The organism is Streptomyces sp. NPDC057939, assembly GCF_042887545.1.
Lineage (GTDB): Bacteria > Actinomycetota > Actinomycetes > Streptomycetales > Streptomycetaceae > Streptomyces.
In genome coordinates this window covers 57672-114279 of the sequence record NZ_JBHVPG010000020.1, presented here as the reverse complement: position 1 = coordinate 114279, position 56608 = coordinate 57672, and the positions used below count along the sequence as shown (strand labels likewise).

The window sequence follows — 56608 nt, the reverse complement described above, 5'->3', positions numbered from 1 at the left end:
CCGCCCCGGACCATCCCGCCCTTCGGGCCGCGGGCCGCGCGGCGGTCAGTGCGCGGGGCCGTCGGATGTCAGGAGGGCGTCCAGGCCGGGGCGCAGCGTCGGGGGCAGGGTCGTGCGGTCCAGTGCGCGCAGGGCGGCGCGGGCCGGCGGCGACAGGAAGCGGGCGAGTTGGAGCAGGGCGCCCAGTTCGGTCTCCAGCGCGGACGCGTCCGGCTCGCGCGCGGCGGCGCGGGCCAGGGCGGCGCACAGCAGGGCGCCGGTCTCGGGGTCCCAGGAGTCGGGCCAGTCGGCGGCCCCGGCGGCGGCCAGTTCCCGGACCCGTGAGTCGGGCGCCCGCAGCAGGCGTACGTACTCCCTGGCCCGGGGGTCGGCTTCGAGCCGGTCCCACTCCCCCAGGGCGCGCGCGCCGGGACCCGAGAGCAGCACCCGCGCCGAGGCGCCGGTGTCCAGCCGGTCGGCGGCCCGGCCGTAGGACTCGATGCGCTCCAGCACCACCCAGGCCCCGAGGGGGGTGCGCAGGCTCAGGCCGGTGCGCGGTATGCCGCGCAGGCAGCGCACGACGGCCCGGGTGCCGGCGCCGAGGGGCTCCACGGGTCCGGACACCTGGAGCCGGCCCGCGCGGGCGAGCAACCGGGTCAGCACCGGGGGCGGCGACGGCATGACGGCGAGTCGGCCCAGGTCGGTGTCGTCCAGGCCGGTCTCCACGGAGGGCAGGGCCGCCAGCTGCGCGGCCAGCGCGGCGGGGTCCTCCTCCTCGCGGGCGGCGCCCACCAACGCGGCGGCCAGGACCCGTTCCGCTTCCGGCCCCCACAGGGTGGCGGCCGCGTCCCGCGCGGCGGCCTCGCGCATCCGGGGGTCGGGCGCGTGCAGGCGCCGTACGAGGGGATATTCCTGCTGCTCCATCGGACCCATGCCAGGCATTGTCGCGCCTGCGGCCCGGCCGGGCACGGGGCGGGCGCCCGCCGGCGGAATCTGTCCGTCCGCCCCGGCCGCGACGGCCCGGACGGAGTCCGGTCCGACGTCCGGTCCGGCGCCCCGTCCGACCTCCCCGACGTCCGGCCCGGGCTCCGGTCAGGCGTCCGGTCAGGCGTCGGTGGCGAGCCGGGCGTGGAGGTGCTCGTCGTGCCAACCGTCGGCGTGCAGGAGGGCGCCGCGCATGGTGCCCTCCAGCGGGAAGCCGGCCTTGACCGCGACGGCGCAGGACGCGGGGTTGCCGACCGAGTGACATATCCGCAGCCGGTGCAGACGGCACTCCTCGAACGCCCATCGGGAAACGGCCGTCACGGCCTGCCCCACCGCGCCCCGACCGCGTCCGGCCGGCAGCAGCCAGTAGAGGAACTCCGCGCTCGCGCCGGACCGATCGATGTCGGCCAAACCGACGAGGCCCACCGCCGCACCCTCGGCTCCGTCCTCGTCGGGGTGCGCCACCGCCCAGGCCGCCGCCTCCCCCGCGTCCCACCGCCGCGCCCACCGCTCGATCCGCTCGACGGCCCCGGTCGGTGTCATCGGCTCGGTCCGGTTCCAGTGCCGGATGTCGGGATCCTCGTACGCCGACGCCAGGACCTGCGCGTCCGTGTCCCGCCAGGGGCGCAGCACCATGCCGCACGGCAGCGCGAACACCGGTTGCGGCGCCACCTCCCCGCCTCGCGACGGCGCCACCCCAGGGGCGGGTGGGACGGATGGGACAGGCACCGTTTCGCCGTACATCGCTTGTTCCTCCTTGACTTGACGGAGCATCAACAGCCGGGCATCCGGTCCTTTGTGCGCCACGTGCCACTACGTACGAGTAGTTAACCAACGGCGCGGATTGGACGGGGTGTGCGTGGGGCAGGGCTCTGCGGGTACGCGCGGTACACGCACGGCGCACCCGCCCACCCCCTTTCCCCGCCACCCGAGTGAACGCGGACAGGAGCGGCCATGCCCGCAGCCCAGCCGTCTTCCGAGCGGCTAGAAACAGAGCGAACAGAGCGTGCACTACCAGCCGTGATACCGGCTGGCCTGTTGTCACCGAGCCCTGCGAACTGCCCCCAGGTGATCCCATCATGATCGGTCGCATTCCCGTGCTGGACGTCCGCCCTGCCGTCGATTGCGGCGCCAGACCCGCCAAGGCGGTCGCGGACGAAGTCTTCGAGATCTCCGCCACCGTGTTCCGCGAGGGCCACGACGCCGTGGCCGCCCATGTCGTACTGCGGGATCCGAGCGGGCGACTGCGCCCGCCGATCCCCCTCCGCGAGCTCGCCCCCGGCACCGACCGGTGGGGGGCCCGGATCTCCGCCGAGACCGAGGGGAGGTGGACGTACACCGTCGAGGCGTGGAGCGATCCCGTCGCCACTTGGCGGTCCCATGCCGCGATCAAGATCCCGGCGGACATCGACACCGGTCTCGTACTGCTCGAAGGAGCGGAGCTCTACGAACGGGCCGGCGCCAAGATTCCCAAGCGGGACGGCCGCGCGGCGGTGCTCGGCGCCGCCGCGATCATGCGCGACGAGGACCGGCCCGTCGCCGAGCGGTACACGGCCGCGCTGGCGCCCGAGGTGGACGCCGCACTCACCAGGCGCCCGTACCGGGAACTGGTCAGCGCCGCCAAACCGCTCCCGCTGCTGGTCGAACGCAAGCGGGCCCTCTTCGGTTCCTGGTACGAGATGTTCCCCCGTTCCGAGGGAGCGGTGCTGGAGCCGGGCTCGGCCCCGGTCAGCGGCACCTTCCGGACCGCCGCCGAGCGGCTGCCCGCGATCGCGGACATGGGCTTCGACGTGGTGTACCTGCCGCCCATCCACCCCATCGGCTCCACCTACCGCAAGGGTCCCAACAACACGCTTTCCGCCGGGAGTTGGGACCCGGGTGTGCCGTGGGCCATCGGTTCCACCGAGGGCGGTCACGACGCGGTCCACCCCGAGCTCGGCACCATCGAGGACTTCGACGCCTTCGTGGCCGCGGCCCGCGAGCTGCACCTGGAGATCGCGCTCGACTTCGCGCTCCAGTGCTCCCCCGACCACCCGTGGGTGGAGAAGCACCCCGACTGGTTCCGCCACCGGGCCGACGGGACGATCGCCTACGCCGAGAACCCGCCGAAGAAGTACCAGGACATCTACCCGGTCCACTTCGACACCGACATGGCCGGCATCGTCGAGGAGACCTGCCGGATCCTGCGGTACTGGATGGAGCACGGCGTCCGGATCTTCCGGGTGGACAACCCGCACACCAAGCCGGTGGTCTTCTGGCAGAAGGTGATCGCGGACATCAACAAGTCCGACCCGGACGTGATCTTCCTGGCCGAGGCCTTCACCCGGCCGGCCATGATGCGGGCGCTGGCCGCCGTCGGGTTCCAGCAGTCGTACACGTACTTCACCTGGCGCAACACGAAGGCCGAGCTGACCGAGTACGTGAGCGAACTGGCGGACGACCGTTCGGCCTCGGTCATGCGGCCGAACTTCTTCGTCAACACACCCGACATCCTGCACGAGTACCTCCAGCACGGAGGCCGCCCCGCCTTCGAGGTCCGCGCGGTCCTCGCGGCCACCCTCTCCCCCACCTGGGGGGTCTACGCGGGCTACGAGCTGTGCGAGAACGCCCCGGCCAAGGAGGGCAGCGAGGAGTACCTGGACTCCGAGAAGTACGAGTTCCGGCCACGCGACTGGGCCGCCGCCGACCGCGAGGGCCGCACCATCGCCCCGCTCATCACCACCCTGAACCAGGTGCGCCGGCGCAATCCCGCCCTCCAGCAGTTGCGGGACATCCACTTCCACTCGACCGACAACGAACAGGTGATCGCCTATTCGAAGCACGCGGGCGCCAATTCCGTACTGGTGGTCGTCAACCTCGATCCGCACCACACCCAGGAGGCGACGGTCTCGTTGGACATGCCGGTACTCGGCCTCGACTGGCACGGGTCCCTCGCGGTGCGCGACGAGCTCACCGGCGATACCTATCACTGGGGCAGGGCGAACTACGTACGCCTGGAGCCGGGCCGCACGCCCGCACACGTACTGGCCGCTCTGCGACCGTCCCCGCCCACCGGAGGGTCACCCACCACATGATGATCAACGATCCCGTCCACGACACCTTCGAGGACACCCCCGCCAAGGACCGCGACCCCGACTGGTTCAAGCGGGCGGTCTTCTACGAGGTCCTCGTCCGCTCCTTCCACGACAGCAACGGCGACGGCGTGGGTGACCTCAAGGGGCTCACCGCCAAGCTGGACTACCTCCAGTGGCTCGGCGTCGACTGCCTGTGGCTGCCGCCGTTCTTCGCCTCACCCCTGCGCGACGGGGGCTACGACGTCTCCGACTACACGTCCGTGCTGCCCGAGTTCGGTGACCTCGCCGACTTCGTGGAGTTCGTGGACGCCGCGCACACCCGCGGCATGCGGGTGATCATCGACTTCGTCATGAACCACACGAGCGATCAGCACGAGTGGTTCCAGCAGTCGCGCAAGGACCCCGACGGGCCCTACGGCGACTACTACATGTGGGCCGACAACGACAAGCAGTACCAGGACGCCCGCATCATCTTCGTCGACACCGAGAGCTCGAACTGGACGTACGACCCCGTACGCAAGCAGTACTACTGGCACCGCTTCTTCTCGCACCAGCCGGACCTCAACTACGAGAACCCGGCCGTCGTCGAGGAGATCGTGTCCGCCCTGCGCTTCTGGCTGGACCTCGGCATCGACGGCTTCCGCCTCGACGCCGTGCCCTACCTGTACGCCGAGGAGGGCACCAACTGCGAGAACCTCCCGCGCACCCACACCCTCCTCAAGCGGGTCCGGGCGGAGATCGACGCGCACTACCCGGACACCGTGCTGCTCGCCGAGGCCAACCAGTGGCCCGAGGACGTCGTCGACTACTTCGGGGACTACGCGAAGGGCGGGGACGAGTGCCACATGGCGTTCCACTTCCCCGTCATGCCGCGCATCTTCATGGCCGTGCGAAGAGAGTCCCGCTACCCCGTCTCGGAGATCCTGGCGAAGACCCCGGCGATCCCGGACCGCTGCCAGTGGGGCATCTTCCTGCGCAACCACGACGAGCTGACCCTCGAAATGGTCACGGACGAAGAGCGCGACTACATGTACGCCGAGTACGCCAAGGACCCGCGGATGCGGGCCAACATCGGCATCCGGCGCCGGCTCGCCCCGCTCCTGGACAACGACCGCAACCAGATCGAGCTGTTCACCGCCCTGCTGCTGTCCCTGCCCGGCTCGCCGATCCTCTACTACGGCGACGAGATCGGCATGGGCGACAACATCTGGCTCGGCGACCGCGACGGCGTCCGCACGCCGATGCAGTGGACCCCGGACCGCAACGCCGGTTTCTCCTCGTGCGATCCGGGCAGGCTGAACCTGCCGGTCATCATGGACCCGGTCTACGGGTACCAGGTCACCAACGTCGAGGCGGCCATGGCATCGCCCTCGTCGCTGTTGCACTGGACCCGGCGACTGATCGAGATCCGCAAGGCGAACCCCGCCTTCGGACTCGGCTCGTACACGGAACTGCCCTCGTCCAACCCGGCGGTACTCGCGTTCCTCCGCGAGTTCGGCGACGACCTGGTGCTGTGCGTGCACAACTTCTCGCGCTTCGCGCAGCCCACGGAGCTGGATCTCCGGTCGTTCAACGGGCGGGTCCCGGTGGAGCTCACGGGTGACGTGCGCTTCCCGCCGATCGGTGAGTGGCCGTACCTGCTGACCCTGGCGGGCCACGGCTTCTACTGGTTCCGCCTGCGGAGCGACCAGCGCGCCGACTGACGGACCGAGCAGGGGGGCGGGCACTCCTTTGGGTCAATCGCCCGCCCCTGTACGGATCATCCTGACCCGACACTCGCACATACCGGAGAAGCAACTGCCGCACATCCGGGACACTCTGCGCATTCTGTGACGGCCCGGGGAAAGGACGCGACGCCATGTCGGAGGCTGCATCCGCCCGGAGCCGGCTGACGGCCGACCGGGCCGCCGGGATCGGCCCGCTGGAACCGATGCTGAGGGCCTGGTTGCCCGCACAGCGCTGGTTCGCGGGCAAGGGCCGCACCATCAGCAGGTTGAGGGCCGTTTCGGCGGCCGAACTGCTGCCGCCGGGATCCGTTCCCGGCCTGCTCCACCTGCTCCTCGACGTGGACGGGGACTGCTACCAGCTGCTGCTGGGCATCCGCCCGTCCCCGCTCCCGCCCGCCCTCGCGCCCGCACTGATCGGGACCGCCGAGGACGGCCCGTACGCGGGCAGGGCGGTCTACGAGGCGCTGGGCGACCCCCGGCTCGCCGCCATGCTGTTGGAGCGACTGCGCTCCCCCGGCACCCTCGGCCCGCTCCGCTTCGACCGGGACCCGCAGGCCCCGGTACCGGCCGGGCTGCAGCCCCGGCCGCTCTCGGGGGAGCAGACCAACTCCTCCCTCATCTACGGAGATTCGTTCATCCTCAAGGTGTTCCGCAGGGTCGGACCGGGCGTCAACCCGGACCTGGAGCTGCCCAGAGCGCTGGCCGCCGCCGGCTGCTCCCGGGTGCCCGCGCCCGTCGCCTGGTACGAGGCCGAGCTGCCCGGGGCAGAACCGTTGACCCTGGGCGTGCTCCAGCCGTACCTGCGCGGCTCCCACGACGGTTGGCAGCTGGCCCTGCGCCGGCTGGGCGCCGGCGCCGACTTCACCGCGGAGGCGCACGCGCTGGGCCGGGCCACCGCCGAGGTGCACAGCGCCCTCGCCTCCGCCCTGCCCACCATCGCGCTCGGGCCCGAGCAGACCGCCCGGCTCGCCGCCGGGATGACGGCCCGGCTCGCCGCGACGGCGCGCGAGGTCCCCGCGCTCCAGCCCTACGAGGCCGGCCTGCGCGGCGCCTTCGACGCGCTGGCCGCCTCCCGGGGCGCCGGGGTGCCCGCCCAGCGCATCCACGGCGACCTGCACCTGGGCCAGACCCTGCGCACCGCCGACGGCACCTGGGCGCTGATCGACTTCGAGGGCGAACCGGCCCGCTCGTTGGCCGACCGGCGCCGACCCGAACCGGCCGTGCGCGACATCGCCGGGATACTGCGTTCCTTCGACTACGCCGCCCGCTCGCACCGGCCGTTCGCCCCCGCCTGGGCGGACGCCTGCCGGGCCGCGTTCTGCGAGGGCTACGCCCGCACCACCGGCCGCGATCCGCGCGAGGACCCCGTCCTGTTGCGCGCGTACGAGACCGACAAGGCGGTGTACGAGGCCCGCTACGAGTCCCGGCACCGCCCCGACTGGCTGCACGTCCCCATGGCGGCGATCCGCCGCCTGTCGGAACCGCAGCGGCCCGCCCACCGCGTGCCGCCGAACCCGCCCGCCACCGGTTCCGTCTCCCCCCACCCCCATCCGAAGCCCCCGAGGAGGCCGCTCGCGTGAGCGCCGCACGACAGCCGTCACCGACCGTCCGCGACGAGACCGCACCCGAGGCCGGGAAGAAGCCGCGGACCCCGCGGGCCCGGCGGGCAACCCCGCAGCACGGCGTGCGACCCGCCCCGGCCCTCGCCGGCGAGGAACGCGCCCGGCTGCTGGAGGGCCGCCACCACGACCCGCACGGGGTGCTGGGCGCGCGTGCCCAGCGCGGCGGGGTGGCCTTCCGGGTGCTGCGTCCGTACGCGAAGTCCGTCACGATCGTGGCGAAGGGGCTGCGGGCCGAGCTCTTCGACGACGGGGACGGGCTGTTCTCGGGGCTGCTGCCGCTGACCGGCGTCCCGGACTACCGGCTGCTGGTGACGTACGACAGCGACGAGGTGGAGCTCCACGACCCGTACCGGTTCCTGCCCGCCCTCGGTGAGCTGGACCTGCACCTGATCGGCGAGGGCCGGCACGAGGAGCTGTGGACGGCGCTCGGCTCGGAGCCCATGGAACACCAGGGCGTGACGGGCACCCGGTTCACCGTGTGGGCGCCGAACGCCCAGGGCGTCCGGGTCACCGGTGACTTCTCGTACTGGGACTCGGTCGCCTTCCCGATGCGCTCGCTCGGCTCGACCGGCGTGTGGGAGCTGTTCCTGCCGGGGGTGGGCGAGGGGACCCTGTACAAGTACGACATCACGCGCCCGGACGGCAGCCACACCCTGCGCGCCGACCCGATGGCCCGGTACGCGGAGGTCCCCCCGGCCACCGCGTCGGTGGTGACCGCCTCCCGGTACGAGTGGCAGGACGCCGACTGGATGCTGACGCGCGGCGAGCGCCCCCCGCACCAGGCGCCGTTCTCGGTGTACGAACTGCACCTGGCCTCCTGGCGGCCGGGGCTAGGCTACCGGCAGCTCGCCGAGCAGTTGCCCGCGTACGTCAAGGAGCTGGGCTTCACGCACGTGGAGCTGATGCCGGTCGCCGAGCACCCCTTCGGCGGCTCCTGGGGCTACCAGGTCACCGGCTTCTACGCGCCGACCTCGCGGATGGGCACCCCGGACGACTTCCGGTTCCTGGTGGACTCGCTGCACCGGGCGGGCATCGGGGTGATCGTGGACTGGGTGCCCGCGCACTTCCCGCGCGACGAGTGGGCGCTCGCCGAGTTCGACGGTCGGCCGCTGTACGAGCACGGCGACCCGCAACGGGCCGCGCACCCGGACTGGGGGACGCTGGAGTTCGACTACGGCCGCAAGGAGGTCCGCAACTTCCTCGTCGCCAACGCCGTGTACTGGTGCCAGGAGTTCCACGTGGACGGCCTGCGCGTGGACGCGGTGGCCTCGATGCTGTACCTGGACTACTCGCGCGAGGACGGCCAGTGGTCGCCGAACGAGCACGGCGGCCGGGAGAACCTGGACGCGGTGGCCTTCCTGCAGGAGATGAACGCGACGGTCTACCGGCGCTGCCCGGGAGTGGTGACGGTCGCGGAGGAGTCCACGGCGTGGGACGGGGTGACCCGGCCGACGGACTCGGGCGGGCTCGGCTTCGGCCTGAAGTGGAACATGGGCTGGATGCACGACACCTTGCGGTACGTGTCGAAGGAGCCGGTGCACCGCAAGTACCACCACAACGACATGACGTTCGGGATGGTGTACGCGTTCAGCGAGAACTACGTGCTGCCGATCTCGCACGACGAGGTGGTGCACGGCAAGCGGTCGCTGGTGTCGAAGATGCCGGGCGACTGGTGGCAGCAGCGGGCCACGCACCGGGCGTACCTGGGATTCATGTGGGCCCACCCCGGCAAGCAACTGCTCTTCATGGGGCAGGAGTTCGCGCAGGGTTCGGAGTGGTCGGAGTCGCACGGGCCGGACTGGTGGCTGCTGGACTCCTCCTACTCCGCGGCCGGCGACCACCGGGGCGTGCGCGACCTCGTCCGGGACCTGAACCGTACGTACGGCGCGACGCCCGCGCTGTGGGAGCGGGACACCGTGCCGGAGGGCTTCGCCTGGGTGGCGGGGGACGCCGCCGAGGACAACGTGCTGGCGTTCCTGCGGTTCGCGCAGGACGGTTCGCAGCTGCTGTGCGTCTCGAACTTCTCCCCGGTGGTCCGGCACGCGTACCGGATCGGGGTGCCCGAGGAGGTGCCCGCGTGGCGGGAGGTCCTCAACACCGACCTGGAGGCGTACGGCGGGAGCGGCATCCACCACGCCCGGCCGCTGCTGCCGGAACCGGTTCCGGCGCAGGGGCGGGCGACCAGCCTGCGGCTGACGCTCCCGCCGATGGCTACGGTCTGGCTCAGGCCGTAGCGAGCTGCTCCCGCAGTTCCAGGAGGAGCTTGCGCTTGGGTCGGGCCCCGACCATCTGCCGGACGGGTTCGCCGTCGCGGAAGACGAGCAGGGTCGGCATGGACAGCACCCCGTACCGCGTGACGGTGTCGGGGTTGCCGTCCGCGTCGATCACGACGACCTTGAGGCGGTCGGCCTCCTCCTCGGCGACGGCCGCCAGGACGGGTGCGAGTTGGCGGCAGGGTCCGCACCAGGCGGCGGTGAACTCCACCAGTACGGTGCGGCGCCGTTCCCGCAGGACCTCGGCGTCGAAGTCGGCGTCGGTCACCTCGATGACGGCGGACCTGCGGTCGGTCGTCCCGGTGTGGGCCATGGTGTTCCCTCTCCTCGTGGGCGGTGTTCGGTGGGGTGCCGGCCGGTCAGCCGGTCATCTCGCAGCGCGGCGCGGCCGTCGCTCCGGCGGCCTCCTCGGCGCCGGCCAGCTGATGGGCGACCTGTTCCCGTACGTCGGCCAGTCGGCCGATGAGTTCGTCGAGCTCCGCGAGCTTGCGGCGGTAGACGGCGAGGGAGGCCGGGCAGGAGTCGCCGGCCGGGTGGCCGGCCCGCAGGCAGTCGACGAACGGGCGGGTCTCCTCCAGCTCGAAGCCGAAGTCCTGGAGCATCCGGATCTGGCGCAGCAGGCGCAGGTCGTCCTCGTCGTAGGTGCGGTGGCCGTTGTCGGCGCGCCGCGCGGTGAGGAGGCCGCGGCTCTCGTAGTAGCGCAGCGTCCGCGTGCTGGTCCCGGCCCGTCCGGCCAGTTCTCCGATTCGCATGGTCCGACCGTAGGGCTTGACGCCGACGTCAAGGCAAGGGTGCGGTCGGTGGTGCGGCGGGGCCCTCGCCACCCCCGTATGCGAGGGCCCCCGATATGGATCACGTACGGGGCGGACGGCGGGTTCAGGCCTTGTGACGGGGATCACTTGCCGGGTATGGCCGGGCACCTGAAATGGAGTGGCTAAATCCGTACGCTGTGAATGGATCTTCTCTTGATCCGGTTACCGGACAGTCGCAGGGAAACCCGGCCAAAGGGCTTATCCCAATAGGACTTTCCTACGAGTTATGAGCTTGTTTGAACGGTTGGTAGTCGCCAAGCCTTGGCCACTTCTACCGTGTGCCCTGTGCACTCCAGCCCACCTTTCAATGCCCCCGCCGCGCGTCGTCTGCGCGCGGCCCTGGGCATGGCTCCCGGTCATGTCGCCTATGGCCTGCGGGCCCAGTACGGACTGCTCGTCGCGCCCGAGACCGTGATGGCCTGGGAGCGCGGCGAACTGTCGCCGAGCTCGACCGAGCTCACGGCCCTCGCCGGCGTGCTCTGGTGTTCCCCGGCGGAACTGCTCGCCGAGCCGGTCACCCTGCGGGAACACCGCGTCGCCCGCGGCTTCGACCCCGACGACCTGGCCCGGCGGGTCGGCCTCGACGCGAACGCCTACCAGAAGATGGAGGACACCGGACGCTGGAAGGGCAACGAGCGGCAGTCCGCCGCCCTGGCCTCGGTGCTCGGCCTGACACTGGCCCAGTTCATCACGGCGACCGGCAAGCACGACGAGCTCACCGACCTGCTGCGCAGCGCGGTGACCACCCGCTGGCAGGCGTACGTGAAACCGCTCGCCAAGCTGCTCCCGGTGCCCAAGGCCAACCTGGAGCGGGCCCTGGAGCTCCTGCACGGCGACTACCAGGCCCGGATGGTGGCCACCCTGAGCTGGGGCGGCGCCGAGGGCGGCGCCTCGGCCGGCACCTCGGGCCGGGAGTTCCTCGCGGAGATCACCGACCGGTTCTGGGCGCTGGTCGGCGGTGCGTGATAGGACACACCGCGGCCCCGCCGACCGGAACGGCGAACGACCCCGGGCGCTCCGCGGGGGAGGCGCACCGGGGTCGTTCGGCGGGTGAAGAGGGGCCGGAGGTCCCGGCGGCCCGGGCCGGTCAGAAGACCGACTCGGCCTCGTACATCCGGTCCTCGGGGACGGTCTTCAGCTCGGTGACGGCGTGGGCCAGCGGGGCCATCACGATGTCGGTGCCGCGCAGCGCGGTCATGTTGCCGAACTCGCCGCGGTGGACGGCCTCCACCGCGTGCCAGCCGAAGCGGGTCGCGAGGACGCGGTCGTAGGCGGTGGGGGTGCCGCCGCGCTGGACGTGGCCGAGGATGACCGGACGGGCCTCCTTGCCGAGCCGGTGTTCCAGCTCGACGGCGAGCCGGTTGCCGATGCCGGCGAAGCGCTCGTGTCCGTACTGGTCGATGGCGCCCTTCTCGTACGGCATGGAGCCCTCGGCCGGGTGCGCGCCCTCCGCCACGCAGACGACGGCGAACTTCTTGCCCCGCGCGAAGCGTTCCTCGACCATCTTGACCAGGGCGTCCACCTCGAAGGGGCGCTCGGGCAGGCAGATTCCGTGGGCGCCGCCGGCCATGCCGGACTCCAGGGCGATCCAGCCGGCGTGCCGGCCCATGACCTCGACGACCATCACGCGCTGGTGCGATTCGGCGGTGGTCTTCAGCCGGTCGATGGCCTCGGTGGCCACCATGACGGCGGTGTCGAAACCGAAGGTGCGGTCCGTGGAGGAGATGTCGTTGTCGATGGTCTTCGGAACGCCGACGACGGGCATCCCGGCGTCCGACAGCATGCGCGCGGCGGTCAGGGTGCCCTCGCCGCCGATCGGGATCAGCGCGTCGATCTCGTACCGCCTGGCCAACTCGGCCGCGTTCTCGGCGGCTTCGTGGAGGCGGGCGCGCTCCATTCGGGCCGAACCGAGGATCGTGCCGCCGCGGGCGAGGATGCCGCTGACGGCGTTGATGTCGAGGGGGCGGACATGGCCGTCGAGGAGGCCCTTGAACCCGTCCTCGAAGCCGATGACCTCGTCCCCGTGGCCGACGACGGCACGGTGTACGACCGACCGGATGACAGCGTTCAGGCCAGGGCAGTCGCCGCCTGCGGTGAGAACTCCGATACGCATCGTCCTGTGTCTCCTGCTCCTGGTCGTACCCGGCCGTACGCGTGCGGGCGGACAGCCGTACATATGAAGGGCGTATTGATGGCGCCTGTCCGATTGTTCCACGTGCCCGGGGGGCAGCGCTCTTCGCGCCACTCCGCCCACCGGGCCTTTCGACCCCCTTCCAGGGCCTTTGTTCCGGCGGGCGCCCTATCCATTGGCGGAGGTATTGTCAAGGGGTCGAGCCCAACCCATTCGGGATGAGCGACGCACGGATCGGCCCGCCGCACGGTGGGGCGCCACGACCATCACAGACCACGGACGGAGAGCACGCGTGACGCGCAGCGTGTACGTGACCGGTATCGAACGGGGTGACGGCCGTCAGGTCGTCGAGCTGGGGATCATGGAGCTCCTGACCCGGCAGACGGGCCGGGTGGGCGTGTACCGCCCCCTGCTCCACGACGCCCCGGACCGGCTCTTCGACCTGCTCAAGGCCCGCTACCGGATCGAGCAGGACGCGGCCACCGCCTACGGCATGGAGTACCACGAGGCCTCCGCCATCCTGGCCGAGAAGGGCACCGACGAGCTGGTCTCCCGACTGGTCGACCGCTTCCACCGGGTGGCCCGCGACTACGAGGTCATGCTGGTCCTCGGCACCGACTACGCCGACACGAACCTCCCCGACGAGCTGGCGCTGAACGCCCGCCTCGCCAACGAGCTGGGCGCGGTCGTGGTCCCCGTCGTGGGCGGCACCAAGCACCCGGCCGAGGCCGTGCGCGCCGAGACCCGCAACGCGTACCGCGCCTACGAGAGCCTGGGCTGCCACGTCGTCGCGATGGTCGTGAACCGGGTGGCCGCCGAGGACCGGGACGTCATAGCCGAACGGCTGGCGGCCCGGCTCCCCGTCCCCTGCTACGTGCTGCCGGACGACAAGTCCCTGTCCGCCCCGACCGTCGCGCAGATCACCCGCGCGCTCGGCGGCGAGGTGCTCCTGGGCGACGACGCCGGGCTGGCGCGCGACGCCGTCGACTTCGTCTTCGGCGGTGCGATGCTGCCGAACTTCCTGAACGCCCTGACCCCCGGCTGCCTGGTCGTCACCCCCGGGGACCGCTCGGACCTGGTCATCGGCGCGCTCGCCGCGCACACCTCCGGGACCCCGCCGATCGCCGGCGTACTGCTGACCCTGAACGAGCGGCCGGGCCAGGACATCCTGACGCTGGCCTCGAAGCTGGCGCCCGGCACACCCGTCGTCTCGGTGGCCGGCAACAGCTTCCCGACCGCCGCCGAGCTGTTCTCGCTGCAGAGCCGGCTGAACTCGGCGACGCCGCGCAAGCTGGAGACCGCGCTCGGCCTCTTCGAGCGGCACGTCGACACCACCGAGCTGCGCGGACTGCTGTCGGTGGCCCGCTCGGAGCGCGTCACCCCGATGATGTTCGAGCACGAGCTGCTGGAGCGGGCCCGCTCCGAGCGGCGCCGCGTGGTGCTGCCCGAAGGCACCGAGGAGCGGGTGCTGCGCGCCGCGGACGTGGTGCTGCGCCGCGGGGTCTGCGACCTGACCCTGCTGGGCGAGGAGCCGGCCATCCTGAAGAAGGCGGCCGACCTGGGCATCGACATCTCGGGCGCGCAGCTGATCGACCCCGCGACCTCGCCGCTGCGGGAACGGTTCGCCGAGTACTACGCGAAGGCCCGCGCGCACAAGGGGATGACCGTCGAGCTGGCCAACGACGTGGTCACCGACGTCAATTACTTCGGCACCCTGATGGTTCAGGAGGGGCTCGCCGACGGCATGGTTTCCGGCTCGGTGCACTCCACCGCGGCCACCATCCGGCCCGCCTTCGAGATCATCAAGACCAAGCCCGAGGCGGCGATCGTCTCCTCGGTCTTCTTCATGTGCCTGGCCGACAAGGTCCTCGTCTACGGTGACTGCGCGGTCAATCCGGACCCCAACGCCGAACAGCTCGCGGACATCGCCGTGCAGGCCTCCGCCACCGCCGCCGCGTTCGGCGTCGAGCCGCGGATCGCGATGCTCTCGTACTCCACCGGCACCTCGGGTTCCGGGGCGGACGTGGACAAGGTGCGCAAGGCCACCGAGATCGTCCGCTCGCAGCGGCCCGACCTGTTGATCGAGGGGCCGATCCAGTACGACGCCGCCGTCGAGCCCTCGGTCGCCGCGACCAAGCTGCCCGGGTCCGAGGTGGCCGGGCGGGCGACCGTGCTGATCTTCCCCGACCTCAACACGGGCAACAACACCTACAAGGCCGTGCAGCGTTCGGCCGGCGCCGTCGCCGTCGGCCCGGTCCTCCAGGGTCTGCGCAAGCCGGTCAACGACCTCTCGCGGGGAGCGCTGGTGCAGGACATCGTCACCACCGTGGCGATCACCGCGATCCAGGCGCAGAGCCAGGGCGCTCTACCCCAGGACGCCCCCTCACCGGCCACCCCCGGCGCCTGACGGGCGGCGCCCGGCCCCCCGCCCGCGCCCCGCACCGGCCCCGTCCGCACCCCCCCACCGACCGCGACAAGGAAAGACCCACATCGTGACCGCATCGCGCGTACTCGTCCTCAACTCCGGCTCCTCGTCGCTGAAGTACCAGCTCCTCGACATGGCGGACCGGTCCCGGCCGGCAGCCGGCCTGGTGGAGCGCATCGGCGAGGACACCTCGCGGCTCACCCACGAGCCGCTGACCGGGCCCGGCGCCGCGGGAGGCAAGCGCGAGCGGCTCGGTCCGATCGCCGACCACGGGGCCGCGCTCAAGGCGGTCGCGGCGGAACTGGCCGCCGACGGGATGGGGCTGGACTCCCCCGAGCTGCTCGCCGTGGGCCACCGCGTGGTGCACGGCGGGACCCGCTTCACCGAGCCGACGGTCATCGACGACGAGGTCCTGGCGGAGATCCGCAGCCTGATCCCGCTCGCCCCGCTGCACAACCCGGCGAACGTCACCGGCATCGAGGTGGCGCGCGCGCTGCGCCCGGACCTCCCGCAGGTCGCGGTCTTCGACACCGCGTTCCACTCGACGATGCCGGAGCACGTCGCGCGGTACGCGATCGACGCGGCCACGGCCGACAAGTACGCCATCCGGCGGTACGGCTTCCACGGCACCTCCCACGCCTACGTCTCCCGGGCGGCCGCCGCGCTGCTGGGCAGGCCGGTGGAGGACGTGAACGTGATCGTGCTGCACCTGGGCAACGGTGCGTCCGCGTCGGCCGTGCGGGGCGGGGTCTGCGTGGAGACGTCCATGGGGCTGACCCCGCTGGAGGGTCTGGTCATGGGGACCCGTTCGGGCGACCTGGACCCGGCGGTGATCTTCCACCTGGCGCGGGTGGGCGGCCTGTCCATCGACGAGATCGACTCGCTGCTCAACAAGAAGAGCGGTCTGCTGGGTCTGTGCGGCGACAACGACATGCGCGAGGTGCAGCGGCGGGCCGACGGGGGCGACACTGCCGCCCGGCTGGCCCTGGACGCGTACGCGCACCGGCTGAAGAAGTACATCGGCGCCTACACGGCGGTGCTGGGCCGGGTGGACGCGGTGGTGTTCACCGCGGGCGTCGGCGAGAACGCCGCGCAAATCCGGGCAGCAGCGGTGCGGGGGCTGGAGGAGCTCGGCCTGGCGCTGGACCTGGAGGCCAACGCGGCGAGGTCCTCGGAGCCCCGACTGGTGTCGGCGGAGTACGCCCGGGTGGCGGTGGCCGTGATCCCCACCGATGAGGAACTGGAGATCGCCACCCAGGTGCACGCGCTGGTTACCCACTAGTCACTTGGACTTTCCACCAGACGGAATATTCCGCTACGAAACAAACGGATAGGATCCGCTTCATGCGCCGTTCCAAAATCGTCTGCACGCTGGGCCCCGCCGTCGACTCGTATGAGCAGCTGAAAGCGCTCATCGAGGCAGGTATGAACGTGGCCCGATTCAACTTCAGCCACGGATCCCAGGCAGAACACCAGGAGCGGTACGACCGCGTCCGGAAGGTCTCCGAGGACACCGGCCGTGCGGTCGGCGTCCTCGCCGACCTCCAGGGTCCGAAGATCCGCCTGGAAACCTTCGCCGAGGGTCCCGTCGAGCTGGTGCGCGGTGACGAGTTCACCATCACCATCGAGGACGTCCCCGGTGACAAGTCCATCTGCGGCACCACCTACAAGGGTCTCCCGGGCGACGTGTCCAAGGGTGACCAGGTCCTGATCAACGACGGCAACGTCGAGCTCCGCGTGACCGAGGTCGAGGGCCCCCGGGTCAAGACCATCGTCATCGAGGGCGGTGTCATCTCGGACCACAAGGGCATCAACCTGCCGGGTGCCGCCGTGAACGTCCCCGCCCTGTCGGAGAAGGACGTCGACGACCTGCGGTTCGCCCTGCGGATGGGCTGCGACATGGTCGCCCTGTCCTTCGTCCGGGACGCCAACGACGTCAAGGACGTCCACAAGGTCATGGACGAGGAGGGCCGCCGGGTCCCCGTCATCGCCAAGGTCGAGAAGCCGCAGGCCGTCGAGAACATGGCCGCCGTGGTGGACGCCTTCGACGCGGTCATGGTGGCCCGTGGCGACCTGGCCGTCGAGTACCCGCTCGAAAAGGTCCCGATGGTCCAGAAGCGGCTCATCGAGATGTGCCGCCGCAACGCCAAGCCGGTGATCGTCGCGACCCAGATGATGGAGTCGATGATCACCAACTCACGCCCGACGCGCGCCGAGGCCTCCGACGTCGCCAACGCCATCCTCGACGGCGCGGACGCGGTCATGCTGTCCGCCGAGTCCTCGGTCGGTGCCTACCCGATCGAGACCGTCAAGACGATGTCGAAGATCGTCACGGCGGCCGAGGAGGAGCTCCTGTCCAAGGGCCTCCAGCCGCTGGTCCCGGGCAAGAAGCCCCGTACCCAGGGCGGCTCCGTCGCCCGCGCGGCCTGCGAGATCGCGGACTTCCTCGACGGCAAGGCGCTCATCGCCTTCACCCAGTCCGGGGACACGGCCCGCCGGCTCTCGCGCTACCGCGCGACCCAGCCGATCCTGGCTTTCACCACGGACGTCAACACCCGCAACCAGCTCACGCTGAGCTGGGGCGTCGAGTCCTACGTCGTCCCGCACGTGGACAACACGGACGCGATGGTCGACCTCGTGGACGGCGAGCTGCACAAGCTGGCCCGCTACAACGAGGGCGACACCATGGTCATCACGGCCGGCTCGCCCCCCGGCGTCCCGGGCACCACCAACATGGTGCGCGTCCACCACGTCGGCGGATCCACCCGCGACTGATCCCGCCGGCTCCAGGGCCGAACCGACTCTGCCGCACAGAGACCGAGGGCGGCACCCCGGATCATCGGGGTGCCGCCCTCGGTGCGCGTGCCGCGCCGTCCGGCTACTTCGGGCCGATGTAGTTCTTGAGGCCCGGGACGGTGAGGTTGCCGCCGAACTGGCCGGCCTGGACGACCTTGACGTTCGTGAAGAACGCGAACGGGACGTTCAGCGGCGGCGGGCTGTTCGGGGTGAACTCGATCGGGATGAGCCCGAACAGGTTCCCCTTGAGGCTCTCGGTGTACATCGTCACCTTGCCGCCGCGGATGGTGGACGTGGAACCCGGTCGGGACTTCAGCTGAGCGGTGTTCGCGCCCGTCCCGACCGTTTGGTACAGGTCCTTGATGTCGAGCGAGTCCGCCGTGAACTTCAGGACCTTCTTGGTCTTGCCGCCCGCCGTCTTCACCTCGACGATGCCCTCGTAGTCGAGGCCGTAGAGGGTCAGCAGCGAGCTGTCGAGGTACCAGGGCTCGTCGGGCAGGAGCGGTACGCCCTGCTCCAACTTGGCGTCGGCCAGCGCCTTGGCGTCGTAGGTCGGGCAGGGGAAGGGTTCCTTCCCGTCCGGGTCCTTCGTGGCCTCGGCGTCGTCCTTGTCCTTGTCCTTGTCCTTGTCGGCGTCGTCCTTGTCGGCCTTGTCCTTGTCGGCGTCGTCGGCGTCGGCGTCCTTCGGGTCCTTGACGGGCGTCTTGCCCGTCTCGTCCTTGGGGGACTTGGCGGTGTCCTTGACGTCCTGCGGCAGCTCCTTGACCGGCACGCCGGCCTTCTTCGCCGCGTCGCGGATCGCGTCCGCGGCCGGGTCCGGGGTCTGCGCGGCGCTCGGGGTGGGCGCGGGCGTCGGGGTGACCGGCTTCTTCGCGTCCTGGAGGGGCTTGCCGAGTTCGTCGAAGAAGCCCTTGACGGCATCCCCGACACCCAGCGGGTCCAGCGGATTGGGCGTCTTCGACGCCGCGGGGGACGGGGCGGTGCTCGTGGAGGGCGCCGCCGTGGGGCTCTGCTTCCCGGTCGTCGCGGCCCCGGAGGGCTTGGCGACGGAGGGGGTCTTCGACGCCGAGGGGGTCGCCCCCGGCTTCGGTGCGCCGGTCGCGCTCGGCGAGGGGCCGGCGCTGGGCGACGTACTCGGTGACGGGGTCTTCGACGGGGAACCGCTCGGTGACGGCGAGGCCGACTCCGACTCCGCGGGTTCGTCGGAGCGCGTCACGCACGGTCCCGGCGCGAAGGGGATGTCCTTCTCGTCGGCCAGTGCCATCTTCGGGGCCATGCCCATCCCGACGAACACCGCCGTCGGCATCGCCGCCAGCGCCATCGTCTTGCCGACGGGTATCTGGAGCTTGTTCAGCAGCGACTTCCTGGGCGCCGCGTGCCGCGGGCCCTTTCTCTCACGGGACTCTGCGCCTGGGGCCACGCCCCGCTGCGTCTCGTCACCCCGCACTGTTCCTCCCGCCATCGGCGTGGGCAGTCGTCTCGGTCACGTGCGCCGTTTCCGTGTCGCGGGGAGCCGGGATGCCGTACGGGTTGCCCGCCGGCACCTGTGCCTTGGCCTCCGCCTGGGCGGCCGCCTCAGCCTCAGCCTCGGCCTCCGCCGCTTCCGCCTCCTCGTCCACCGGTTCGCCGGGAGCCCAGGACAGTGCGAGGGCGCCGCCGATCATGGAGGACAGGAAGCCCATGAAGAAGCCACCGAGGTTGGAGACCGGGATCGACACCAGGGCCAGCAGGATCGCGGCTACACCCGCGAAGACGCGGATGGTCTGCTGGAACCAGAGGGCCAGCCCGAGCGTGATCAGCAGGACCCCGATGATCAGCGCGCCGGCCCCGCCCGTCGTGGCCATCGCGAGGGTGACGTTGCCCAGCCTCAGGTCCGCGTACGGGAAGTAGGCGATCGGTACACCGCCGAGGAGCGTGAACAGGCCCGCCCAGAAGGGACGTCGGCCTCTCCAGGCGCGGAATTGGTAGTACACCACGGTGAGCCAAGCGTCGTCTGCGGCGCGAACCGGGGCCTGGGGGTTCATGGACAACAGCTCCCTGGAAACGGTGGTACGGAGAACTATGTGGAGCCCGCGGGGGCGGACGGCGACGGCTGCCGCCGTCCGCCCCCGCGGTCACGCACCGGGACCGATTACTTCTCGTCCTGGTAGCACGGCTGGTCGCCGCCGAGCAGACGCAGCTTCAGGTCGGGCAGCTTGAAGGTGCCCGCCGTGGTCGCCCACGCCTTCTGCCGGACGTTCGACAGGACGGCCTTGTCCGCACGCTGGGAGAACGCGTACGGGCTGGTGACCGTACCGGCCTGAGGCTTCGTCTTGTGGCTCGGGTCACCGACCGCGACACCGATGTCAAGGTTCTTGAACTCGGCGTCGGTGTCGAGCTCCGCCACATCGAGGTAGATGTTCTCGGCGACGGCCGGCTTGCCCTTGTGGCCGGTCCTCAGCTGCAGGGTGACGTTGCCCAGCGGCGTCGGGGTGACCAGGGACTGGCACATGTTGGTGATCTCGGCGTGACTGAAGCCCGAGATGGTGACCGGGTGCTTCTGCGGGTTGCCCTTGAGGTCGTGACCCTCGGCGATGCCGCCGTACTGGATGAGGTTGTCACCGTCGAGCTTGTCGGCCGAGACCTTGAAGTCCTGGCCGGAGACGCTGAAGGACGCCGCGAGGGCACCCTGCGCCAGACCCACACCGACCGCGGCCGTGGCCGCGATGCTCGGCACCATGACGAGCGCGAAGCGCTTCCATCTGGTCCCGCCACGAACCTGAGAATTCATTTCGTTCCTCCTTCTCGGACGTACATCTCCGGTCCGGGCCGTGCCCGTCCTGGGATGGGAGAAGTGCTACGTCCTCGGGAAGAAGCGCAGGCGGCCGAGCCGCGGCGCAGCCGCGTCCGATACACCGGCGTTCACCCCCGAGCGACAACCACTGGGCCACGCGTTCGCGCAACCTGGAGGACAGGCCCTGCCGGTGCGGCAGGGACCCCCCTGTCCACGGCCGGTGACACGGTCACCGGTCGGCTCGGTGGGGACCCTCCACCGCGGCTCCGGGTGAGCGGCGCTGCGGGAAGGACCGAGCGTCGCCGATCGTGGTGCATTCCCGGCCGGGGCACAAGGGGGTTCGTTACTGGCGGGTAACGGGTGGATAACCGGAGTGAGGCCCGGCGCTGTCGGGCGGGCACACAGGGTGTCACCCAGGGCCACGACAGATCGGCGGAATAGCGAACCAACCGGACAGTTCACGGGGTTCGACTTACTACGAGTAACAGCGGCCGCGATTACCAAGTTTTGGCAAAGCGCGGCCGCTGTTTATCTACGTGTCAACAAATCGCCGTCGGCCCCCGGGTGCCCCGGGGCGTCCTCCGGCCTGGCCCGTACGGGCCTAGAAGAGCACTCGCGCGAGCGCGGTGCGGGCCGCCGACACCCGGGGGTCGTCCGCCCCGATCACCTCGAAGAGCTCCAGGAGCCGGACGCGGACGGCGTCCCGGTCGTCACCGAACGTCACCCTGACGGTATCCACGAGACGGCCGAAGGCGTCGCCCACGTGGCCGCCCGCCAGGTCCAGGTCGGCGGCGTCCATCTGCGCGGCCGGGTCCTTCGGGTTCTCGGCCGCCGCGGCGCGCACCGCCTGCGGGTCCATGCCCCCGACGCGGGTCAGCAACGCGGCCTGGGCCAGACCCAGCTTCGCCTCGGTGTTGGACGGGTCCTGCGCGAGCACGTCCTGGTACGCCCGCACCGCGCCGTCGAAGTCACCGGCGTCCAGCGCGCCGACGGCCGCCTCCAGCAGCGCGTCGTACGGGCCGACCGGCGCGGGGGCCTCGGCCGCGGCCGGGGCGCCGTCCGCGTCGGGGTCGACCTGGAGGCCGATGAGACCGAAGCGCTCCTCGGCGACCTGGACCAGCTGGGCCAGGGTCTCGCGGATCTGCTGCTCGGGGGCGAGGCCCTGGAACAGCGGCAGCACCTGGCCCGCGACCACGGCGAAGACGGCCGGGATGCCCTGGATGCCGAACTGCTGCATCAACGTCTGGTTGGCCTCGACGTCGACCTTGGCCAGGACGAGACGGCCGTTCGCCTCGACGGTCAGCCGCTCCAGGAGCGGGCTGAGCTGCTTGCACGGCTCGCACCACTCGGCCCAGAAGTCGAGGACGACCGGGACCTCGTTGGACAGCTGGATGACATCGCTCTCGAAGCCGGCCTCGGTGACGTCGAGGACGAGGGCGGACGACGGTACGGCGCCGCCGGGGGCGCTGCCCGCGCCGCCGCCCTGCCGGGCCGCGTCCGCGCGCGCCTGCTCGGCCTTCGCCTTGGCTTCGCCGGCCGCCTTCACCGCGGCGAGGTCGACGACGCCGCTCATGGACATGTTTCTGGGCTGCATGCGTACATCCTCCCCCGAGTGCGCGCGCCGACGAAAAAGATCCCGAAAGATCGTCGTGAAATGCGGTCGAACCGCGGTACGCGTCGCCGCGCGCGGCCGTCGTCACCGACCGCCGTGCCGAACCGTCGTACCGATCTGCTGGGCGGCGCCGGGTCCCCACCCGGCACCAGTAGCTCTTCGCGTGGTTGTCGCTCTTACGCTACGAGCCGTAGCGTAACTCGCCGGAGCCCGCGGCGCCCCGTGATCTGAACCACAGCGAACGGCCCCCCGACGGTTCCCCTACTGGCGGGTATGGTCTCGGCCATGCGCAACCCCTGCCCCGGCTCCAGCTCCCCGCACGGCCGCACCGGCCGGCCCCGCAGCGCCGCTGCGGACGCCGCGATCCTCGCGGCGACGCGGGACGCGCTGGTCGACCTGGGTTGGTCGAAGTTGACGATGGGCGACGTGTCGGCGCGCGCGGGCGTCGCCAAGACCACCTTGTACCGGCGCTGGGCGGGCAAGAACGAGCTGGTCGTGGACGCGGTCGCGGAGCTCTTCGACGCGCTGGAACTCCCCGACCGCGGTTCCCTCGAAGCCGACATCGAGCACGTGGTGCTCCAGTTCGCGCAGCTGCTGCGCCGGCCCGAGGCCCGTACCGCGCTGATGGCGGTCGTGGCCGAGTCCACCCGGGACGAGGCCCTGCGCGACCGGATCCGCTCGGCGATCGTGGACCGGCAGAAACGTCTCGTCGTACTGGGTCGCGAACGGGCGCAGGCCCGCGGGGAACTCCCCCACGAGGAGGACGAGTCCGTCGCCGCCCACAGCACGGACCTGATCTTCGACGTGATCGCGGGCACGGTGGTCCACCGGGCACTGGTGAGCGCCGAACCGGTCGACGAGGTGTGGGTGTCCACCTTCACCGCCCTGCTGATGCACGGCCTCCAGGGCGCGTAGAAGGCCTGACCGGCCCTGAGCCGGCGTCGGTCCGTCCCGGCACGGCCCGCGGGGTCCTTCCCCTCGCGGCACACGGCCCGACCCCGGAAACGGCCCCGGAAACGGAAGGGCCGGCCGCGGCGCCACGAGGGCGCCACGACCGGCCCGGGAGCCGGGATCAGAAGCCGGGCGGCTCGGTGTAGGTGCCCCACTCGTCACGGAGCACGTTGCAGATCTCGCCCATCGTCGCCTCGGCGCGCACCGCGTCCAGCATGGCCGGGATCATGTTCGAGCCGTCGCGGGCGGCCTCCAGCATCGCGTTCAGCGAGGCCGTCACCTTGGCGTCGTCGCGGCGGGCCTTGCGCTCGGCCAGCTCGCGCACCTGGACGGTCTCCACCTCGTGGCTGACGCGGAGGATCTCCAGGTCGCCGGTGACCGAACCGTGGTGCACGTTGACGCCGACGACCCGCTTGTCGCCCTTCTCCAGGGACCGCTGGTACTGGAAGGCCGATTCGGCGATCTCCCCGGTGAACCAGCCGTCCTCGATGCCGCGCAGGATGCCCGAGGTGATCGGCCCGATGGGGTGCTGCCCGTCCGGGTGGGCGCGCAGGCCGCGCTCCTTGATCTGCTCGAAGATCTTCTCGGCGTCCGCCTCGATGCGGTCGGTGAGCTGCTCGACGTACCAGGAACCGCCCAGCGGGTCGGCCACGTTGGCCACGCCCGTCTCCTCCATCAGCACCTGCTGCGTGCGCAGGGCGATCTCCGCGGCCTGCTCGCTCGGCAGCGCGAGGGTCTCGTCGAGGGCGTTGGTGTGCAGGGAGTTGGTGCCTCCGAGCACGGCCGCGAGGGCCTCGACCGCGGTGCGCACGACGTTGTTGTACGGCTGCTGCGCGGTGAGGGAGACGCCGGCGGTCTGGGTGTGGAAGCGCAGCCACATGGTCTTGTCGGACTTGGCCCCGTAGACCTCCTTCATCCAGCGGGCCCAGATGCGGCGGGCGGCGCGGAACTTGGCGATCTCCTCGAAGAAGTCGAGGTGCGCGTCGAAGAAGAAGGACAGGCCCGAGGCGAAGTGGTCGACGTCCAGACCGCGGGAGAGCCCGAGCTCCACGTACCCGAAGCCGTCGGCCAGGGTGTAGGCGAGCTCCTGGGCGGCCGTCGCCCCGGCCTCGCGGATGTGGTAGCCGGAGACGGACAGCGGCTTGTAGGCCGGGATGCCGTTCGCGCAGTACTCCATGAGGTCGCCGATGAGGCGCAGGTGCGGCTCGGGTTCGAAGAGCCACTCCTTCTGGGCGATGTACTCCTTGAAGATGTCGGTCTGCAGGGTGCCGTTGAGCACGGCCGGGTCGACGCCCTGCCGCTCGGCGGCGACGAGGTACATGCAGAAGGCCGGGACGGCCGGCCCGCTGATGGTCATCGAGGTGGTGACGTCGCCGAGGGGGATGTCCTTGAACAGGACCTCCATGTCGGCGGCGGAGTCGATGGCGACGCCGCAGTGCCCGACCTCGCCCAGGGCCCGGGGGTCGTCCGAGTCCCGACCCATGAGGGTGGGCATGTCGAAGGCGACGGAGAGCCCGCCGCCGCCGGCGGCCAGGATCATCTTGTAGCGCTCGTTGGTCTGCTCGGCGTTGCCGAATCCGGCGAACTGCCGGATGGTCCAGGTCCGGCCGCGGTAGCCGGTGGCGTGCAGACCGCGGGTGAAGGGGTACTCCCCCGGCCAGCCGATGCGCTCGAACCCCTCGTACGAGTCACCGGGACGGGGACCGTAGACGGGGTCGACGTCATCTCCGGAGAGCGTCGTGAAATCGGCCTCGCGCTTGCGGGCCTTGTCGTACCGGGCCTGCCAGCGACGGCGGCCCTCCTCGATGACGTCAGCGTCCATACCCATGAATTTACTAGGACGTCCTAGTAAATGTCGATGGGAAACCCCCGGGGAGTCCCCCGGGGGTTGGATTCCTCCGAGCCCGACCGGGCCGCGTACTAGGCCTTCGCGGTGGCGGGAGCGTCGATGAGCAGGGGCTCGACCTCTGCGCGAACCTTGCGTTCGACGAAGAACGCGACGAGCGGAATCGTGCCGCTCACCAGCACCCACAGCAGCTTGCCGAACGGCCACCGCGCCTTGGAGCCCAGGTCGAAGGCGAAGACCAGGTAGATCATGAAGAGCACGCCGTGTGCCTGGGAGACCGCGAAGGTCAGGTCGGCACCGGTGTCGAAGCCGTACTTGGCCACCATGCAGGCGCAGAGGATCAGGAGCATGACCGCGGTCACGTAGGCCATGACGCGGTAGCGGGTCAGCACGCTTCGTTTCATGCCGACGAGCCTAACCGTCCGTTTTGCTCGATCTTGACGCGGGCCCCGGCTCCGGGAGGAACGGTCCGGAGCCCGGTGCGGACCGGGCCCGGGGCGGCTACGCCTCGTCGAAGTCGGCGGCGGCCACCCGCAGCGGCCGGAGCAGCGCGAAGATCTCCGCGCACTCCTCCGCGTCGTAGGCGCCGAGCCCGAACTCGATCTCCATCAGGTCCTTCGTCGCCGCCTCGACGACCTCGCGACCCTTCTCCGTGATGGAGGCGAGCGTGCCGCGACCGTCGTGCGGGTTGGGGCGCTTGGCGACCAGCCCGGCCGCCATCAGCCGGTCCACGGTGTTCGTCACCGAGGTCGGATGGACCATCAGCCGCTCGCCGATCTTCGACATCGTCAGCTCGCCGGCCTGGGAGAAGGTGAGGAGCACGAGCGCCTCGTAGCGGGCGAAGGTCAGTCCGTACGGCTTCACCACCGCGTCGACCTCACCGAGCAGGATCTGGTGCGCGCGCATGATGGAGGTGATCGCGGCCATCGACGGCACCGGCCCCCAGCGCTGCTGCCAGAGTTCGTCGGCGCGGGCGATGGGGTCGAAGGGGAGACTGAGCGGCTTCGGCATCCACCAGACCCTACCGGGCGGTCATTTGGCGGCCCGCCCCGTCTCACCCCTCGGCCGCCCGGTCGCCCTCAGCTCGACGAGGAGCGGGAGGACGACGGCCACCCCGAGGAGCGCCGCGCCGGTGACGACCGCGTGCACCGGGAAGAACTCGGCCGCCAGACCGGCCAGGGCCATGCCGACGCCCTGGAAGGTCATCATGCCGGTCCCGAGCAGCGTCATCGCGCGGCCGCGCACCTCCTCGGGAACGGCGTCGACGAACATCCGGTCGAGGCCCAGGGTGTAGGCGTGGGCCAGTCCGGCCAGGAGCAGCGCCCCGAGTACGACGGGCGCGCCGGGCCGCACGGCGTGGACGAGGAGCGGCAGCGGGGCGAGGGCGGCCAGCGGCGCCACGATCCGCGAACGCGTTCGGGCGGTGAGGGCGGAGCCCGCCCAGACCTCCCCGGCGACGGTGCCGACGGGCAGGGCGCACATGAGGATCCCGAGGGTGACGGTGCCTACGCCGATCGCGTCGGCGTAGGCGGTCAGGAGCGCCTCGGGTACGACGACGAAGGTGGGCGGCAGCCAGAACAGCAGGGTGAGCGCGCGCAGCCGCCGGTCCCCGAGCAGCACCCGCAGTCCGCCGGTCGGGGCGGCCCGCGCGCCGGGGGCGCGGGCGGGCCTGGCCCGCGTGCCGAGGCGCAGCAGCAGGGCGGAGGCCAGGAACCCGGCGGCGGTCAGGGCGATGGCCCCGCGCGGCGCGAGGACGGTGAGCAGCAGTCCGCCGAGGCCGAACCCGACGAGTTGGGCGCTCTGGGAGACCATGCGCAGCAGGGACCGGCCGAGGACGAAGGCCTCGCCGGAGCCGAGGATGTCGGCGAGGGAGGCGCTGCGCGCGCCCTGGAAGAGCGGTGCGACGAAGGCCATGGCGCAGCGCAGGACGAGCAGCCCGGCGACGGGCGTTCCCGGCCAGACCATGGCGGCCGCGCAGGCGGCGCACAGCAGGTCGCAGGTGACGAGCAGTCGGCGGGCGGGCAGCCGGTCGGCGAGGCCGGCGAGGAGGGTGCCGCCGAGGGCGTACGGCAGGAAGCCGAGGGCGAAGGTGAGGGCGCTCATCAGGGGTGAGCCGGTGGCGCGGTAGACGAGGACGGTGAGGGCGATCTCGGCGACGACGACGCCGAGCAGGGACAGCAGGTGCGCGGCGAAGACCGTGCGGAACTCCCGGATCCGGAAGACCTCGCGATAGCCCGCGCCCTCCGGTGCGGGAGGGCCCGGGGAGCCGGCGCCGCCCTGTTCGAGGGACGTGGATGACATGACGGCCACCCTGGCCGGAACCTACGCTGCGACCCAGGGATTCGTCCCCGGCCGAATCCACGGGTCGGGGTCGGCGTTCGGGAAAGGCACGGCCATGGGGTTCCACTACCGCTTCGGGGCGGCCGACCTGCTCCGCTGCCGGTTCGCGATCTCGCCTCGCTGGGAGACCCAGGAGGCGGTGCGGGTCCTGCTGAGGCCGGGCCGCCAGGCGTACCACCTGCCGTGGTTGAGCCGGATCCGGGACGCCGCGGCCGGGCTGGACCTGCGGCCGCTGTGGCTGCTGATGCCGCGCGCCGGGCACCACCCGGACCTGCTGAGCCCGCCGCCGCTGGGCCCGTCGGTGACCTTCGAGGAGGAGATGGCCCGGGTGCGGGCGGCCGACCCGGAGGCGGCGCGGGAGGACCTGCGCCGGTCGCTGGCCTGCACCCCGGGCGCGCCGGAGAGCGACATCGGCCGGCGGATGCTGGCCGATCCCGCGCGGGCCGTGCGGGAACTGGCCGATCTGACGGAGGCGGCCTGGCGCGCCCTGGTCGCCCCGCACTGGCCGCGGTTGCGGGCCCTGCTGGAGGCGGACATCCTCTTCCACTCCCGGCGGCTGGCGGCGGGCGGGCTGGAGGCCCTGTTCGACGGCCTGCACCCCGACCTGCGGTGGGACGGCGGGAGTTCCACCCTGACCATCGAGCGCCCAGGTCACCACGACCGCGCCGCCGGCGGTCAGGGGCTGCTGCTGATGCCGAGCGCGTTCGTGTGGCCGGACGTGGTCGGCGGCTACGACCCGCCCTGGCAGCCGACGCTGGTGTACCCGGCGCGCGGCATCGGCGCGCTGTGGACGGCCTCGGACGGTCCGACCCCGCAGGCGCTGGCCGGGCTGTTGGGGCGGGGCCGCGCGGACGTGCTGTGCGCGTTGCACGAGCCCGCCTCGACGACCACCCTCGCGCGGCGGCTCGGGCTGGCCCCCTCGACGGTGTCGGCGCACCTCAAGGCACTCCGGGCGGCGGGTCTGCTGATCCCCTCCCGCCACGGCCACCAGGTGCTCTACGAACGCACCCCCCTGGCCATAGCCCTGGCCGGGGGCGCCACCGCCGCGTAACCGCCACGGCCACGGCCACGGCTCCCTGCCCGCGGTCGCCCCGCCCGCCGACCCGGATCGGGTGCGCGGTGTCGTACGGGAGGGACGGATGTCCCTTATGTCACGATGTCCCGGTCCGCCGGGGCGCCGGTCCGTCGAGGCACCCGCGCCCCTGCCGCCCCTTCCCCCCGAGGAGCCGGATGTCCGTCGCCGTCCGACGTCGCCCCGCCACCGCCCTCGGGCTCGCCCTGCTCCTCGCGGCCGCCGCCGGTTGCGCCTCCGGGTCCGCGCCCGCCGAGGGGCTGCCCGGCGCCGCGGGCGCGACCGCGGAGTCCCCGTTCTGGGTCGATCCGCGGAGCGCCGCCGCCCGGCAGGTCGCCGACTGGGAGGCGCGGGGGCGCAACAGCGACGCCCAGGTCCTGCGCAGGATCTCCGACCGGCCGCTGGCCCTGTGGGTACCGGCCGGGAACCCGGCCCCGGAGGTCCGCCGGGCCCGCGCGGGCGCGAAGGCGACGGGGCGGACCCTGGTCCTCGTCGCGCACAACATCCCGCACCGCGGCTGCGGCCCCTCCGCGACGGGCGGCGCCGCGGACGCCCGCGCCTACCGCGCCTGGACCGGCGCCCTCGCCGACGCCGTCGGGGAGGAGAAGGCGCTCGTCGTCCTGGAGCCGGAGGCCGTCCCGCACCTGGTCGTCGGCTGCACCCCCGCCGAACACCGGGACGAGCGCTACGCGCTGCTCGCCGAGGCCGTCGACCGGCTCAAGCGCAACAAGAACACCAAGGTCTACCTGGACGCCGGGAACCCGGCGTGGATCCCGCACCCGGCGGACCTCGTCGAGCCCCTGAAGAAGGCGGGCATCGGCCGCGCCGACGGCTTCGCCCTGAACGTCTCCGGCTTCCAGCCCGACGCCCCGAGCCGCACGTACGGGGCCAGGCTCTCCAAGGCCACCGGCGGCAAGCACTTCGTCATCGACACCGGCCGCAACGGCGCGGGGCCCCTGCCCGGGGACCGGAACCAGGCCTGGTGCAACCCGCCCGGCCGGGCCCTGGGCACACCGCCGAGCGACCGGACGGGCCACCCGCTCGTGGACGCGTACCTGTGGGTCAAGCGGCCGGGCGAGTCGGACGGCACCTGCCGCGGCGGCCCGCGGGCCGGCGCGTGGTGGGCCGACTACGCGCTCGGCCTGGCCCGCCGCGCCCGGGACTGAACCCGCCGCGAACCCGCGCCCGACACGGAGGTGCCCCCCGGCCGCGACCGGGGGGCACTTCGCCGTTCACTGACCGACGGACGCGCTCAGCCCTCCGCGAGGTGCCGTTCCACGGTCTCCACCTTGGAGGTCATGCCGTCGCCGACCCCGGGCCTGATGTCGGCCTTGAGGATGAAGGAGACCCGGGGCGCCCGCGCCTCCACGGCGGCCACCGCGCGCTTGACCACGTCCATGACCTGGTCCCACTCGCCCTCCACCGTCGTGAACATCGCGTCGGTGCGGTTCGGCAGCCCGGACTCGCGCACGACGCGGACCGCGTCGGCGACGTACTCCCCGACCTCCTCGCCGACGCCCAGCGGGGTCACCGAAAACGCGATGATCATGCCTGCGCCGCCTCACGGGCGACGCGGGCGGCTACGACGCTGTCGGCCTCGTCGCGCTTGAGCAGCTTGTCGCCGTACAGACCGCCGAAGGGCAGCAGCGAGAGCACGAAGAACAGGGCGACCTTCTTCACCGGCCACTTCGCCTTGTTCCAGACATCGAGCAGGAACACCGCGTAGATCACGAACAGGATGCCGTGCAGGATGCCGAGCGGCATCATCAGGAAGTCGATGTCCGAGACCCGGCTCAGCAGCGAGCCGAAGATCAGCAGGGCCGGGAACGACAGTGCCTCCGGGACGGAGATGAGGCGCAGTCGGTGCAGGGCGGAAGCGGTCTTGATGTCCACGTGGAACCTTCGGGGGTGACGGCCGGGGGTCCGTCCCAGTGTCTCAGCCGCTCCCGAAGATCTTCCCCCGGGTCCCGGGCGGCGCCGAGTGTGGCGCATATCGGCCACAGGGCCCTGTTCCGCCCCGCCCGCTGCGGATACCTTCTTTTCCGTGGCTCAGTTCCGACTCCAAGGCAGCAAGGTGCTCGCCGTCGACCTGACCGGTGACGCCGTGAAAGCGAAGAACGGCGCCATGGTCGCGTACGACGGCCAGATGTCCTTCAAGAAGATGACCGGCGGTGGCGAAGGCCTCCGCGGCATGGTGACCCGCCGGTTGACCGGCGAACAGATGACGGTGATGGAGGTGCAGGGGCACGGCACCTGCTTCTTCGCCGACCGCGCGAGCGAGATCAACCTGGTGGAGCTGCGCGGCGAGAAGCTCTACGTGGAGTCCAGCAACCTGCTGTGCGCCGACGCGGGCCTGCGCACCGGCACCTCGTTCACCGGGCTGCGGGGCGCGTCGACGGGCAACGGACTCTTCACCACGACCGTCGAGGGCTCGGGCCGGGCGGCGATCATGTCCGACGGCCCGGCGGTGGTGCTGCGCGTCAGCGCCCAGTACCCGCTCTCCGTGGACCCGGGCGCGTACGTCGCGCACACCGGCGACCTCCGGCAGTCCTTCCAGTCCGGGGTGAACTTCCGCACCCTGATCGGCGAGGGCTCGGGCGAGGCGTTCCAGATCCGCTTCGAGGGCGAGGGCCTGGTCTACGTGCAGCCCAGCGAGCGCAACACCGTCGGGGGCGACGTCTGATGCCGTTCCGTGAGGTCAACTCGAAGATGGTCGAGGCCCAGGTGGTCCCGGGCCAGAAGATGTACAGCCAGCGCGGCGCGATGCTCGCCTACCGCGGCGAAGTCTCCTTCACCCCCAGCCTGACCGGTGGTCAGGGCGGCGTCATGGGCATGATCGGCCGCCGCGTGGCGAACGAGCAGACCCCGTTGATGGAGGTCGAGGGCAGCGGCACCGTGATGTTCGGCCACGGCGGCCACCACATCCAGGTGATCAACCTGTCCGGCGAGACCCTCCACGTGGAGGCCGACCGACTGCTCGCCTTCGACGGCACGCTCCAGCAGGGCACCATGTTCATGGGCTCGCAGGGCGGGGTCATGGGCATGGTGCGCGGCCAGGTGACCGGCCAGGGCCTGTTCACCACCACCCTCAAGGGCCACGGCTCGGTCGCCGTGATGGCCCACGGCGGGGTCATCGAGCTCCCCATCACCCCGAACCGTCCGATCCACGTCGACCCGCAGGCGTACGTGGCCCACCACGGGGACGTCAGGAACAAGCTCTCCACCGCGCTGGGCTGGCGCGACATGGTGGGGCGCGGCTCGGGCGAGGCGTTCCAGCTGGAGCTGTCCGGCCAGGGCGCGGTGTACGTACAGGCCTCGGAGGAGAAGCTGTGAACTTTGGTCCCGTGACCGGTGGGCCCGGCGGGCCGACGGTCTTCGACCCGTACACCCTGCCCTCCGACGACAACGTGAACCCGTACACCTTCTGCGTGGAGCTCAAGGGGAGCCAGTGGTTCCTGCAGAAGGGAAAGATGATCTCGTACTACGGGAACATCGAGTTCAACGGCATCGGCCACGGTCGTTTCGACCGGCTGCTGCGCACGAGCTTCCACTCGCCGCTGCACGCGAGCGACTGGGTGGTGGCCGAGGGGCAGGGCAAGATGCTGCTCGCCGACCGGGCCTTCGACGTGAACTCGTTCGACCTGGACAACGGCAACCTCACGATCCGTTCGGGGAACCTGCTGGCCTACCAGCCCACCCTCGCGCTGAAGCAGTCGATCGTCCCGGGTTTCCTGACGCTGATCGGAACCGGGAAGTTCGTGGCGGCGTCCAACGGACCGGTGGTGTTCATGGAGCCGCCGCTGCGTGTGGACCCGCAGGCACTGGTGGGCTGGGCCGACTGCCCCTCCCCGTGCCACCACTACGACCACGGCTACATGTCGGGCGTGATGGGCGGGCTCCGCTCGCTGACGGGCATCGGAGGCGCGTCGGGCGAGGAGCACCAGTTCGAGTTCGTGGGGGCGGGGACGGTGCTGTTGCAGTCCTCGGAGATGCTGATGGCCGAGCAGGCGGTCGGCGCGGTCGGCGCCGGCGCGGCCGGCGGCAACGCGCAGGGCGTTCCGGGCGCGGGCCAGGGACCACTGGGACAGGTCGGCGTGCCCCGGATGCCGGGACAGCTGGGTGATCTGCAACGGCGCTTCGGCCTGTGACCTTCCACGGATCTCCGGCCATCCGCAGATCTTCCGATTTTTGTACGTAATTCAACTTCTTAGGTAGAGTTCATTCATGGAGACCATGGAGACCGATACGGCCACCCGCTGGCTTACCGATGCCGAACAGTGCGCCTGGCGCACCCACCTGGACGTCAGTCGACTACTGATGCACCAGTTGGAAAAGGATCTCCAGCCCTTCGGACTCACCAACAACGACTACGAGATCCTCGTGAACCTCTCGGAGTCGGAGAACCACCGGATGCGGATGAGCGACCTCGCCACCGCGACCCTGCAGTCCAAGAGCCGGCTGTCCCACCAGATCACCCGAATGGAGGCGGCCGGTCTGGTCCGCCGGGAGAACTGCGAGTCCGACCGTCGCGGCCTGTACGCGGTCCTGACGGACGAGGGCCTGGAGACCATGCGCAAGGTCGCCCCGCACCACGTGGCGTCCGTGCGGGAGCACTTCATCGACCTGCTGTCCCCGACCTCGCTGACGGCCCTGCGCGACTCCCTGGGCCCGGTGGCGGAACACCTCCGGGGCAACCGCGGCAAGATCTGAGCCGCGAAGACCTCCGACGCGCCGTACCCGACGGGCGGCCGGACAATGGGCGGTAATCGCTCACAGCCGGCCGTCCGCCGAGCGACCGTAAGCGCCCGGCCGGCCCGAGGAGGTCCAGCCCATGAAGCGCAACCTGTACGTTTCCGCGGCCGCGTCCGTCGTCCTGATGGCCGGAGGTCCGGTGGCAGCCGCCTCGGCGGCGACCGCCGAGACGCCGACGACATCGAGAACCGCTCCCGCGTCCGCCGTCGCGCGGGTGGACGTGGACGCGGGCGGAGCTGCGGCGGCAGCCCTCAAGCACTCCCCCGGTGTCGTCGAGTCCCTCGACAAGGACGGTGCCATCTGGCACGTCAACGTGATCGGCAAGGACGGCGTCACCAACTCCGAGCTGGAGGTCTCCACGGCCGGCGCGGTCACCGAACGCAACAAGGACCGGGACGACAACGCGGCGGAGAACGCCCGTCTGGTCGGAGCGAAGATCACCGCCGCGGCGGCGATGAAGGCGGCCCTCGCCGCGCACCCGGGCACGGTCGTTTCGGTCGACTGGGACGACGATGACGACAACGGCTCCGCGCCGCACTGGAACGTCGAGGTCAGGGCGGCCGACGGCAAGACGTCGAACTACGACGTGGGCGCCACGGACGGCAAGGTCACCGTGTCCTCGGACGACGGTGACGACAACAGCGACGACAACGACAACAACTGAGGTCCGCACGCGGGGCCCCCGCGGCCCGTACGTGACGGCGGGGCGGCCCCGGGCGCGCGATGCGTCCCGGGCCGCCCCGACCGGCTTTCAGACCTCCGTCAGGCCGTCGAGCAGCGCGTCGGCGGCCGCGTACGGGTCCAGCTCGCCCTGCGCCACCCGTCGCGCGAGCGCGTCGAGGCGGGCGTCGCCGCGCAGGTCGGCGAGGCGGGCCCGCAGTGCGGTGATCGCGATCGTCTCGACCTCCCGGGCGGCGCGGGCGGCCCGGCGCTCGGCCAGCACGCCCCGCTCGTCCATCCACGCGCGGTGCTTCTCCAGCGCCTCGACCAGTTCGTCGATGCCCTGGCCGCGGGCCGCGACCGTCTTGACGATCGGCGGCCGCCAGTCCTCCCGGCCGCGGGCCTCGCCCAGGCCCAGCATGTGGTTCAGCTCCCGGGCCGTCGCGTCCGCGCCGTCCCGGTCGGCCTTGTTCACCACGTACACGTCGCCGATCTCCAGGATCCCGGCCTTGGCGGCCTGGATCCCGTCGCCCATTCCGGGCGCCAGCAGCACCACGGAGGTGTCGGCCTGCGAGGCGATCTCCACCTCCGACTGCCCGACCCCGACCGTCTCGACCAGGATCACCTCGCAGCCGGCCGCGTCGAGCACCCGGATCGCCTGCGGGGCCGCCCAGGCCAGGCCGCCCAGGTGTCCCCGGGTGGCCATGGAGCGGATGTACACGCCCGGGTCGCCGGCGTGGTCCGACATCCGGACCCGGTCGCCGAGGAGCGCCCCGCCCGAGAAGGGCGAGGACGGGTCCACGGCGAGCACCCCGACCCGCTTGCCGGCCTTGCGGTAGGCCGACACGAGGGCCGAGGTCGACGTCGACTTGCCGACGCCGGGCGAACCGGTGAGGCCGATCACGTACGCTCCGCCGGTCAACGGGGCCAGGGCGGCCATCACCTCGCGCAGGTGCGGCGACGCCCCCTCGACCAGTGAGATCAGCCGGGCCACCGCCCGTGGTCGGCCCTCGCGGGCCTGCGCGACCAGCGCGGGGACGTCCACCGTCGTCATACGGCCACCTACGCCTTCGGAACGCGGATCACGAGGGCGTCGCCCTGACCGCCGCCGCCGCAGAGCGCGGCCGCGCCCACGCCGCCGCCTCGGCGCTTGAGCTCCAGGGCCAGGTGCAGCACGACGCGGGCGCCGGACATGCCGATCGGGTGGCCCAGGGCGATGGCGCCACCGTTGACGTTCACCTTTTCCGGGGTCACGCCGAGGTCCTTCATTGACTGCACGGCGACCGCCGCGAAGGCCTCGTTGATCTCGATCAGGTCCAGGTCGGCGACCTCCAGGCCCTCCTTCTTCAGGGCGTGCGCGATCGCGTTCGACGGCTGCGACTGGAGCGAGTTGTCCGGGCCGGCCACGTTGCCGTGGGCGCCGATCTCGGCGATCCACTCCAGGCCGAGCTCCTCCGCCTTCGCCTTGCTCATCACGACCACGGCGGCGGCGCCGTCGCTGATCTGCGAGGAGGTGCCGGCGGTGATGGTGCCGTCCTTCGCGAAGGCCGGGCGCAGCTTGCCGAGGGACTCCGCCGTGGTCTCGGGGCGGATGCCCTCGTCGGCGGCGAACAGCACCGGGTCGCCCTTGCGCTGCGGGATCTCGACCGGGGTGATCTCGGCCTCGAAGATCCCGTTCTTCTGCGCGGCGGCGGCCCGCTGGTGCGAGGCGACGGCGAACTCGTCCTGCGGGGCGCGCTCGATGCCCAGGCGGGTGTTGTGCTTCTCGGTGGACTCGCCCATCGCGATGTTCTCGAAGGCGTCGGTGAGGCCGTCGTGGGCCATCGCGTCGAGCATCTCGATGGCGCCGTACTTGAAGCCCTCGCGGGACTTCGGCAGCAGGTGCGGGGCGTTGGTCATCGACTCCTGGCCGCCCGCGACCACGACGTCGAACTCACCGGCGCGGATGAGCTGGTCCGCGAGCGCGATGGCGTCCAGGCCCGAGAGGCAGACCTTGTTGATGGTGAGCGCCGGGACGTTCATCGGAATGCCCGCCTTGACGGCGGCCTGGCGGGCGGGGATCTGGCCCGCGCCGGCCTGGAGCACCTGGCCCATGATCACGTACTGGACCTGGTCGCCGGAGATGCCGGCCCGTTCCAGCGCGGACTTGATGGCGAAACCGCCGAGGTCGGCTCCCGAGAAGGACTTCAGCGAGCCGAGCAGGCGTCCCATGGGCGTGCGGGCCCCGGCGACGATCACGGAAGTGGTGCTGTTCGATCCGGACATGAGGCGGATCCCCTTTCAACAAGGGAAGCTGAGGAGTGAACGAGGGTTTACCTGAATGTACTGAGCGGTACCCGCGCAGTCACCGGGCAGTCGGTGTGATCGCTGGCACGTTGCGTGACCACCCTCCTCGGCGGTGAAGTGTTCCCATGCTGACAAGAATCGACCACATCGGGATCGCCTGCTTCGACCTGGACAAGACCGTCGAGTTCTACCGTGCCACGTACGGCTTCGAGGTGTTCCACTCCGAGGTCAACGAGGAACAGGGCGTCCGCGAGGCCATGCTCAAGATCAACGAGACGTCCGACGGCGGCGCCTCCTACCTCCAGCTGCTGGAGCCGACCCGCGAGGACTCGGCCGTCGGCAAGTGGCTCGCCAAGAACGGCGAGGGCGTCCACCACATCGCCTTCGGCACCGCCGACGTCGACGGCGACGCCGAGGCCATCCGCGGCAAGGGCGTCCGCGTCCTGTACGACGAGCCCCGCATCGGCTCCATGGGCTCCCGGATCACCTTCCTGCACCCGAAGGACTGCCACGGCGTCCTCACCGAACTCGTCACCTCCAAGCCCGAGGACCCGACCGCCTCCCACTGACCCGAAGAGCTGGACGAACACCGCGAACCTCGCATTCGGTGCCGCCCGCGGGATTCCATCCGGCGCCCGGGGGCGGGCGCCTCATCGAGAGCGCACTGATGTCCCGATTCCCCGGCCGGTAGAGTGGCCATGGCTCGGCCGGGGTTCGGTGCGGAGACGGGGTCGGGGCCTGTGACCCCTGCCCCGGTATCTGACACCATTCCCCCGGGGGCGTCGTTCAGCGGGCGAGCGATGCTCATTTGGAAATGAGCTTGCGACCAGGGGACGGATGGGACCGCGCTGTGCGGGGCTACGAAAGCCAGGAGAGCCACCAGGCCGAGGCCGACCACCTCTCGCGCTTCGAGGCCGAGATGGAGCGGCTGAAGAAGGAGCGCGGGAAGGCCGTCCAGCACGCGGAAGACCTGGGCTACCAGGTCGAGGTGCTGCGCGCCAAGCTCCACGAGGTACGCCGTAATCTCGCGTCCCGCCCTGCCTACGACGGCGCGGACATGGGCTATCAGGCGGAGCAACTGCTCCGCAACGCCCAGATCCAGGCCGACCAGATGCGCTCCGACGCCGAGCGCGAGCTGCGCGACGCCCGGGCGCAGACGCAGCGGATCCTCCAGGAGCACGCCGAGCACCAGGCGCGCCTGCAGGCCGAGCTGCACTCGGAGGCCGTCAACCGTCGTCAGCGGCTGGACCAGGAACTCAACGAGCGCCGCCAGACCGTCGAGGCGCACGTCAACGAGAACGTCGCCTGGGCCGAGCAGCTGCGCGCCCGTACGGAGTCCCAGGCCCGCCGCCTCATGGACGAGTCCCGCGCCGAGGCCGAGCAGGCGCTGAACGCCGCCCGCGCCGAGGCCGCCCGGACCGTCGAGGAGGCCCGCCGCCGGCTCGCCGCCGACACCGAGACCGCCCGCGGCGAGGCCGAGTCCACGCTGCTGCGCGCCCGCAAGGAGGCCGAGCGGCTGCTGGCCGCCGCCTCCGCCCAGGCCCAGGAGGCCACCGAGCACGCGGAGCGGCTGCGGAGCAGCACCAGCGCCGAGGCCGAGCAGACCCGGCAGCAGACCATGGACCTCGGCCGGGTCGCCGAGGCCCGCGTCCAGGAGGCCGACGGAACGCTGCGCACGGCCCGCGCCGAGGCCGAGACCCTGCTCGCGGACGCCAAGGAGAGCGCCGCCCGGCAGCTCGCCTCGGTCGAGTCCGTCAACGAGCAGCGCACCCGGACCGCCAAGGAGCAGGTCGCCCGGCTGGTCGGCGAGGCCACCAAGGAGGCCGAGGCCCTCAAGGCGGAGGCCGAGCAGGCCCTGGCCGACGTCCGCGCGGAAGCGGAGCGACTGCGCACCGAGGCCGGCGAGCAGGCCCGTACGGCCGCCGCCGAGGACACCGCGGCGCAGCTGGCGAAGGCCGCGCGCACGGCGGAGGACGTACTGAACAAGGCCTCCGAGGACGCCCGGGCCACCACCCGCGCCGCGTCCGAGGAGGCCGAACGGATCCGCCGCGAGGCGGAGTCCGAGGCGGAGCGGCTGCGCGCCCAGGCGGCGACCACGGCCGACGAGCTCAAGGGCGCCGCCAAGGACGACACCGAGGAGTACCGGGCCCGCACGGTCGAGCTCCAGGAGGAGGCCCGCCGGCTGCGCGGCGAGGCCGAACAGCTGCGCGCGGAGGCCGTCGCCGAGGGCGAGCGGATCCGCGGGGAGGCCCGCCGCGAGGCGGTCCAGCAGATCGAGGAGGCTGCCCGTACCGCCGAGGAGCTCCTCGGCAAGGCGAAGGCCGACGCGGACGAACTGCGCGGCGGGGCCACCGCCGAGAGCGAGCGGGTCCGCGCCGAGGCCGTGGAGCGGGCCACCACCCTGCGCCGGCAGGCCGAGGAGACCCTGGAGCGCACCCGCGCCGAGGCCGAGCGGCTGCGCGCCGAGGCCGAGGAGCAGGCGCAGGCCGTGGCCGCCGAGGCGGACGCGGCGGCCCGTGCCCGGCGCGAGGAGACCGAGCAGGCCCTCGCCGCGAAGCGCGAGGAGGCCGACGCGGAGCTGGTCCGGCTCCACACGGACGCCGAGACCCGCCTCACTACGGCCGAGCAGACGCTGCGCGACGCCCGCGCGGCGGCGGAGGCCGTCCGCAAGGAGACCACCGAGGAGAACGACCGGCTGCGCGCCGAGTCGGCGGAGCGGATCCGTACCCTCCAGGCCCAGTCCCAGACGGAGGCCGACCAGCTGCGCACCGACGCGGCGGAGGACGCCGGGCGGGTCCGCGCGGAGGCCGAGCAGGTCTCCGTACGGCTGCGCGGCGAGGCCGAGGTGGAGGCGGAGCGGCTGCGCACCGAGGCGCAGGAGACCGCGGACCGGCTGCGCGCCGAGGCCAAGGCCGCTGCCGAGCGGGTCGCCGCGGAGGCCGCCGAGGCCCTGTCGGCCGCCCAGGAGGAGGCCGCGCGGCGGCGCCGGGAGGCCGAGGAGACCCTGTCGGCGGCCCGGACGGACGCCGGCAACGAGCGGGCGCAGGCCCGCGAGCAGAGCGAGGAGCTCCTCGCGCAGGCCCGCAAGCGCTCCGAGGAGGCCACCGCCGAGGCGGTCTGGCTGACCGAGGAGGCCGAGCGGCGCGCGTCCGAGGTGGTCGCGGCGGCCGAGGCCACCGCCCAGCAGGTGCGCGACGCCGTCGCCGGGCTGCACGAGCAGGCCGAGGAGGAGATCGCCGGACTGCGCAGCGCCGCCGAGCACGCGGCGGACCGTACGCGCACCGAGGCGGAGGAGGAGTCGGACCGGGTCCGCGCCGACGCCCGCGCGGAGCGTGAGCGCGCGGCCGAGGACGCGGCCCGCGTCCGCGACGCGGCCCGGGTCGAGACGGACGCGGCGAAGGCCCTGGCGGAGCGCACGGTCGGAGACGCGATCGCCGAGTCCGAGCAACTGCGCGTCGACACGGCGGAGTACGCGCAGCGGCTGCGCACCGAGGCGACGGACGCGCTGGCGGCGTCGGAGCGCGACGCGGCGCGGACCCGGGCGGACGCCCGGGACGACGCGAACCGGATCCGCGGCGAGGCGGCGGAGGCCCTGGAGACGTCGCGCACCGAGGGCGGCCTGATCGTCGCCGAGGCGACGGCGGAGGCCGAACGCGTCACCGCGGAGACCGCGGCGGCGAACGCCCTCGCGGTCGGCGAGGCCACGGCGGAGGCCGAGCGGCTGACCGCGCAGGCGCTGGCGGCCGCGGACGCGACCCGCGCCGAGGCGGCGGGCACGCTGGACGAGGCCCGTACGGAGGCAGGCCGGCTGCGCACCGAGGCCGCCGAGCAGGCGGACCGGCTGGTGTCCGGGGCGGCGGCCGAGGCCGAGCGCCTCACGGAGGAGACCCGCGCGGCCAACGAGGCCACCGTCGGCGAGGCCACCGCGAAGGCGGAACGGCTCACCGCGCAGGCGGCGGAGACGCTCGCCTCGGCCGAGCGGGACTCGACGCGGATCCTGGTCGACGCACGCACCGAGGGCGACCGGCTGGTCGAGGAGACCCGCGCGGCGAACGAGGCCACCGTCGGCGAGGCCGCCGCGGAGGCGGAGCGGTTGCTCGCCGAGGCGGCGAACACCCTGGACGAGGCCCGCACCGAGGGCGGCCGGATCATCGGCGAGGCCACCGCGGAGGCCGACCGCGTCACGGTCGCGGCGAACGAGACGCTGGCAGCGGCCGAGCGGGACGCCGAGCAGACGCTCGACGAGGCCCGCACGGAAGCCGGCCGGCTGCGCACCGACGCCGCCGAGCAGGCGGACCGGCTCATCACCGAGGCCGTCTCCGAGTCGGAGAAGCTCACCGAGCAGACCCGCAAGGACAACGAGCGCACGGTCGGCGAGGCCCGCGACGAGGCCGAGCGGTTGCGCGCGGAGGCGGCGGAGTCGCTGTCCTCGGCGCAGGAGCACGCGACCCGGACCCGGTCGGAGGCCGAGCGGGTCAAGGCGCAGGCGGCGTCCGAGGCCGAGCGCACGCGTGCGCAGGCCCGTACGGAGTCCGAGCGGCTGCTGGACGAGGCCCGGGAGGCGTCCAACAAGCGGCGCAGCGAGGCCGCGGAGCAGGTCGACCGGCTCATCACGGAGGCCTCGGCGGAGGCGGACAAGCTCACCGCCGACGCCGGCCGGCAGGCCCTGGCCGCCACCACGGCGGCCGAGGAACAGGCCGACGCGATGGTCGACGCGGCGCGCAAGGAGGCCGAGCGGATCACGGCGGAGGCGACCGTGGAGGGCAACTCCACGGTGGAGAAGGCCCGTACGGACGCGGACGAGCTGCTGGTCGGGGCGCGTACGGACGCGGCCGCCATAAGGGAGCGGGCGGAGGAGCTGCGTTCCCGGGTCGAGTCCGAGGTCGAGGAGCTGCACGAGCGGGCCCGTCGGGAGTCGTCGGAGCAGATGAAGTCCGCCGGCGAGCGCGTGGACAAGCTGGTGCGGGCGGCGACCGAGCAGAGCGTCGAGGCCGAGACGAAGGCCAAGGCCCTGGTGTCGGACGCGAGCAGCGAGGCCGGCAAGGTCCGGATCGCGGCGGTGCGCAAGGCGGAGGCGCTGCTCAAGGAGGCCGAGACGAAGAAGGCCGAACTGGTCCGGATCGCCGAGGCGGCGCTGTCCGAGGCCCGCGCGGAGGCCGAGCGCCTGGTCGACGAGGGCCGGCGGGAGTTGGAGGTCCTGGTGCGCAGGCGCGAGGACATTCAGGCGGAGATCTCCCGTGTCCAGGACGTTCTTGAGGCGTTGGAATCATTCGAGGCACCTTCGGGTGGCGGAAAGCCCCTGTTGGGCGGTCAGGGCACGGGGGGCGTGAAGGCCGGCGCAACAGCGGGTTCCACTCGTTCGGGTGGCAAGACATCCGAGGGGTAGTCGGAACTCATGATGTGTGCTGCCGATGTGTGCTCCTGATGAAGGTTCAGGCGGACGAGTGACCAGCAATCCGTCGCCTTGCCACTCAAAAGGGGTGTCATTGTCCAGGGCAAACACGGATTGACTCGATGACACGCCGCCCGGGCGCCTAGGATTCCCCTTAACACCTCACGTAGCACCTCATTGGTCTCATTCGACAGGAACCCCATGAGCGACTCTCACTCCCCCTTCGGCTTCGAGCTCGTGCGGCGTGGTTACGACCGCGGTCAGGTGGACGACCGCATTACCAAGCTGGTCTCCGACCGCGACAGCGCCCTAGGACGTATCAACTCTCTGGAAAAGCGGATCGAGGAGCTGCACCTCGAAACGCAGAACGCCCAGGCCCAGGTAAGCGATGCCGAGCCGTCGTACGCCGGCCTCGGCGCCCGGGTCGAGAAGATCCTGCGGCTGGCCGAGGAGGAGGCGAAGGACCTGCGCGAGGAGGCCCGTCGCGCTGCCGAGCAGCACCGGGAGCTGGCCGAGTCGGCGGCCCAGCAGGTGCGCAACGACGCCGAGTCGTTCGCGTCGGACCGCAAGTCGAAGGCGGAGGACGAGGGCGTCCGCATCGTCGAGAAGGCCAAGGGTGACGCGTCGACCCTGCGTGCGGAGGCGCAGAAGGACGCGGCCTCCAAGCGCGAGGAGGCCGACGCGCTGTTCGAGGAGACCCGCGCCAAGGCCGCCCAGGCCGCCGCGGACTTCGAGACCAACCTGGCCAAGCGGCGCGAGCAGTCCGAGCGCGACCTGGCCTCGCGTCAGCAGAAGGCCGAGAAGCGCCTCGCCGAGATCGAGCACCGCGCCGAGCAGCTCCGCCTGGAGGCCGAGAAGCTCCGTACGGACGCCGAGCGCCGCGCCCGCCAGACCGTGGAGACCGCGCAGCGCCAGGCCGAGGACATCGTCGCCGACGCCAACGCCAAGGCCGACCGGATCCGCAGCGAGTCCGAGCGCGAGCTGGCGGCGCTCACCAACCGTCGCGACTCCATCAACGCGCAGCTGACCAACGTCCGCGAGATGCTGGCGACGCTGACGGGCGCGGCCGTGGCGGCCGCGGGCACCCCGATCGACGACGAGCCGGTGACCCGTGGTGTGCCGGCGCAGCAGAGCCGCTAGGGCTTCCTCCCGAAGGCCGTTGCTACGCGCTGGTAGCGAAACAGTGGGTCCGTGGGCCGTATGTCACCCATTCGAGGTGGCGTACGGCCCTTCGGCGTTCTAGCGTGTCGGCATGATCGAGCTTGAGGGCCTTACCAAACGATTCGGCGCGAAGACCGCCGTGGACCACCTCAGCTTCCAGGTCAAACCGGGGGTGGTCACCGGCTTCCTCGGCCCCAACGGGGCCGGGAAGTCCACGACCATGCGCATGATGCTCGACCTCGACAACCCGACCAGCGGGACGGTCAGGATCGACGGCAAGCACTACCGGGACCTGCCGGAGCCTTTGAAGTACATCGGAGCGCTGCTCGACGCGAAAGCCATGAACGGCGCGCGCAGCGCGTACAACAACCTTCTCTGTCTCGCCCAGTCGAACCGGATCCCGGAGAGCCGGGTGTCCGAGGTGCTGGACCTGGTCGGGTTGACGGCCGTGGCGAAGAAGAAGTCGAAAGGATTTTCGCTCGGGATGGGGCAGCGGCTGGGAATCGCCGCCGCGCTGCTCGGGGATCCGGAGATCCTCATGTTCGACGAACCCGTCAATGGTCTGGACCCGGAGGGAATTCTCTGGATCCGCAATCTCATGAAGGGCCTGGCCTCGGAAGGTCGGACGATCTTCGTGTCGTCCCACTTGATGAGCGAAATGGCGCTGACCGCCGACCATTTGGTGGTGATCGGACAGGGGAAGCTCCTCGCCGACTTGTCGATGGCCGATTTCATCCAGCAGAACTCGCGGAGTTTCGTCCGGCTGCGCTCGCCGCAGCAGGAACGGCTCAAGGACGTCCTGCACGAGGCCGGGATCACCGCCGTCGGCGTGCCGGCCACCGGTGCGCTGGAGATCGACGGTGTGGGGTCGGAGCGGCTCGGCGAGCTGGCCGCCCAGCACCAGATCGTGCTGCACGAACTCAGCCCGCAACGGGCTTCACTGGAGGAAGCGTTCATGCGCATGACGGCTGACTCCGTCGAGTACCACGCCCACGCGCCGGGCACGCCCGCGGGCCCGGTTCCGGGTCCGGTCGACGCCGCCGCCTGGGGCGCCGGTTTCGACGCGACGCGCAAGGACGGCGAGTGATCATGGCCTTCTCCGCAGTCCTCCGCTCCGAGTGGACCAAGATCCGCACGGTCGCCTCCACCACGTGGACCCTGGCTTCCGCGCTCGTCGTCACCGTCGGCATCAGCGCCGCGCTGTGCGCACTGTTCAACTCCACCTTCGACGACATGCCGAAGGAACAGCAGATCACCTTCGACCCCACCCTCGCGAGCTTCGCGGGCATGACCCTCGGGCAGCTCGCGATGATCGTCTTCGGTGTCCTGGTGGTCGGCAGCGAGTACAACTCGGGCATGATCCGCACCTCGCTGGCCGCCGTGCCGGGCAGAGCGGGCTTCCTCTTCGGCAAGCTCACCGTGGCGACGGCGCTCGCCCTCGTCGTGGGCCTGCTGACCAGCTTCATCTCGTTCTTCCTGGGCCAGGCGATCCTGGGGGATCGCAGCATCGGGATCGGCGAGGACAACGTCCTGCGGGCGGTGATCGGCGCCGGCCTCTACATGGCGCTGATCTCGCTGTTCTCGATGGGCGTGACGGCCATCCTGCGCAGCCAGATGCTGGCGCTCGGCATCCTGATGCCGTTCTTCTTCCTGGTCTCGACCATCCTCGGAGCCGTCGAGACGACCCGGAAGGTGGCGCAGTACTTCCCGGACCAGGCCGGCTCCAAGATCATGCAGGTGGTGCCCGGCGCGATGGACAGCGGTGAGACCCCGTACGGGCCGTGGGGCGGCCTCGGGATCATGGTGCTGTGGACGCTCGCCGCGGTACTCGGGGGCTACGTCGTCCTGAAGAAGCGCGACGCCTGACCCAGGAGCAACCCTGGGGGGTCCGTCGCAGGACGGACCCCCCCAGGTACTACGGGACATCCCGGAGCCGGATCTCAGGGGCAGCTCAGGGATTCGGTCCGGGCGGGAACCGACGTAGGCTCGATACCCTCTTAAGGCTCATACGGACGAGAGCCTTCCGGGCCTGGCAAGGGGCAGCACGATGATCGAGGCAGTCGGCCTGACCAAGCGCTTCGGCGCGAAGACCGCCGTCGAGCAGCTGTCGTTCCAGGTCAGGCCGGGTCACGTGACCGGTTTCCTTGGGCCCAACGGCTCCGGCAAATCCACCACGATGCGCATGATCGTCGGCCTGGACCGGCCCACTGCCGGTCATGTCACGATCAACGGCTCCCCGTTCCGGGAGCTGCCGAACGCGCAGCGGCACGTCGGCGCCCTCCTCGACGCCAAGGCCATGCACGGCGGCCGCAAGGCCCGCACCCACCTGCTGTCCATCGCCCAGCTCTCCGGCATCCCCGAGAAGCGGGTGGACGAGGTGCTGGGCGTGGTCGGCCTCCAGGACGCCGCCCGGCAGCGCACCAAGGGCTTCTCCCTCGGCATGGGCCAGCGCCTCGGCATCGCGACCGCCCTCCTCGGGGACCCCCAGGTGCTCCTCTTCGACGAGCCGGTCAACGGCCTCGACCCCGAGGGCATCCTCTGGGTCCGGAACCTGATGCGAAGGCTGGCGTCCGAGGGCCGCACCGTCTTCGTCTCCTCGCACCTCATGAGCGAGATGGCGCTGACAGCCGACCACCTGATCGTCATCGGCCGGGGCCGGCTGCTCGCCGACATGACCACCCAGGACTTCATCACGCACAACTCGGCCGGATTCGCGCGGGTCCGTCCCGCCGCGGACGGGACCGACGGCCGCGTCGTCCTCGGCGCGGCGCTCGTCAAGGCGGGCGCCCGCGTCCTCCAGGAGACCGACGGGGCCCTGCGGGTCACCGGGCTGGAGCTCCCCCGCATCAGCGACGTCGCCCACGGGGCCGGGGTGCGGCTGTGGGAGCTGTCCCCGCACCGGGCCTCGCTGGAGGAGGCCTACATGCGGATGACGCAGTCCTCCCTGGAGTACACCTCCACCGAGGACCCCCGCGCCGAGCTGTGGGAACCCGAACCGCTGACCGTTCCCGACTGGGAGGAGGAGGCGGCGGCCACGGAGGTCCCGACGGAGACCGCGGCGAGCTTCTTCGCTCCCCCACCCCCCACGGCGGGTGGACGGCCCTTCCTGATGCCCGGCAGCGCCGCCGACCTCGCCCCCGCCGTACGGCAGGGCGACCCGGCCCGCACGCCCGAGAACGCCCAGAGCACCTCCGAGGACCACAGATGACCGGCCGCCCCGAACCGACCACGGGCTACACCTCGCCCTTGCCCACCCCGCGGCCGCACCTGGGCCACGCGCTGGCCTCGGAGTGGACCAAGCTGACCTCGGTGCGCTCCACCCTGTGGACGCTCGGCTCCCTGGTGGCCCTGGTCGTCGGCGTCGGCCTGCTGGCCATCGTCCAGACCCGCGGCGCGGACTACATGAAGACGCCGTACACGGGGCCGGCCCTGTTCGGCCTCATGGTCGGCCAGATCGCCGTGATCGTCCTCGGCGTGCTGACGATCTGCTCCGAGTACGGCACCGGGCTGATCCGCACCACCTTCACCGCGGCCCCCGAGCGGATGCGGGTCCTCACCGCCAAGTACCTCGTCTTCGGCGCCGTCTCCTTCGCCGTCATCGTGGGCTCGGTGGCGGTCGTCGGCCTGTCCGCCGCCCTGGTGCACCGGGCGTCGCCCGACGGATCCCGCTGGGTCTCGGCGTGGGCGAACGCGGTGGGCGGCTGTTTCTACGTCACCCTGCTCGGGGTCCTCGCCCTGGCCGTCGGCGCGCTCGTACGGCATTCCGCGGGCGGCATCGCCGTCATGCTGGGCGTGGTGACCCTGCCCCCCGTGCTCGGCTCCATCCTGACCGCCTGGCCCTCGACGGCGGCGATCGGGGCCGCCGTCATGCGCTACAACGCGCCGGTCGCGCTCGTCCAGTTCTTCGGGGTCCAGGAGAACGCGACGATAGAGGGCTCGCCGACCCCCGGGAACGGGGCCCAGTTGCTGCTGCTCCTCACCGTGACGGGGGCCATGGTCGCCGCCTCGTACGTCGTGGTGCGGCGCCGGGACGTCTGAGGCCGCGCCGGCCCCGTCAGTACCTGGGCGCGTTCCGGGACCGCTGCACCTTCGAGGTGCGGCGGTCCTTCGCGTTCCAGCAGGCCTTGTGCCAGTGCCGCCGGTCGTCCACGCCGCCGTACTCGGGCCAGGCCACGAGGTGCGGGGTGCCCGAGGGGATCTCCTGGTCGCAGCCGGGGCATCGGTAGCGCTTGCCCGCCGCGGCGGCGCCCGCCACGTGCCGGACCTTCCACTCCTCGCCCTGGTACTCCTCGGTCCGCTCCAGCCCGAACCGGTCGAGGCCGGTTGCGGGTCGTTCGTCCGGGGTCTCGCCGCCCCTGGGGCGGTTGTGGCGCGGTGACACGTATACCTCACGAATGGGCAGCGGGCAGTGACTTTCTCCCAGACTACGCGCAGCGAGCCGGGGTACCCGCAGGGTGGCCGGAGAAGGCCGGAGCACTTCGACCGACCGGCCCGACAATCTCAATAACTTTCCGGTGAGGCCGTGCCTTTGGCACGTGTCAGACGTTGTTGCCATCAGACGTTGATGCCATCAGCGAGTCGGTCCGCCTGGGGGAGGCCGCGTCAGCCGCGAGGAGGATAAGGGCGATGCGCGTAGGAGCGTTTGTACTGGCGGCCCAGTTTCCGGGCCAGGGACAGGGGGAGGCACTGCACCGGGCGGTGCGGACCGCCGAGGTCGCCGAGGAGGCCGGGCTGGACTCCGTCTGGCTGGCCGAGCACCACTTCGTGCCGTACGGGGTCTGCCCGTCGGCGGTGACCCTGGCGGCGCTGCTGCTGGGGCGGACCCGGCGGCTGCGGGTGGGGACCGCGGTGAGCGTGCTGCCGAGCACGCACCCGGTGGCCCTCGGGGAGCAGGCGGCCCTGCTGCACGTCACTTCGGGGGGCCGGTTCACCCTCGGGGTGGGCCGGGGCGGGCCCTGGGTGGACCTGGAGGTGTTCGGGGGCGGCCTGGAGGCGTACGAGAGCGGCTTCCGCGAGGACCTCGACCTGTTGCGGCGCTGGCTGACCGAGCCGCGCGTGGGGGCCACCGGCGACCGGTACGCGTTCCGCGAGGTGGCCGTCGTACCGCGACCGGACGAGGCGCTGGACGGGGACGGGAGTGGGCCGGAAGTGATCGTCGCCTGCACCTCCCCGGCGTCGGTGCGCGCGGCCGCGGAGCGCGGACTGCCGATGCTGCTGGGCATGCACTGCGGTGACGAGGACAAGGCCGCGATGGTCGCGATGTGGCGCCGGACCGCGCTGGCGGCGGGCCACGACCCCGATGCCGTACGGGCGGCCGGACACGTCTCGGCGGGCGTCTGCCAACTGGCGGACCGGACGGCGGACGCCCGCGAGACCCTGGTCAAGGCGATGCCGGGATGGTTCCGTCAGGGCCTGGACGCGCACGTCACGGTCGACGGCCGGCAGCGCGCGATGCGCGATCCCGTCGCCTACACGGAACTGCTGTGCGCCCTGCATCCGGTCGGCACCCCGAGGTTGGCGGCGGACCGGCTCGCGGCGACCTCGGAACGCACCGGGATCACGCGCTTCGCCCTGCTGACGGAAGGCTCCGGGGACCTCGCCGCGACCGAGGAGAACGTACGGCGCCTCGGCGCCGAGGTGCTGCCGCGGCTGGAGGCGGCCGGGGCCTGAGCTTCGGTGGACCCGGCCTGGGCTGCCGCTCCGGTGTCAGTCGCACCTCCCGCGACACGGAGCGGCAGCGAAGTACCGGTCCTGCTAGCAGTCCCGCATCTCCGGCGACTGGTTGAGCAGCTGGCCACGGATCGAGGTGAACCGGGCGTGCCTCTCATCCGACGAGGAATCCAGCGGGAAGACCGCCACGCGGTGGCAGTTCTGGAAAGCCAGGCGCACCCCGAAGTGCCGTTGAAGCGCACCACGTATCGCGTCACTCGCGAGCGCGCGCAGCAGCTGCCCGCGCGCCTGCTCGTCCGGCGGCGGCGTCTGGTTGTCGGCGAACTCTCCGCCCTCAACCTCCAGCTGGGCCGTCAACGAGCTGATCATCTCCCATGCGTAGGGCAGGGAGGTCCGGACGCAGTCGACGAAGGCTGCTTCGTCGACCTCGCCTCGCTCGGCCTGTTCGAGTAGGGCCGGTGAGACGTCGAGCGACATGGGTTCTCCTCTCGTGACTCCGGCCGTTGGGTTGCCGGAGTCTTACGGGCAGGGAAGGAGATCGCGACGCAGCGTGCACGCTCGACGACCTCCCGCTCACCACGGTAGGCGCCCACCGGGTACCGCACCAGGAGAATGCGCATACAACGCGCCATCGGCGAACGGGGCTTTCAGGGGCGAATCGCGTGGAGGCACATCCGTCGAGTAGCGTTGCCGACCATGCGTCTCGTCATTGCCCGCTGCTCCGTCGACTACGCGGGCCGGCTCACCGCCCATCTGCCCTCGGCACCCCGTCTGATCCTCGTGAAGGCCGACGGCAGTGTCTCGATCCACGCGGACGACCGGGCGTACAAACCGCTCAACTGGATGTCGCCCCCGTGCACCCTCAAGGAGGGGAGCGGTGACGACGCCGGCGTCTGGACCGTCGTCAACAAGGCGGGCGAGAAGCTCATCATCACCATGGAGGAAGTCCTCCACGACTCCTCCCACGAGCTGGGCACCGACCCCGGTCTCATCAAGGACGGTGTCGAGGCGCACCTCCAGGAGCTGCTCGCCGACCGGATCGACACGCTGGGCGAGGGCTACACGCTGATCAGGCGCGAGTACATGACGGCCATCGGCCCCGTCGACATCCTGTGCCGGGACGCCTCCGGTGCGACCGTCGCGGTGGAGATCAAGCGACGCGGCGAGATCGACGGCGTCGAACAGCTCACCCGCTACCTGGAACTGCTGAACCGCGACCCGCATCTGGCCCCGGTCCGCGGCGTGTTCGCCGCGCAGGAGATCAAGCCGCAGGCGCGCGTGCTCGCGAACGACCGCGGCATGGACTGCGTGGTGCTCGACTACAACGCCATGCGCGGCATCGAGGACGACAAGCTCCGCCTGTTCTGACCGCTCCTTTCGACGCGGGTCCGCACCCCGGACACGGTGAAGGCCCCCGAGACGGCTTCGGGGGCCTTCGTCATGTCCGGGGTGCGGACGCTACGTCGCCTTGGCGGTCGGGGAGACCTCGACCGCCGAGGCGCTGACGCTCGCGGGGGTGGTCGCCGGGGGCGTGGCGGTCGCGGGCGGCGTCTCGGGGGGCGTCGGGGTGACGCTGGGCTCCGGGGTGCCCGGGTCGGGCTTCGGGTCCGGGTCGGGGCCCGGGGGCGTGGGCGTCGGGGTGGGCGTCGGCTTCCCCGGGGGCCGCGGCGTGACCGGGGGGACGCCGGGGCGTCGCGGCGGGGTCGTGCGGGGCGTCGGGCCGCCGTCCGGTGCTCCGTCCCCGGCCTCGCCGGGGGCCTCCTCGGGGCCGGGCGACTGCGCGGGCGGGGGCGTCGTACCGGGCTCGGGCGCGGGGTCGGTTCCGCTGTTTCCCGGCACGGACGGCGGCTCCGGGGCCACGGGCGTCGGGGTCGAGGACACCGCCGGCTTGCTGGGTGCCTCCTCCTCCCCCGAGGTCAGGGCCAGGCCGATCACCGTGCCGAGAGCGGCCACCGTGAGCACCCCGGCGGCGGCGAGCAGCACGGTCCTGCGACGGGATCCCGGCTCGGCCCCCGGGGCCGGGGCGGGCGCGGGTACGGCGGCGGGGGCGGGCTTGGTCAGCGGCGGGAACGCGTCCTCGAAGACCTCGGTCAGGGTCGCCGGCGCGGTACCGGTGGCCGGGGCCGCGCCGCGGACGACCGGGGTGACCTGCGTGACGGCCTCGCCCCGGGGCGCCGCCACCGGCAGCGCGGCCGCGGCGGGCATCGCGGCCGCCGCTCCGGAGGTTCCGGAGGTCAGGGCCGGTCTTTGGGCCGCGGCGGGCACCGCCTTCGGCGTCGGGGCGGCGAACGGGCTCGGCGTCGCGGCCGGAGCGGTCCCGGGCAGGGCGACGGTGGCGGCGCTCGGCGGCGCGGCCGTCGGCGGCTCCAGCCGTAGCGGCGGCGAGGCCTGCGCCCGGGCCGCCTCCCGGTCGGTGACGAGGGCCAGCGCCCGGCGTCCGGCGACCGTTCCGCGCTTGTCCGCCAGCGCTCCGCGCAGCCCGATGGAGGCCTCCAGTTCGGCGCGCGCCCGGTCGAGGCGGCCCTCGCACAGCGCGAGCACGCCCAGCTCGTGGTGGAAGTACGCCTGCTCGGCGACCTCCCCCGCCTTGCGGGCGGCCTCCGCGCCCGCGCGCAGCGCCCGCTCCCAGGCCTCCCAGTGCAGCGAGGCGGCGAGGGCTGGGGCGGCCGTACGGGCCAGGAGTACGGCGGCCACCACGTCGGCGCCGGCCAGGGCGGCCAGCACCGCGTCGGCCTCCGCGGCGACGCGCGTCGGGGTCACCGAGGCGTGGCCGGTCCACCAGGCGTAGTGGCGGGCGGCGGTCCGGGCCTCCTCGGTGGCGGTGTCCCCGTACCCGGCCTCCTCCAGCTGCCGGGCGACGCCCTCGGCGAGCCGGTAGCGCGGCCCGACCGGGGTGATCAGCCCGCAGCCGAGGAGTTCGGCGACGGCGGAGTCCGCGTGCGTGTCCCCGACCAGGGCGGGGAGGTGGGCGTGGTGCGGCAGCTCGCCGCCGAGCGCGCAGGCCATCCGCAGGGCGGCCCGGGCGGACTCGCTGACCCGGGAGGCCAGCAGTTCGGCGGGTGCGGCGGCCTCGGCGAGGGTGGGCAGCGGCACGTGGGCGGGGTCCCGGGGGCGTTCCTCGAAGACGCCGGGTTCCTCGTCGTCGTCCTCCGAGGCGGCCCGGTTCAGTTCGTCGCGCTGGCGCAGCAGTCCGGCCGCCTGGACGAAGCGCAGCGGCAGCCCTTCGGAGGCGAAGCGCAGGTCACCGGCCCAGGCGGTCTCCTCCTCCGTCAGGGCCCGTCCGGTGGCGGCCTCCAGCAGCAGGACGCAGTCGGCCTTGCCGAGCCCGCCGAGGTGGACCTCCTCCAGGTGCGAGTCGTCGGAGGCGGCCTTGGTGTCGGGGGTGGCGGCCAGCAGGTAGGCGCATTCGGGGGTGGCGCGCAGCAGCTCGTCGAGCGCGGCGCCGCCCAGTTCCAGGTCGTCGAGGAGCACGATGGCGCCGATCTCCCCGACCCGCGCGAGGAGTTCCGTACGGTCGGGCCGTTCGTCGCCGGAGTCGTGGACGGCCCCGTACAGCGCCTGGAGGAGTTCGCCGGGCTGGTGGTGGCCGTGGCCGTTGAGCCTCACGACCCCGTCCGGGGCGAGGCCCGCGCAGGCGGTGGCGACGGAGTCGAGGAGCGCGGTGCGGCCCGATCCGGCGGGTCCGGTCAGGCGTACGGAGCGGCCGCGACCCAGCAGTCGGACGAGGCGTTCCCGTTCCTCGGCGCGCTCCAGGAGCGGCCGGGCGGGCAGCGGGGGTCCCGGCAGGACGGGTGGTCGCGCGACCGTGTCGCGGGCGGCGCGGGCGGCGGCGTCGCGCTTGGCGGGGCGGCGCGCGGCCGTGCCGGGGCGCAGGGGTTCGATCTCGCTGCCGTCGACGGGGTTGACGGTGAGGGAGAAGGTTCCCGCGGTGAGGGTGACGACGCGCGCGGGCGGCGCGGCGGCCGGTACGAGGGCCGCGCCGGGGGTCGGGCCGTCGGGGGGCGTGGGGTGCTGCGTCCGTTCCGCGGTGGGGCCGTCGGGACGCGCCTGCGCCTGCCCGCCCCGATCGGGCTGCCCCTGTGTACGGTCCATGACCAAGTCCCCCGATCGCGTCGCGCGCGCCGCCGCCGTCGTTACGCCCGGCCTTCGCTCGCCGCTGTCGCTACTGGTCCGGTTTCCGCCCGAACCCTAGACCGTGGTCCGCCGCGCGGGAACCGCCGGGGTGCCTTCACCACCGGACCGTTACGTTTCCCCCGGGAGGGGTCGCGGCGCGTCCCTCAGTCCTTGCGTCCGGTGACGGCCACGGTGACGCCGAGGCCGATCATGGTGAGTCCGCCGGCGCCGCCCACCAGGGAGAGCCGTCGCGGCGAGCCCGCGAACCAGTCCCGGGTACCGGCGGCGACCAGGCCCCACGCGCTGTCGAGGACGATCGCGATCAGGTTGAAGACGAGACCGAGGAACAGCATCTGCGCGGTCACGTTGCCGGCCGAGCGGTCCACGAACTGGGGCAGGACGGCGGCGAAGAACACCATGGTCTTGGGGTTGGCGACGCCGACGACGAAGCCCTCCCCCAGGGTCCGCAGCCCTCCGCGTTCCGGGGGCGCGTCGCCGGTGACGGCCGCGTGCAGCTCCCCGCGCCGGCGCCACGCCTTGACGCCCAGGTACACGAGGTAGCCGGCGCCGATCAGCTTGAGCGCGGTGAAGACGAGCACCGATCGCTCGACGACGGCCCCGACGCCCAGGGCGACGGCCACGACGAGCACGTAGGCGCCCATCGTGTTGCCGAGGACCGTGGTGAGCGCGGCGCGCCGGCCCTGGGCCAGCGCCCGTCCGATGACGAAGAGCACGCTGGGCCCGGGGATCACGATCAGGAGGAACGACATGGCCGCGAAGGCCAGCGCTCGGTCGGTGGACACCATGCGGCCATGAAAGCGGAAGGGGGCCGCGGAACGCAGCCCCTTTTCTCCGCGGCGGCCCGTGGGGGCCGGCCGCGCCCCGGGTCGGTCCGGGGCGGGGCCCCGGACGCCGTCATACCCGGGGCAGGGACTCCGCTTCCAGTCCGCCCTCGATCGCGAGGATGCGGTGCAGCCGGGTCGCGACGAGGAGCCGCTGCATCTGCGCGGGGACCCCGCGCAGGACGAGGCGCCGGCCGGTCCGGCCGGCCCTCCGGTGGGCTCCCATGATCACGCCGAGTCCGGTCGCGTCCCAGGAGTCGAGTGCGGTCAGGTCGAGCACGAGGTCGCCGTGGCCGTCGTCGAGGGCACTGTGCAGGGCCGTACGGGCGTCCGCCGCGCTGCGCACGTCGAGGCGACCCCCGACCGCGAGTTCGGCGTGGTCGCCCCTGATGTGCATGTGTACTCCCCGGCTGTACTGCGTGCGTGTGGTCCGACTCCCGTGGTCGGCAACTCTCACTGCAACTGACTGCCTCGCGGGCAGGGAAGTTGCCGACCGTGAGCGAACCGATACCTAATTCACCCCGGAGGGTGAAGCCATTCGAACGGTGGTGCTCAGTGCTTGTAGAAGCCCTGGCCGCTCTTGCGGCCGATGTCGCCCGCGTCGACCATCCGGCGCATCAGCTCCGGCGGCGCGAACTTCTCGTCCTGCGACTCGGTGTAGATGTTGCTGGTGGCGTGCAGCAGGATGTCGACGCCCGTGAGGTCCGCGGTGGCGAGCGGGCCCATGGCGTGCCCGAAGCCCAGCTTGCAGGCGATGTCGATGTCCTCGGCGGAGGCGACGCCCGATTCGTAGAGCTTGGCGGCCTCGACGACGAGCGCGGAGATCAGACGGGTCGTCACGAAGCCGGCGACGTCGCGGTTGACGACGATGCAGGTCTTGCCGACGGACTCGGCGAACGCCCGGGTGGTGGCGAGGGTCTCGTCGCTGGTCTTGTAGCCGCGCACCAGCTCGCACAGCTGCATCATCGGGACGGGCGAGAAGAAGTGCGCGCCGACGACCCGCTCCGGACGCTTCGTCACGGCCGCGATCTTGGTGATCGGGATGGCGGAGGTGTTGGAGGCGAGCACCGCGTCGTCGCGGACCAGCTCGTCGAGCGCGCGGAAGATCTCGTGCTTGACCTCCAGCTTCTCGAAGACGGCCTCGACGACGATGTCGGCGTCGGCGACCGCACCGAGATCGGTGGTCGTGGTGATCCGGCCCAGCGCCGCCTCGGCGTCCTCGGCCGTCAGCTTGCCCTTGGCGACGAACCGGTCGTACGAAGCCTTGATCCCGTCGGTACCGCGGGTCAGCGCGGCGTCCGTGACGTCCCGCAGGACGACGTCCCAACCCGCCTGAGCGGAGACCTGAGCGATCCCGGAACCCATCAGTCCGGCACCGATGACGGCGAGCTTCCCAGCCACTGCACACCCCTTAGTTCTTCACTCGGCCCAGTCTCGTAGCCTCTTCGGCGGAGACTAGCGTCCGTGGAGGGCGGTGTGACCGCGAAGTAACACGCGTCACGTCTCAGATGACGGACATCACACTGGTACGGCCCAGCACCCCTGCACAGCCCTCCAGTTCACCCGGCCCCCACCGGGGAGCAGCTCTCCGCGGGCTCCACCGGCCCGGTCTACCCTGGCCGCATGGTGAACCTCACGCGCATCTACACCCGTACCGGCGACAAGGGCACGACCGCCCTGGGCGACATGAGCCGGACGCAGAAGACGGACCTGCGGATCTCGGCGTACGCCGACGCGAACGAGGCCAACGCGGCCATCGGGACGGCGATCGCGCTGGGCGCGCTCCCCGAAGAGGTCGTCAAGGTCCTGGTCCGCGTGCAGAACGACCTCTTCGACGTGGGCGCGGACCTGTGCACCCCGGTCGTCGAGGCGCCGGAGTACCCGCCGCTGCGGGTCGAGCAGTTCTACGTCGACAAGCTGGAGGCGGACTGCGACCTCTTCCTGGAACAGGTCGAGAAGCTGCGCAGCTTCATCCTCCCCGGCGGCACTCCCGGCGCGGCCCTGCTGCACCAGGCCTGCACGGTGGTCCGGCGCGCCGAGCGCTCGACGTGGGCGGCGCTGGAGGTGCACGGCGAGGTGATGAACCCGCTGACCGCCACCTACCTGAACCGCCTCTCCGACCTCCTGTTCATCCTGGCCCGGGTGGCCAACAAGGAGGTCGGGGACGTGCTGTGGGTGCCCGGCGGCGAGCGCTAGCTCCGCGGCCGCGAGGTCCGGCCGGTCGGGCGGGGCATCAGGCGCGGGGGCCCGCCTCCACGCGCTCGGGCTCCGCTCCTGCCGGGGCCTTCTTCGGCCAGATCGTGTAGCAGACGGCGATGACGCCGTGGATGCCGACGATGCGCAGGGCCGCGCCCTGGTAGCTCGCGAGCGAGCTGACGTCGCCCGCGTCGCCGACGAACCAGATGGCGGCCTGGAGCAGGCCCATCGCGACGGCCGCGGCGACGACGGTGCGGACCCACAGCTTCCACTCGTGGACGGCGCGCGCCGTGCCGTGGCCGGCGCCGGCCGGCTTCGGCCCGCCGGCCAGCCGGTACGCGGCGTGGCCGTCGAGCCACTTCACCGTGTAGTGGCCGTAGGCGACGGTGTAGCCGAGGTAGAGGGCGGCCACGCCGTGCTTCCAGTCGGGGGTGGCGCCGTTCTTCAGGTCGAGGGTGGTCGCGACCAGCAGGACGAGTTCCAGCAGCGGTTCGCACAGCAGGACCGCGGCCCCCAGCCGGGGCATCTTCGCCAGGTAGCGCAGGCCCAGCCCGGCCGCCAGCAGCACCCAGAAGCCGACCTCACACGCGATGATCAGCGCGACGATCACGGTCTCTCTCCGTTCCGCTCGTTCTCCGGGTTCTCCGGTTCTCCTCAAGGCTGCCGCCCGCCGGGGGCCGTTTCGTCGTCTCAGGTGACGAAAGCGCACTGCATCCTTCGATGTAGTGCGGGTTCCGTCCCGGTGTCGACGTCCTCGGCCGCGCCGCCGTGTTGGATGGGGAGGTGATCGAGAAGCTGCCCCGCCCCCACCGTGACGATGTCCTGATCGCGTCGGTCAGCGTGCTCGCGGGACTCCTCCTCTGGTCCCTCGGGGTGCACAGCAACACCCGGCCGCACTTCGCCCCCGCGTGGGCGGCCCTGGCGCCGTTGCTCGTCATGGGCGCCCTCGAACTGCTGCGCCGCACGCACCCCGCGGTGACCGTGTCCGTGGGGACGGTCGCGCTCGTCGTCGACACGTTCACCGTGGGAAATCTGGCCACGATCCTCATGTACACGGACCTGATGTACGCGGCCGTCCTCTACGGGAAACCCGCCATGGCCCGCCGGCTCCCGGTCGGC

51 protein-coding genes (1 of these 51 running past the window's edge) are annotated in these 56608 nt (G+C 72.0%); 27 read left to right on the top strand and 24 right to left on the bottom strand.

Annotated features, from left to right (window positions below; all coding sequences use genetic code 11):
* Positions 1-45: 45 nt before the first annotated feature.
* Positions 46-912 carry a hypothetical protein gene (locus ACFVS6_RS22255; protein ID WP_389706161.1) on the bottom strand — a complete coding sequence of 289 codons (867 nt, stop codon included), beginning with the start codon at positions 910-912 and terminating at the stop codon, positions 46-48.
* 171 nt (positions 913-1083) lie between these two features.
* On the bottom strand, positions 1084-1635 hold the full coding sequence (locus tag ACFVS6_RS22250) for a GNAT family N-acetyltransferase (protein WP_389706159.1): 552 nt from the start codon (positions 1633-1635) through the stop codon (positions 1084-1086).
* Between the two features lie 407 nt (positions 1636-2042).
* Between ACFVS6_RS22250 and ACFVS6_RS22245 the strand changes: the two genes are divergently transcribed.
* From ACFVS6_RS22245 to glgB, 4 genes are all read left to right on the top strand, one after another.
* On the top strand, positions 2043-4037 hold the full coding sequence (locus tag ACFVS6_RS22245) for a maltotransferase domain-containing protein (protein ID WP_389706158.1): 1995 nt from the start codon (positions 2043-2045) through the stop codon (positions 4035-4037).
* Entirely contained in the window at positions 4034-5740 is a 1707-nt protein-coding gene (treS, locus tag ACFVS6_RS22240) for a maltose alpha-D-glucosyltransferase (protein ID WP_281207951.1), read from the top strand. Before ACFVS6_RS22245 ends, treS begins: the two co-directional genes overlap by 4 nt.
* A gap of 155 nt (positions 5741-5895) precedes the next feature.
* Entirely contained in the window at positions 5896-7344 is a 1449-nt protein-coding gene (locus tag ACFVS6_RS22235) for a phosphotransferase (protein WP_389706156.1), read from the top strand.
* Positions 7341-9620: a 1,4-alpha-glucan branching enzyme gene (gene glgB / locus ACFVS6_RS22230; protein ID WP_389706154.1), complete on the top strand. Its 2280-nt coding sequence runs from the start codon at positions 7341-7343 to the stop codon at positions 9618-9620. Before ACFVS6_RS22235 ends, glgB begins: the two co-directional genes overlap by 4 nt.
* Here glgB and ACFVS6_RS22225 read toward each other — a convergent pair.
* Both ACFVS6_RS22225 and ACFVS6_RS22220 read right to left on the bottom strand, forming a co-directional pair.
* A complete protein-coding gene (locus ACFVS6_RS22225) occupies positions 9610-9972 on the bottom strand; it encodes a thioredoxin family protein (RefSeq protein WP_389706152.1) in 363 nt (120 codons plus the stop codon). The genes glgB and ACFVS6_RS22225 overlap by 11 nt on opposite strands.
* 46 nt (positions 9973-10018) lie before the next feature.
* The gene (locus tag ACFVS6_RS22220) at positions 10019-10411 is read right to left on the bottom strand and encodes a MerR family transcriptional regulator (RefSeq protein WP_389706150.1); all 393 of its coding nucleotides are present in this window, start codon (positions 10409-10411) and stop codon (positions 10019-10021) included.
* A 336-nt stretch (positions 10412-10747) separates the two neighbouring features.
* On the opposite strand from ACFVS6_RS22220, the gene ACFVS6_RS22215 reads away from it, so the two are divergent.
* Positions 10748-11437: a helix-turn-helix domain-containing protein gene (locus ACFVS6_RS22215; RefSeq protein WP_389706149.1), complete on the top strand. Its 690-nt coding sequence runs from the start codon at positions 10748-10750 to the stop codon at positions 11435-11437.
* A 121-nt stretch (positions 11438-11558) separates the two neighbouring features.
* Here the strand turns inward: ACFVS6_RS22215 and ACFVS6_RS22210 are convergent, their stop codons facing one another.
* Positions 11559-12584: an ATP-dependent 6-phosphofructokinase gene (locus ACFVS6_RS22210; protein ID WP_389706147.1), complete on the bottom strand. Its 1026-nt coding sequence runs from the start codon at positions 12582-12584 to the stop codon at positions 11559-11561.
* Positions 12585-12894: 310 nt separating this feature from the next.
* Between ACFVS6_RS22210 and pta the strand changes: the two genes are divergently transcribed.
* The 3 genes from pta to pyk all read left to right on the top strand — a co-directional run bounded on the left by pta (position 12895) and on the right by pyk (position 17802).
* A complete protein-coding gene (gene pta, locus ACFVS6_RS22205) occupies positions 12895-15009 on the top strand; it encodes a phosphate acetyltransferase (protein ID WP_389706145.1) in 2115 nt (704 codons plus the stop codon).
* A gap of 85 nt (positions 15010-15094) precedes the next feature.
* A complete protein-coding gene (locus ACFVS6_RS22200) occupies positions 15095-16309 on the top strand; it encodes an acetate kinase (RefSeq protein WP_389706143.1) in 1215 nt (404 codons plus the stop codon).
* 62 nt (positions 16310-16371) lie between these two features.
* Positions 16372-17802 (top strand): pyruvate kinase, encoded by a 1431-nt coding sequence (pyk, locus tag ACFVS6_RS22195; RefSeq protein WP_389706141.1) that lies wholly within the window; start codon positions 16372-16374, stop codon positions 17800-17802.
* A 103-nt stretch (positions 17803-17905) separates the two neighbouring features.
* Here the strand turns inward: pyk and ACFVS6_RS22190 are convergent, their stop codons facing one another.
* From ACFVS6_RS22190 to ACFVS6_RS22175, 4 genes are all read right to left on the bottom strand, one after another.
* A complete protein-coding gene (locus ACFVS6_RS22190; RefSeq protein ID WP_389706139.1) occupies positions 17906-19270 on the bottom strand; it encodes a hypothetical protein in 1365 nt (454 codons plus the stop codon).
* Positions 19260-19847, bottom strand: coding sequence for a DUF6114 domain-containing protein (locus tag ACFVS6_RS22185; RefSeq protein ID WP_389706137.1), 588 nt, complete (start codon positions 19845-19847; stop codon positions 19260-19262). Before ACFVS6_RS22185 ends, ACFVS6_RS22190 begins: the two co-directional genes overlap by 11 nt.
* A gap of 107 nt (positions 19848-19954) precedes the next feature.
* On the bottom strand, positions 19955-20593 hold the full coding sequence (locus tag ACFVS6_RS22180; protein WP_388901014.1) for a DUF6230 family protein: 639 nt from the start codon (positions 20591-20593) through the stop codon (positions 19955-19957).
* A 604-nt stretch (positions 20594-21197) separates the two neighbouring features.
* Positions 21198-22190, bottom strand: coding sequence for a tetratricopeptide repeat protein (locus ACFVS6_RS22175; RefSeq protein ID WP_389706135.1), 993 nt, complete (start codon positions 22188-22190; stop codon positions 21198-21200).
* A 303-nt stretch (positions 22191-22493) separates the two neighbouring features.
* Between ACFVS6_RS22175 and ACFVS6_RS22170 the strand changes: the two genes are divergently transcribed.
* Complete coding sequence (locus tag ACFVS6_RS22170; RefSeq protein WP_389706133.1) at positions 22494-23123, top strand: TetR/AcrR family transcriptional regulator; 630 nt, start codon at positions 22494-22496, stop codon at positions 23121-23123.
* A 157-nt stretch (positions 23124-23280) separates the two neighbouring features.
* Here the strand turns inward: ACFVS6_RS22170 and ACFVS6_RS22165 are convergent, their stop codons facing one another.
* The 4 genes from ACFVS6_RS22165 to ACFVS6_RS22150 all read right to left on the bottom strand — a co-directional run bounded on the left by ACFVS6_RS22165 (position 23281) and on the right by ACFVS6_RS22150 (position 27306).
* The gene (locus ACFVS6_RS22165) at positions 23281-24981 is read right to left on the bottom strand and encodes a methylmalonyl-CoA mutase (protein ID WP_389706131.1); all 1701 of its coding nucleotides are present in this window, start codon (positions 24979-24981) and stop codon (positions 23281-23283) included.
* Between the two features lie 98 nt (positions 24982-25079).
* The gene (locus ACFVS6_RS22160; RefSeq protein ID WP_385572409.1) at positions 25080-25409 is read right to left on the bottom strand and encodes a DUF3817 domain-containing protein; all 330 of its coding nucleotides are present in this window, start codon (positions 25407-25409) and stop codon (positions 25080-25082) included.
* A gap of 97 nt (positions 25410-25506) precedes the next feature.
* Complete coding sequence (locus tag ACFVS6_RS22155) at positions 25507-26016, bottom strand: MarR family winged helix-turn-helix transcriptional regulator (RefSeq protein ID WP_389706129.1); 510 nt, start codon at positions 26014-26016, stop codon at positions 25507-25509.
* Between the two features lie 21 nt (positions 26017-26037).
* Positions 26038-27306 (bottom strand): MFS transporter, encoded by a 1269-nt coding sequence (locus ACFVS6_RS22150; RefSeq protein WP_389706127.1) that lies wholly within the window; start codon positions 27304-27306, stop codon positions 26038-26040.
* Positions 27307-27400: 94 nt separating this feature from the next.
* Here ACFVS6_RS22150 and ACFVS6_RS22145 point away from each other — a divergent pair, with 94 nt between their 5' ends.
* Positions 27401-28396 (top strand): DUF5937 family protein, encoded by a 996-nt coding sequence (locus ACFVS6_RS22145; protein ID WP_389706125.1) that lies wholly within the window; start codon positions 27401-27403, stop codon positions 28394-28396.
* A gap of 179 nt (positions 28397-28575) precedes the next feature.
* Positions 28576-29583 (top strand): glycoside hydrolase family 6 protein, encoded by a 1008-nt coding sequence (locus ACFVS6_RS22140; protein ID WP_389706123.1) that lies wholly within the window; start codon positions 28576-28578, stop codon positions 29581-29583.
* Between the two features lie 86 nt (positions 29584-29669).
* Here ACFVS6_RS22140 and ACFVS6_RS22135 read toward each other — a convergent pair whose 3' ends face one another.
* Together ACFVS6_RS22135 and ACFVS6_RS22130 are read right to left on the bottom strand one after the other, a co-directional pair.
* The gene (locus ACFVS6_RS22135) at positions 29670-29966 is read right to left on the bottom strand and encodes an MTH1187 family thiamine-binding protein (RefSeq protein ID WP_389706121.1); all 297 of its coding nucleotides are present in this window, start codon (positions 29964-29966) and stop codon (positions 29670-29672) included.
* A complete protein-coding gene (locus ACFVS6_RS22130; protein WP_389706119.1) occupies positions 29963-30310 on the bottom strand; it encodes a DUF3817 domain-containing protein in 348 nt (115 codons plus the stop codon). The genes ACFVS6_RS22135 and ACFVS6_RS22130 overlap by 4 nt, the downstream gene beginning before the upstream one ends.
* A 151-nt stretch (positions 30311-30461) precedes the next feature.
* Here ACFVS6_RS22130 and ACFVS6_RS22125 point away from each other — a divergent pair, with 151 nt between their 5' ends.
* From ACFVS6_RS22125 to ACFVS6_RS22105, 5 genes are all read left to right on the top strand, one after another.
* Positions 30462-31100 (top strand): AIM24 family protein, encoded by a 639-nt coding sequence (locus ACFVS6_RS22125; RefSeq protein WP_389706117.1) that lies wholly within the window; start codon positions 30462-30464, stop codon positions 31098-31100.
* On the top strand, positions 31100-31750 hold the full coding sequence (locus ACFVS6_RS22120; RefSeq protein ID WP_389706115.1) for an AIM24 family protein: 651 nt from the start codon (positions 31100-31102) through the stop codon (positions 31748-31750). The genes ACFVS6_RS22125 and ACFVS6_RS22120 overlap by 1 nt, the downstream gene beginning before the upstream one ends.
* 11 nt (positions 31751-31761) lie before the next feature.
* The gene (locus ACFVS6_RS22115; protein WP_389706190.1) at positions 31762-32565 is read left to right on the top strand and encodes an AIM24 family protein; all 804 of its coding nucleotides are present in this window, start codon (positions 31762-31764) and stop codon (positions 32563-32565) included.
* 85 nt (positions 32566-32650) lie between these two features.
* The gene (locus ACFVS6_RS22110; protein ID WP_389706188.1) at positions 32651-33127 is read left to right on the top strand and encodes a MarR family winged helix-turn-helix transcriptional regulator; all 477 of its coding nucleotides are present in this window, start codon (positions 32651-32653) and stop codon (positions 33125-33127) included.
* Between the two features lie 121 nt (positions 33128-33248).
* Entirely contained in the window at positions 33249-33833 is a 585-nt protein-coding gene (locus tag ACFVS6_RS22105; protein WP_389706113.1) for a PepSY domain-containing protein, read from the top strand.
* Between the two features lie 87 nt (positions 33834-33920).
* Here the strand turns inward: ACFVS6_RS22105 and meaB are convergent, their stop codons facing one another.
* Both meaB and ACFVS6_RS22095 read right to left on the bottom strand, forming a co-directional pair.
* Complete coding sequence (meaB, locus tag ACFVS6_RS22100) at positions 33921-34883, bottom strand: methylmalonyl Co-A mutase-associated GTPase MeaB (protein WP_389706111.1); 963 nt, start codon at positions 34881-34883, stop codon at positions 33921-33923.
* A gap of 8 nt (positions 34884-34891) precedes the next feature.
* Positions 34892-36094: an acetyl-CoA C-acetyltransferase gene (locus ACFVS6_RS22095; protein ID WP_389706109.1), complete on the bottom strand. Its 1203-nt coding sequence runs from the start codon at positions 36092-36094 to the stop codon at positions 34892-34894.
* Positions 36095-36240: 146 nt separating this feature from the next.
* Here ACFVS6_RS22095 and mce point away from each other — a divergent pair, with 146 nt between their 5' ends.
* The 7 genes from mce (at position 36241) to ACFVS6_RS22060 (ending at position 46706) form a co-directional block, all read left to right on the top strand.
* Entirely contained in the window at positions 36241-36684 is a 444-nt protein-coding gene (gene mce, locus ACFVS6_RS22090; protein WP_319192680.1) for a methylmalonyl-CoA epimerase, read from the top strand.
* 281 nt (positions 36685-36965) lie between these two features.
* Entirely contained in the window at positions 36966-41501 is a 4536-nt protein-coding gene (gene scy, locus ACFVS6_RS22085) for a polarized growth protein Scy (RefSeq protein ID WP_389706107.1), read from the top strand.
* A gap of 207 nt (positions 41502-41708) precedes the next feature.
* On the top strand, positions 41709-42647 hold the full coding sequence (locus tag ACFVS6_RS22080) for a cellulose-binding protein (protein ID WP_281209697.1): 939 nt from the start codon (positions 41709-41711) through the stop codon (positions 42645-42647).
* Positions 42648-42759: 112 nt separating this feature from the next.
* Positions 42760-43755: an ABC transporter ATP-binding protein gene (locus ACFVS6_RS22075; protein ID WP_389706105.1), complete on the top strand. Its 996-nt coding sequence runs from the start codon at positions 42760-42762 to the stop codon at positions 43753-43755.
* 2 nt (positions 43756-43757) lie between these two features.
* Positions 43758-44534, top strand: a complete 777-nt coding sequence (locus tag ACFVS6_RS22070; RefSeq protein ID WP_389706103.1) for an ABC transporter permease subunit — start codon at positions 43758-43760, stop codon at positions 44532-44534.
* A gap of 181 nt (positions 44535-44715) precedes the next feature.
* Positions 44716-45876 carry an ABC transporter ATP-binding protein gene (locus ACFVS6_RS22065; RefSeq protein WP_389706101.1) on the top strand — a complete coding sequence of 387 codons (1161 nt, stop codon included), beginning with the start codon at positions 44716-44718 and terminating at the stop codon, positions 45874-45876.
* A complete protein-coding gene (locus tag ACFVS6_RS22060) occupies positions 45873-46706 on the top strand; it encodes an ABC transporter permease (RefSeq protein ID WP_389706099.1) in 834 nt (277 codons plus the stop codon). The genes ACFVS6_RS22065 and ACFVS6_RS22060 overlap by 4 nt, the downstream gene beginning before the upstream one ends.
* Before the next feature lie 16 nt (positions 46707-46722).
* Here the strand turns inward: ACFVS6_RS22060 and ACFVS6_RS22055 are convergent, their stop codons facing one another.
* Positions 46723-47049 (bottom strand): ATP/GTP-binding protein, encoded by a 327-nt coding sequence (locus tag ACFVS6_RS22055; RefSeq protein WP_389706098.1) that lies wholly within the window; start codon positions 47047-47049, stop codon positions 46723-46725.
* Between the two features lie 245 nt (positions 47050-47294).
* On the opposite strand from ACFVS6_RS22055, the gene ACFVS6_RS22050 reads away from it, so the two are divergent.
* Positions 47295-48338: an LLM class flavin-dependent oxidoreductase gene (locus ACFVS6_RS22050; RefSeq protein WP_389706096.1), complete on the top strand. Its 1044-nt coding sequence runs from the start codon at positions 47295-47297 to the stop codon at positions 48336-48338.
* A gap of 84 nt (positions 48339-48422) precedes the next feature.
* On the opposite strand, the gene ACFVS6_RS22045 is transcribed toward ACFVS6_RS22050, so the two are convergent.
* Entirely contained in the window at positions 48423-48815 is a 393-nt protein-coding gene (locus tag ACFVS6_RS22045; RefSeq protein WP_281209691.1) for an SCO5389 family protein, read from the bottom strand.
* Between the two features lie 219 nt (positions 48816-49034).
* On the opposite strand from ACFVS6_RS22045, the gene nucS reads away from it, so the two are divergent.
* Positions 49035-49706: an endonuclease NucS gene (nucS, locus tag ACFVS6_RS22040; RefSeq protein ID WP_356875545.1), complete on the top strand. Its 672-nt coding sequence runs from the start codon at positions 49035-49037 to the stop codon at positions 49704-49706.
* 90 nt (positions 49707-49796) lie between these two features.
* On the opposite strand, the gene ACFVS6_RS22035 is transcribed toward nucS, so the two are convergent.
* The 4 genes from ACFVS6_RS22035 to ACFVS6_RS22020 all read right to left on the bottom strand — a co-directional run bounded on the left by ACFVS6_RS22035 (position 49797) and on the right by ACFVS6_RS22020 (position 54694).
* Positions 49797-52430 carry an ATP-binding protein gene (locus ACFVS6_RS22035; protein WP_389706094.1) on the bottom strand — a complete coding sequence of 878 codons (2634 nt, stop codon included), beginning with the start codon at positions 52428-52430 and terminating at the stop codon, positions 49797-49799.
* A 185-nt stretch (positions 52431-52615) separates the two neighbouring features.
* Positions 52616-53257 carry a LysE family translocator gene (locus ACFVS6_RS22030; protein WP_389706092.1) on the bottom strand — a complete coding sequence of 214 codons (642 nt, stop codon included), beginning with the start codon at positions 53255-53257 and terminating at the stop codon, positions 52616-52618.
* Positions 53258-53366: 109 nt separating this feature from the next.
* Positions 53367-53690 carry an STAS domain-containing protein gene (locus ACFVS6_RS22025; protein ID WP_389706090.1) on the bottom strand — a complete coding sequence of 108 codons (324 nt, stop codon included), beginning with the start codon at positions 53688-53690 and terminating at the stop codon, positions 53367-53369.
* A 155-nt stretch (positions 53691-53845) separates the two neighbouring features.
* On the bottom strand, positions 53846-54694 hold the full coding sequence (locus tag ACFVS6_RS22020) for a 3-hydroxyacyl-CoA dehydrogenase family protein (RefSeq protein WP_281209082.1): 849 nt from the start codon (positions 54692-54694) through the stop codon (positions 53846-53848).
* A gap of 222 nt (positions 54695-54916) precedes the next feature.
* Between ACFVS6_RS22020 and ACFVS6_RS22015 the strand changes: the two genes are divergently transcribed.
* Positions 54917-55489, top strand: coding sequence for a cob(I)yrinic acid a,c-diamide adenosyltransferase (locus ACFVS6_RS22015; RefSeq protein ID WP_389706088.1), 573 nt, complete (start codon positions 54917-54919; stop codon positions 55487-55489).
* Between the two features lie 37 nt (positions 55490-55526).
* Here ACFVS6_RS22015 and ACFVS6_RS22010 read toward each other — a convergent pair whose 3' ends face one another.
* Positions 55527-56099, bottom strand: a complete 573-nt coding sequence (locus tag ACFVS6_RS22010; protein ID WP_389706086.1) for a hypothetical protein — start codon at positions 56097-56099, stop codon at positions 55527-55529.
* A gap of 173 nt (positions 56100-56272) precedes the next feature.
* Here ACFVS6_RS22010 and ACFVS6_RS22005 point away from each other — a divergent pair, with 173 nt between their 5' ends.
* Positions 56273-56608, top strand: the start of a protein-coding gene (locus tag ACFVS6_RS22005; protein ID WP_389706084.1) for a sensor histidine kinase. It continues 852 nt past the right edge of the window; 336 of the gene's 1188 nt are visible here — the first part of the coding sequence; the start codon lies at positions 56273-56275; its stop codon lies off the right edge, out of view.

Coding starts and splice junctions, on each gene's coding strand:
- ACFVS6_RS22255 (WP_389706161.1), bottom strand. CDS start 912: ATGGGTCCGATGGAGCAGCAGGAATATCCCCTCGTACGGCGCCTGCAC.
- ACFVS6_RS22245 (WP_389706158.1), top strand. CDS start 2,043: ATGATCGGTCGCATTCCCGTGCTGGACGTCCGCCCTGCCGTCGATTGC.
- treS (WP_281207951.1), top strand. CDS start 4,034: ATGATGATCAACGATCCCGTCCACGACACCTTCGAGGACACCCCCGCC.
- ACFVS6_RS22235 (WP_389706156.1), top strand. CDS start 5,896: ATGTCGGAGGCTGCATCCGCCCGGAGCCGGCTGACGGCCGACCGGGCC.
- ACFVS6_RS22225 (WP_389706152.1), bottom strand. CDS start 9,972: ATGGCCCACACCGGGACGACCGACCGCAGGTCCGCCGTCATCGAGGTG.
- ACFVS6_RS22220 (WP_389706150.1), bottom strand. CDS start 10,411: ATGCGAATCGGAGAACTGGCCGGACGGGCCGGGACCAGCACGCGGACG.
- ACFVS6_RS22210 (WP_389706147.1), bottom strand. CDS start 12,584: ATGCGTATCGGAGTTCTCACCGCAGGCGGCGACTGCCCTGGCCTGAAC.
- pyk (WP_389706141.1), top strand. CDS start 16,372: ATGCGCCGTTCCAAAATCGTCTGCACGCTGGGCCCCGCCGTCGACTCG.
- ACFVS6_RS22185 (WP_389706137.1), bottom strand. CDS start 19,847: ATGAACCCCCAGGCCCCGGTTCGCGCCGCAGACGACGCTTGGCTCACC.
- ACFVS6_RS22180 (WP_388901014.1), bottom strand. CDS start 20,593: ATGAATTCTCAGGTTCGTGGCGGGACCAGATGGAAGCGCTTCGCGCTC.
- ACFVS6_RS22175 (WP_389706135.1), bottom strand. CDS start 22,190: ATGCAGCCCAGAAACATGTCCATGAGCGGCGTCGTCGACCTCGCCGCG.
- ACFVS6_RS22170 (WP_389706133.1), top strand. CDS start 22,494: ATGCGCAACCCCTGCCCCGGCTCCAGCTCCCCGCACGGCCGCACCGGC.
- ACFVS6_RS22165 (WP_389706131.1), bottom strand. CDS start 24,981: ATGGACGCTGACGTCATCGAGGAGGGCCGCCGTCGCTGGCAGGCCCGG.
- ACFVS6_RS22160 (WP_385572409.1), bottom strand. CDS start 25,409: ATGAAACGAAGCGTGCTGACCCGCTACCGCGTCATGGCCTACGTGACC.
- ACFVS6_RS22155 (WP_389706129.1), bottom strand. CDS start 26,016: ATGCCGAAGCCGCTCAGTCTCCCCTTCGACCCCATCGCCCGCGCCGAC.
- ACFVS6_RS22150 (WP_389706127.1), bottom strand. CDS start 27,306: ATGTCATCCACGTCCCTCGAACAGGGCGGCGCCGGCTCCCCGGGCCCT.
- ACFVS6_RS22145 (WP_389706125.1), top strand. CDS start 27,401: ATGGGGTTCCACTACCGCTTCGGGGCGGCCGACCTGCTCCGCTGCCGG.
- ACFVS6_RS22140 (WP_389706123.1), top strand. CDS start 28,576: ATGTCCGTCGCCGTCCGACGTCGCCCCGCCACCGCCCTCGGGCTCGCC.
- ACFVS6_RS22135 (WP_389706121.1), bottom strand. CDS start 29,966: ATGATCATCGCGTTTTCGGTGACCCCGCTGGGCGTCGGCGAGGAGGTC.
- ACFVS6_RS22120 (WP_389706115.1), top strand. CDS start 31,100: ATGCCGTTCCGTGAGGTCAACTCGAAGATGGTCGAGGCCCAGGTGGTC.
- ACFVS6_RS22110 (WP_389706188.1), top strand. CDS start 32,651: ATGGAGACCGATACGGCCACCCGCTGGCTTACCGATGCCGAACAGTGC.
- ACFVS6_RS22105 (WP_389706113.1), top strand. CDS start 33,249: ATGAAGCGCAACCTGTACGTTTCCGCGGCCGCGTCCGTCGTCCTGATG.
- meaB (WP_389706111.1), bottom strand. CDS start 34,883: ATGACGACGGTGGACGTCCCCGCGCTGGTCGCGCAGGCCCGCGAGGGC.
- ACFVS6_RS22095 (WP_389706109.1), bottom strand. CDS start 36,094: ATGTCCGGATCGAACAGCACCACTTCCGTGATCGTCGCCGGGGCCCGC.
- mce (WP_319192680.1), top strand. CDS start 36,241: ATGCTGACAAGAATCGACCACATCGGGATCGCCTGCTTCGACCTGGAC.
- ACFVS6_RS22080 (WP_281209697.1), top strand. CDS start 41,709: ATGAGCGACTCTCACTCCCCCTTCGGCTTCGAGCTCGTGCGGCGTGGT.
- ACFVS6_RS22075 (WP_389706105.1), top strand. CDS start 42,760: ATGATCGAGCTTGAGGGCCTTACCAAACGATTCGGCGCGAAGACCGCC.
- ACFVS6_RS22070 (WP_389706103.1), top strand. CDS start 43,758: ATGGCCTTCTCCGCAGTCCTCCGCTCCGAGTGGACCAAGATCCGCACG.
- ACFVS6_RS22065 (WP_389706101.1), top strand. CDS start 44,716: ATGATCGAGGCAGTCGGCCTGACCAAGCGCTTCGGCGCGAAGACCGCC.
- ACFVS6_RS22060 (WP_389706099.1), top strand. CDS start 45,873: ATGACCGGCCGCCCCGAACCGACCACGGGCTACACCTCGCCCTTGCCC.
- ACFVS6_RS22050 (WP_389706096.1), top strand. CDS start 47,295: ATGCGCGTAGGAGCGTTTGTACTGGCGGCCCAGTTTCCGGGCCAGGGA.
- ACFVS6_RS22045 (WP_281209691.1), bottom strand. CDS start 48,815: ATGTCGCTCGACGTCTCACCGGCCCTACTCGAACAGGCCGAGCGAGGC.
- nucS (WP_356875545.1), top strand. CDS start 49,035: ATGCGTCTCGTCATTGCCCGCTGCTCCGTCGACTACGCGGGCCGGCTC.
- ACFVS6_RS22035 (WP_389706094.1), bottom strand. CDS start 52,430: ATGGACCGTACACAGGGGCAGCCCGATCGGGGCGGGCAGGCGCAGGCG.
- ACFVS6_RS22030 (WP_389706092.1), bottom strand. CDS start 53,257: ATGGTGTCCACCGACCGAGCGCTGGCCTTCGCGGCCATGTCGTTCCTC.
- ACFVS6_RS22025 (WP_389706090.1), bottom strand. CDS start 53,690: ATGCACATCAGGGGCGACCACGCCGAACTCGCGGTCGGGGGTCGCCTC.
- ACFVS6_RS22015 (WP_389706088.1), top strand. CDS start 54,917: ATGGTGAACCTCACGCGCATCTACACCCGTACCGGCGACAAGGGCACG.